Here is a 55,600-nt window from a genome sequence, read left to right as displayed (position 1 = left end):
CAGCCCTCCGAAGTAGACGCCGTCGAAGCCCACGGCACCGGCACCCGCCTCGGCGACCCCATCGAAGCCCAAGCCCTCCAAGCCACCTACGGACAAGACCGCCAACAACCCCTCTGGCTCGGCTCGGTGAAATCCAACATCGGCCACACCCAGGCCGCCGCCGGCGCCGCCGGCATCATCAAGATGATCCTCGCCATGCAGCACGGGGTACTGCCCCGCACCCTCCACATCGACGAACCCACCCCCCACGTCGACTGGACCGCCGGCGCCGTCTCCCTCCTCACCGAACAGCAACCCTGGCCCGCCCACGACCGCCCCCGCCGCGCCGCCGTCTCCTCCTTCGGCATCAGCGGCACCAACGCCCACGTCATCCTCGAACAACCACCCGTCACCGACAGTCGCCAGGCCCCACCGCAGCGCACACTGCCCTGCGTTCCTGTGACAGTCTCCGGGCACACCCCGGCAGCCTTGCGTGCTCAAGCGGCGCAGCTCGCCGATCGGGACGACGCTTCGGTGCTGGACGTCGCGTACTCCCTCGCCACCACCCGCACCGCCCTCGAACACCGGGCGGTCATCGTGGCAACGGATCCGGCCGACCACACTCAGGCGCTCCGTGCGCTCGCCCGCGGTGGTAGCCACCCAGGTCTCGTCACCGGCCGGGGTGACAGGGGGACCCTGGCCATGGTGTTCTCCGGCCAGGGCAGCCAACGCCTCGGCATGGGCCGCGAGCTGTACGACACCTACCCCGTCTACGCCGACGCCTTCGACACCGCCTGCACCGAACTCGACCCCCACCTCCCCCACCCGCTACGCGACATCGTCTTCAGTGACGACGAAACCCTCCTCAACCAAACCCAGTACACCCAGCCCGCCCTGTTCGCGCTGCAGGTCGCCCTCTACCGCCTCTGGGAACACTGGGGCATCACCCCCGACGTCATCACCGGCCACTCCATCGGCGAAATAGCCGCCGCCCACATCACCGGCATCCTCACCCTCACCGACGCCGCCACCCTCATCACCCACCGCGCCCACCTCATGCAAGCCCTGCCCGAAGGCGGCGCCATGGTCGCCATCACCACCACCGAAGACGACATCCGCCCCCTCCTCCACGGCCACGAACACCACGCCGGCATCGCCGCCATCAACAGCCCCACCTCCCTCGTCCTATCCGGCGACCACACCACCCTCACCGAAATCATCGACAAACTCGACCGACACCGCACCACCTGGCTCCGCGTCTCCCACGCCTTCCACTCCCCCCTCATGGAACCGATCCTCGACGAACTCCGCACCGTCATCAGCCAGCTGACCCTCTCCCCACCCGCCATCCCCCTCATCTCCACCCTCACCGGCCAACCCATCGACCACACCGACCCCGAACACTGGATCCGCCACGCCCGCCACACCGTCCGCTTCGCCGACGCCATCACCCACACCCCAGCCGACACCTACCTCGAAATCGGCCCCAGCGCCTCCCTCACCCCCCACCTCCCCACCAACACCATCGCCTCACTGAACCCCAAACACAGCGACACCCGGTCCCTCACCACCGCCCTCGCCCACCTCACCGCCCACGGCGCAAACCCCCACTGGGACCACTACTTCACCAACACCGGCGCACAACGCACCCCCCTCCCCACCTACCCCTTCCAACACACCCGCTACTGGCTCGACAACCGGCCGTCCGACGTGGTCGATCTCGGTGCGGCAGGTCTGGACAGCAGTGGGCACGCTCTGGTGACGTCAGTGATCGCTGATCCGGAGTCGGGCGGGCTGATGTTCCTCGGTCGCATCGGTGCCGATGCGCATTCCTGGCTGGCCGATCACGTCGTCGCGGGCCGCATGGTGTTGCCGGGTACCGCGTACGTCGATCTCCTCCTGCACGCGGGCGCGGCGTGCGGGCTGTCCCAGCTGGACGATCTGACGCTGGAAGCACCGCTGGTGATTCCACGGGACACCCCGATAGACGTCCGCATGACCGTCGAGCCGCCTGACGCGGCGGGCCGTCGGACGGTGCGTGTGCACAGTCGCGGCTCGGATCCCGACAGCGCGTGGAACCGGAACGCCAGGGCCGTCCTCACCGCTCCGGCTGCGCCGTCCGCGCCGTCCGTGCCCGACGGTCCGGGTGAGTGGCCCCCGCCGGACGCGCAGCCGCTCGACCTCGCATCGGTCTATCCCACGCTGGCGGCTCACGGGTTGGACTACGGCCCCGTTTTCCAGGGCCTGCGTCATGCCTGGTCACGACCGGGTGAGTTGTTCGCCGAAACGGCCCTTCCCGAGGGCACCGACGTGACCGGGCACGTGCTGCACCCCGCGCTGCTGGACGCCGCCCTGCATGCCATCGGTTTCGGCGGTCTCGTGGACGCGGGCGAAACCGGTCCGCGGTTGCCGTTCGCCTGGCGCGGCGTGCAGGCCGGCCCGCCCGGCGCGACGACCCTGCGGGTACGTCTGGCGGTCGTCGGCCCGGACACCGTCACGCTCCAGTTGTTCGACGGCAGCGGACGCGTCATCGGCAGTGTGGACGCCCTCACCCTCCGCGGCGTACCGGCGGATCACCCGTCGACGACTGCGCCGCGGTCGCTGCTCGACGTGCGGTGGCAGGACCTTCCTCCCGCACCCGATGCCCAGCCGTCATGGTGGGTCATGCTCGGGGAGGACGGACTCGGGCTGGCGTCGCTGCTGCGGGGCGTCGGCGGCCGGATCGAGGAGCACGCCGACCTCGCCGGTCTCACCACGGCTGTGGCCGCCTCCGGCGCGACGCCCGATGCGGTGTTCCTCGCACCGACGGCACCGGAGGGCTCCGACGTGCCGACGGCCACCGCTCGGCTGGCCTCCCAGGTCCTCGCGTTCCTGCGGACCTGGCTCACCGACCAGCGTTTCGCCGGGACACGTCTCGTGCTGGTCACCCGGGACGCCACGACGGATCCCGTCGCCGCCGCGCTCGCCGGACTCGTCCGGGCCGCCGAGGCCGAGCACCCGGGCCGGCTCGCCGTGGTCGACATCGGCTCCGGTACGGACCGCCTCGACCGCCGGGTGCTCGCGGCGGCGCTCGCCTCCGGGGAGCCGCACGTCACCCTTCGAGGCGGTGCCGCGCAGGTGCCCCGGTTCGCCGCGCTCGCCGCGTCCGACCCGGCTGCGGTGGATCTGTCGGCCGGTACCGTCCTGGTCACCGGAGCCTCCGGAGCCCTTGGCCGGCTGGTCACCCGCCACCTCGTCGACCACCACGGGGTGCGCGACCTGCTGCTCGTGAACCGCAGCGGCGAGATGGCCGGGCTTCGCGCCGAACTGGAGAGCGCGGGAGCGACCGTGGAGGTGGCCGCCTGCGACGTCGCCGAGCGGGACCAGGTCGCCGCGCTGCTGTCGTCCCGGCCGGTGCGCGCCGTCGTGCACGCTGCCGGCGTGCTCGACGACGGTGTGATCGAGTCACTGACCGACGAGCAGCTCTCCCGGGTGCTGCGCCCGAAGCTCGACGGTGCCTGGAACCTGCACGAGCTCACCGGGGACACGACGCTCCTCGTGCTCTTCTCGTCGATCGCGGGGATCCTCGGCTCGGCGGGGCAGGCGGCCTACGCCGCGGCGAACAGCGCGCTGGACGCGCTCGCCGCGCACCGGACCGCCCGTGGGCTCCCCGCGCTCTCCCTGGCCTGGGGCCCCTGGACCACCGAGATCGGCATGTCCGCGGGCCGGCGGCGGCTCGAACGCGCCGGGGTGGTGCCGCTGAGCCCCGAGGAGGCGCTTGCGCTGTTCGATGTCGCCTTGACCAGGCCCGAGCCGCTGCTGGTGCCGGTGCACCCGGACCTCGCCGCGCTGAGCGCCGCGGCGCAGCGGCACCAGGTGCCGCCGATCTGGCACGGACTGGTCCGCCCGCCCGCGAAGGACGCGCCCCGCGCCGGACAGGACGCGTCGCCCCGGTTCGGGCAGCTGTCCGCGGACGAGCGCGACCGTCAGCTCCTGGGCCTGGTCCGCCGGGAGGTGGCCACGGTGCTCGGCTACTCCTCGGTGGACACGCTCGACGGCGAACTCGCTTTCTCCGAACTCGGATTCGACTCGCTGACCGCCGTGGATCTGCGGAACCGGCTGGAACAGGCGACCGGATTGCGGCTGCCGGCCAGCCTGGTCTTCGACCACCCGACCGCTCCCGATCTCGTGCGATTCCTGTCCGCCGAATTCGGTTCGGCAGCGCCGGAATCCACCGACCCGCAGGACACTCTCGGCGCATTGTTCACCGAGGCGTGTGAACAGGGAAGGATGGACGAGGGCATCGAACTGGTGAGCTTGGCGGCGCGTTTCCGGCCCGCATTCCGGACGCCGGAGGAACTCGGCCGGCGCCCCCACCCGGTACCGCTGTCCCGTGGGTCGGCCGAGCCGATGCTGCTCTGTTTTCCCGCCGTGGTGGCGATGTCGGGAGCGCACCAGTACGCGCGGTTCGCCGCCGCCCTGCGCGACAGTCGCAGCACCGTGGTCCTGCCCGAGCCCGGATTCGTGGCCGGCGAGAAGCTTCCGGCGGATGTGACCGCCCTCGTCGACGTGCAGGCGCAGGCGGTGCTCGAACAGGCCGCCGGGGCGCCGTACGCCCTGCTGGGCTACTCATCGGGCGGCTGGATCGCGCACGAGGTGGCCCGGCGCCTGGCGGAGACGGACGCGCCGCCGAGCGGGGTCGTGCTGCTGGACACCTACCTGCCCCGGGAGATGAACCCCCGGCTCAACCAGGCCTTCACCCACGGGCTGTTCGCCCGGCGCAGCGAACTGGTATCAACCGACCACGTGTCGCTCACCGCCATGGGTGGCTATTTCTCGGTGTTCGGCGCCTGGGAGCCACAACGTTCCGGTGTGCCGACGCTCTTCCTGCGGGCCGCCGACGCGTTGCCCGACGCCGACGGGAAGCCGCTGCCGGACTGTGACTGGGGTCCCGAGTGGGCCCATTGCGACACGGATCTGGAGATCAGCGGCGATCACTTCACGATCGTCTCGGAGCACGCGGAGAGCACCGCCCGGACCGTGGACGCGTGGCTGGGCGCACTCTGACACGTCGGCCCTCGGCGAGGCACAACCGTTGGCTGTGTCTCGCCGAGGGCCGGTTGTTTGACCCTGCCGCCGGACATCGGCTTGGATCCCCCCTGGTCAGGAGCGGGATCGTCCGATGGAACGGAGCGGGTACGGCATGCGGGGCGAACAGGCGCTGCGGCGGCAGTTCGGGTGGCTGTGGGCGGCGTACGCGGTGAGCACCTTCGGTACGTGGCTCGCCTTCGACGCCTTTCCGATCATCGCGATCCAGGTGTTGCACGCCGAGCCGAGGGAGGTTTCGGCGCTGGCGGCCGTGGGGCCGGCGGTGGGCGCGGTGATCGCGTTGCCGCTCGGCCCGTGGGTGGAGTTCCGGCGCAAGCGGCCGGTCATGATCGCCATGGATCTGGTCCGGTTCGCGACACTGCTGACCGTTCCCGCGGCGTACGCGCTCGGGCTGCTCAGCTTCTCCCACCTGATCGTCGTGTCGATGGTGGTGGGCGCCGCCGACATCACCTTCACCGCGGCGAGCGGCGCGTGCCTGAAGGCGCTGGTGCCCCGCGACGATCTGCTGGTGGCCAACGGTCGGTTCGAATCCACGACCTGGACCGCCACCATGCTCGGACCGCCGATCGGCGGCGCGGCGATCGGGCTGGTCGGCCCGGTCGTGACGGTCATGGCCAACACGGTCAGCTTTGTGCTGTCGGCGGCGGGAATCCGGGCCATGGGAGGGAACGAACCGCAGCCGGCGCGGTCCCCGGGGCGGCGAATGCGCGCAGCCGACGTGCTCGAGGGCTGGCGCTACATCCTGGCCCACCCGTCGCTGCGTCGGCTGTTCTTCAACGTGCTGCTGTTCAACGGCCTCGTCATGGCGGTCTCGCCGCTGATGGCGATCATCATGCTCGGCGAGCTCGGCTTCACGCCGTGGCAGTACGCTCTCGCGTTCGCGGCACCGTGCCTGGGCGGCCTCCTCGGCTCCCGGCTGGCTCGCCGACTCGTCCCGCGATTCGGACAGCACCGGGTCATGCTCGTGGCGGGGACGGTGCGCACGTGCTGGCTGATCGGGCTGGTCTTCGTCCGCCCCGGCGTTCCCGGTCTGCTGCTCGTCATGACGGTCGAGTTCGGACTGATCACCTGCTGTGCCGTCTTCAGCCCCGTGCTGGCCACCCATCGCCTCAACCAGATCCCGACGGGCATCGTCGCCCGCGCGCTGTCCGCCTGGGCGGTCGCGGGCAAGGCCAGCACCGCGGCCGTGACCGCCCTGTGGGGCGTGCTGGCCGGCTTCACGGGCCCGCGCGCCGCGGTCGCCGTCGCCGGCCTCGCCATCCTGGCGACCCCGCTGCTGCTTCCCCGGCCCGATCGCGCGGGGCCGCTACCGGAGCCGGTGCCTCAGGCGCAGCTGTCCTCCTCTTGAGGCGCCGACGTCAGCTTGAGGCACCGGCGTCAGCGGACGACCCGGTAGGTGATGTGCGTGGCCAGGTCGGTCGAAACCACCTTCCGCGGTTCGAGAACCGGGTCTCCGGCGTTCTCCAGCAGGCGCTCGCCCGCGCCCAGCAGGATCGGCCGGAGGTGGATGGTCAACTCGTCGAGCAGGCCGGCGGCGAGGTACTGCCGCACCACCGTCACCCCGCCCGCGAGCGAGACGTCCCGGCCGACGGCGGCTGCCCGTGCCTGTTCGAGTGCGGACTCGATGCCGTCGGTGACGAAGGTGAACGTGGTGCCGCCCTTCATCTCCAGCGGTTCCCGCGGGTGGTGGGTGAGCACGAACACCGGCGCGTGGAACGCCGGCTCCTCACCCCACCAGCCCCGCCAGGTCAGGTCCCAGGGGCCCGCACCGCCACCGAACATCCGCCGGCCCATGATGTAGGCGCCGATGCCGTGCATGGCCTCCGCCAGGACTACGGAGTCGGCCGACTCCTCGCCGCCCTCCAGACCCCGGTGCTCGTGCCACGCCCTGGTCCCGAGCAGCCACTGGTGCAGGCGCATCCCGCCCACGCCGACCGGATGCTGCGGGCTCTGGTGGGGCCCCGCAGCGAATCCGTCGAGGGACATGCCGATGTGCGCGGTCACCGCCGTCATGGCCGGGGCGCCTCCGCCAGCAGGTCGGAGACCCGCGGGTAGCGGTCGTCGGGCAGCTGCTGGCCGGGCACCAGGTCCTCGTCCATCCGCTGGTGACCCGGGCGCGGCTGGTAGATCGCCGACGCGCCGGTGTAGGAGATGATGAAGGCCAGCCGGGTCCCGTCGGAGTGGTTGCCGTGGCTCCCGTGCCCGAGGGTGCTCTGGTGGAAGGTGACGTCCCCGGCGCGCATCGGTACCGTGACGCGCGGGTACCACTCGAGTTCCGGCCACTCGTTGAACATGTAGGTCGTCGCGTGGCTCTTCACCGCCGACATCTCGGCCCGATGCGGCTCCGGGCGCTTGTGCGAGTCGGGCAGGAAGATCAGGCAGCCGCGCTCGACCGGCACGTCGACCAGGGCGACCCAGGCGTTCACGTTCATCGGGGCGTCGAGCGGCGTGAGCGTGAGGTCCTCGTGCCAGATGGTGGGCACCTCGTCATGCGGGTGCTTGGCGTACGCCTGCCCGCTCCACACCCGCATCGGGGTGCCGGCCAGCTGCTCCGCCGCCGCGGCGACGCGGGGGTGACGCACGAGGCCGGTCATGGTGTCGTGCTTCCACCAGGGGTCCGAGGTGGTCCTGAGCGCGGTACCGCCACCGCCCATGCCGGCCCGCCGGCCGTCCTCCTCGATCGTGTCCAGCGCGATCTCGCGCCACCGCGCCACTTCGTCCGCGGGGATCAGGCCCGGGATGCGCGCGAATCCGTGTTCCCGGAAGTCCGTGATGTGTTGTTCATCGACAATGAAGGGTGCGTCCGGAGGCGTCACTTTGGTCATCAGCTTCCCTTCGATTCCAGCCGTCTTGAAAGTCAAGTCACATTCCTAACAGCTGCGCGCACCGGATGCCTAGTGAACCTTTGTTCACGTCGCGGAGACCGGGGAAAATCCGCGCGCCGAATCCGTTCGCCTCACGTTCCACGTCAGATGAATAGGACGCATTGCCAGCACGGTTTCGACTTCACGTGCTGCGGGCTCGTGCAGAATACCGGGCCTTTTCGCTCCGCCGCACGCCTCACCGACCACCGACCCGTCGCCACGGGGACCGGAGCCGGCCGGCGGACGCCCGCCACCGGCGGCGGCGGGAGTGGCGCGCCGCGCGTCCACCCCAGGGGAGATAGGTTCTGCCCCGTGGATCTCAACGCCGTTCGCACCTTCGTCGCCGTTGCCGACGCCGGCCAGTTACAGGCCGCCGCCGACGACCTGGGGATCACCCAGCAGGGGGCCTCAAAACGCGTGGCGGGCCTGGAGCGGGAGCTCGGCGTACAGCTCTTCACCCGGATCGCCAGAGGCGTCCAGCTCACCGTCGACGGAGAGGCCCTGCTACCCCACGCACGCGAACTTCTCCGGGCGGCCGAGCGCCTCACGGCGGCCGTGACCCCGGGACGCAGGCCGCTGCGGATCGACGTCGTCGGCCGCAGGATCGCGCCCTCCAACATCCTTCGCGACTTCTACCAACAGCACCCCGACATCCAGCTCGATGTCGTCACCCTGGCCAACGCCGACGCCGCGTCGGCACTGGCGGAGATCAGCGCCGGGACCCTGGACGCGACGTTCAGGTCCCTCCGGGCCTCGGCCGGCGTAGCCCCCGAGGGGCTCCGGTCATCGCGCGTCATCGACGACCGTCATGAGCTCCTGGTCGGCCCCCGGCACCCGTTGGCGAACGCCGAGACCGTGACCCTGGCCGAGCTCACCGGCCACCTCATCTGGATGCCCGGCATCGCCGACGCCGAGCCGATGGGCTACTACGAGGACCTGGCGAAGGCGTTCGGGCTCACCATCGACACGATAGGGCCGAGCTTCGGCGTCGAAGTGCTCCTCACCGAGATCGCCCGCTCGAACCGGCTCGCCACCTTCGTCGGCGAAGGCTCGCGCTACCTCTGGCCGGAAAGCTACAACCTCTGCCGGATCCCCATCGTCGACCCGGCCCCCGTCTACCCCCTCTCGGTGATCTGGCGGTCGGACAATCCGCACCCCGTCCTCGCGAACTTCCTCGACTACCTCCACGACAGGTACCGGAAGACCGCCCGCGACGACGTGTGGACCCCGACCTGGGCACGCTGAGGGCCGACCGCGACCGCATCCGGGCAGCCGGCACGGTACCCGCCTCGAAGGACCCGCTCGGGACCCGGAAGGACGCGCGCATGGTAGTGGGTTCCGCCACGCGACACCCACGGATCCGGTCGCCACCCCATTTCTGGCCGGAAAGCATCGTCGAATTGCCGGACAACCGCCCACGCCCCGCGCGCACGGCACCTTTACACATTTCGCGCACCCTTCCGGAAACAGTAGGGTTTCGTGCGCCACCGGGAAACGGTAGGGTTTCGTGCGCCACCAGGTGAGGACTTGCACCACGGATCCGGTGGCGACCCGGTCGAACTGCCCGGTCACGGGCCGGCCGGCCATATTCCAAACCTGTCTCCACTCCGTCATGAACGCGCACACCGCATCGGAATTCATGACTCCGGATCCTGTCGCCGCACAACCTTCGGCCGATCAGCTGTCACGGAGTCGTTCGAGCCACGGCGCGTGGCGTGGCGCTGATGACGCGAGTACCAAAACTGGAAGGGCGCAACGTGCCGGTCACCAAGCTCGACGCGGGAACTGCTCTCGTACTCATCGACCTGCAGAAGGCCACGGTCGGCGCACCCTGTGTGCCGCACACCGGTCCCGACGTCGTGACCCGTGCATCCGAACTCGCGGAGGCGTTCCGCGAGCGCGGCGCCACGGTCGTCCTCGTCCGCGTGACCGAGTCCGAGGACCGGGCGGACGGTACGCCGGGCCGCAAGGACGCACCGACCTACACGGGCCCCATGCCGACCGGGTGGGACGAGATCGTCGAGGAGCTCAGCGGCCACCCCGGCGACATCGTGATCACGAAGCGCAACTGGGGCGCGTTCTACGGCACCGATCTCGATCTGCAGCTGCGCCGTCGCGGCATCACCCAGGTCGTGCTCGGCGGCATCGCCACGAGCATCGGCGTGGAGTCCACCGCTCGCAACGCGCACGAACTCGGCTACCACGTCACGCTCGCCACCGACGCGATGGCCGACATGGATCCGGAGGCGCACCACAACAGCATCGAGCGGATCTTCCCGATGCTCGGGGAGCGCGGCACCTCCGCCGAGATCATCGAAATGCTGGCCAAGAGCAACTGATGCGTCCTGGCTGCACTGACCACGGAGGTTGGTGACCGGGCCCACGGCTGGCGGAACTTGAGATGAGTGAGGGCCTTCTGGCCCGGTATGGATTGCGACATCCGCACCAGCGCCAGAAGGCCTCCCGCCACACCGCAACGCACCCCTGACCGAGACCGGACGCCTGCGCCCGGCCCGCTGCGCGGTCGAGAACGGCTGGCACACCACCCCAGACGCGCGAATCGACATGGCATCTCGACAGGACCCATGCGTCCGATCAGCGTGCCCCGCGCCCTCCACAGCCCCACCCGCCGCGCCATCCGGATCCACCCCCCGAGGAGGACCGCACCCGCACGCCTCCCGCGCACGCTTCACCAGGTCAGCGCACCCGTCCGCGCGCCTTCAGTGGCGTGGCGGGGAGTTCGGGGGCGGGCAGGCGGGCGCCGTCGTAGCCGTGGACGTCACCGAAGCGGGAGGTGGCCATCCAGTCGTCGCGGGGCCTGGGTGATCTCCTCGCCGGTGCGCCCGATGAAGTTCCACCACATAGCACGCTTTCGGCGGTTCGTCCCAGCTCAGGGACTTGATCGACCATCCGGGGTCAGCAAAACGTCAGCAAGACGCCCGGGGAGCGAGATCGATCATGGCAACCACCAGCCTCATCCGCGGCGTGGGTTCCTTCTTCAAGGAGTGCGAGTACCCCGAGTCCCGGTGGCCCCGGTGCCCGCACGAGTACAAGATCCGGTACCGCAACGCGGCCGGGAGGCAGGCGGAGGAGTCCGGGTCCACCACCCAATCACCCCGGCGAGCTGGCCCTTCTGCCATGTCTGGCGCTGAGCCCCCTGTCGGGTTCGAACCGACGACCCCCGCTTTACAAGGATTGGCATGGCCCACCCGCTCCGACCTGGACATCGCCCCACCTGCGCCCGAGCAGACCACCGGCCCATGGGCGTCCCCGAGTGACCATCACGTACCGCCCGATCCGGCACGGCTATGGCACGCACACCACCCCTCGACGCGAACTGCTGGCAGAGCGGCGGCCACTGAGGCCTGCGGAGCGCCCTGCGGTGCCAGGCCGGTGTTCCGGCGATCACCCGGGGCGCCGGCTGTACGCCAGGGCGAACCGTCAGGCCCGGACTCTACGTTCTTTCTGGTAACGGTCAACACAGATGAGACGTACGGGAAGTGGGTGCGCATGACCCAGCTGGAGCGGAACTGCCCGGCGGCCCTGCTGCTGCCCGAGGGGCCGGTCACGGACACCGCCGCCGTGCTCGCCGCGGCCCGCGGCCTGCACGCCTGGGACCCGCGGCGGCCGGCGGTCGGGCAGCTGCTGGAACACCTGCCGGACCACGGCGACGACGCCCGGGCGCAGGTCTCCGCACCAGGGCCGGAACCAGCTCGCACCGTTCGACGACTCGAACGTCATCCCCACCCCGACGGCCCGCATCGAACGCCGACAAGCCGCCACCGGCCTCATCAACGAGCACCACCGAGCAAGCTGACCATCCGACAAACCCCCAGCCCACAGCCAGTGAAGCCATTTTGAAGCACTACTGGCTGCTCGGCCTGGATGATCTTGCGGTGTTAGGATTTTCAGGTCGGAATGACTCGCCACAGGCCCTGAATCGCCCTCGTAGACATGAGCGGAGAGTGTCGTGCCGAAAACCCACACTACTCCGGCGGGAGAATTTTCGCCGACGTTATTACCAATAGCTTTCGTCGGTCCTCACGGTGTCGGATCAATTTGCCTTTCCTGGCCGGAAGCCCAGCCGATACGCGAACCCCACGAGGTCCGTTCGAGCGATGACGTCCTTTTGTTTGACGGACCCGGCATGGCCCAGGAAGCGAGGCGGTTCTCGATCGAGTTGGACGTCGAGCTGCCGCCTGTCGCGGCTGTGGCCTCCGTTTACGGTCCTGACCTAGCCGGGCTATACGGAATGGACGAGTGCCATGGATAATGATCAGAACGGCTGCGAAGTGTCCCAGCCGGTCGCTGACTGGGTTCTCAGCTCGGTCCAGGTCAGGATCCTGGAGGGTGTTGCGGCCGGCTTCTCCAGCGGGCGACTTTCGAGAGAGTTATACCTCAGTTCGAAGACCATTGACTATCACGTCCGCGTCATGTCCGACAAGCTGCAGGCGCCGAATCGTGTCGCGTTGGTTTCGAGGGCGTTCGTCCTCCAGATTCTGCGAACAGATTCGTGGCCCCCGCGCATTGCGTGTGAAACTGTGGATTAATGCTCGGTGGTTCGCGAGATCGCAATCCGCACATTCTACATGAACTGCATGAACTGCATTTTGTGTCATGTTTCCTGGACGTTTACTTTATCTCGCTCCTTCTGGTCAGGTCGGAGGTCAGGCGCTGACCGGCCACGAGTGCGCGGGCCACGCCGTGACCTGGCTCGGCGATCTGCTGCGGCGTGGCGTCGATGTCGGCGGTGGACGTGGTGGTCACGACTGCACCGACACCGGCGCGACGCCGCCGACCGGCACCGTGCCCACCATGATCCGGCGGGAGGTCCGCCGCGTGGCCACCGAGAGCGGGACCTCGCCCTTGCGTGGCAAGGGCATTCCCAAATCGACGGTCGTCAATGTTCCTCCCCTGAGTGAACCGGCCAGGTACCGGGGTCGTCGATGCCTCCTGACGCCGGTGCGGCGTCGAGACCGGCCAGCGCACCTACCGCGATGATCAGCACGTCCAGCCGGCCGGAACGGCACAACACGTCAATCCCGTTGAACGTGGCGGTGGCGGGCCGGTCCTCACCGGCGGGACCTTTGGGGAACCGCAGCAGTGTCGGACCTTCGTGCCACGCCACCGCCTCAGCCAGCAGTTCGGCCAGCCGGGTGCCGTCCCGCGGCGCAGCGATCCGCAGCCCCGGCACCACCTGCAGCACCGACAGGTCCCACATGCCGTTGTGGCTCGGCCCGTCGTCGCCGGTCACCCCGGACCGGTCGAGGACGAACGTCACCGGGCGGCGGTGCCGCGCGACGTCCATGAGCAGTTGGTCGAGCGCGCGGTTGACGAACGTGGAGTAGATGGCCACCACTGGGTGCACGCCGTGTGTCGGCTGACGCCTGGAAGGACCCTCATGGCATGTGGTGGCCGCGGCTGGTCGGACAGGTCGGAACGACGGCCGACGCGGCTCACCGCCGACGCGCTCTTGCCGACCGAGTCCTTGCCGGCGCCATCAGCGACAGGGGTCGCCCGGTCTCGATCGGTCTCGATCGGTCACGGCACGTCCGCCACTCCGGTCAGCCGCGAGGGCGGGGAGAACACGATGTCCTCGGTCGCCACCCTTTCTACGGACGTGTCCACGTAACCCAGTTCGGCGAGCCGGTCGAGCAGCTGGTCGACGAGGATCTCCGGCGCGCTCGCCCCGGCGCTCACGCCGACCGTACTCACGCCGGCCAGCCACGCGGGGTCGAAGTGGGTCACGTCCGGCACCAGTTCGGCCCTGCCGCCGAGCCTGCGCGCCACCTCGACCATCCGGATCGAGTTGCTGGAGTTGGTCGAACCGACCACCAGCACCAGGTCGCACCGGTCCACAATGGCCCTGATGCCGTCCTGGCGGTTCTGGCTGGCGTAACAGATGTCGTCGGTGGCGGGCCCGCGCAGGTCGGTGAACCTGCGCTGGAGCACGGCGATGATGTCCCTGGTCTCGTCCACCGAGAGCGTGGTCTGGGTGAGGTAGGCGACCGGTGCGTCGGGGGGAAGGTCCAGTGCCTCCGCGTCGGCAACCGTCTCGACGATGACCGTCTGATCGGGAGCGTGCCCGTAGGTGCCCTCGACCTCCTCGTGGTCCGCGTGTCCGACCAGCAGCAACGTCCGCCCGTCGCGGGCGAACCGGCGGGCCTCCTGGTGCACCTTGGCCACCAGGGGGCAGGTCGCGTCGAGCACGTCCAGCCCGCGTGCGTCCGCGTTCTGCCGCACCTGCGGGGAGACGCCGTGCGCGGAGAAGACACACACCGCGCCCTCCGGTACCTCCTGCTCGGAGTCGACGAACCGGACTCCCCGGCGCTGGAACTCGCGCACCACGTAGTGGTTGTGCACGATCTCCTTGCGGACGTAGATCGGCGCGCCGTGCTGTTCCAGCGCGAGGTCGATGATGGCTATCGCCCTGCGTACACCGGCACACAAACTCCGTGGCTCAGCCAGCAGGACCTGCTTACCGTCACTCATCCCACTCCGTTCCGTGCCATGACGTTTGCGTCGGAACGTCTGGCTTGCGTTGCCGAACAGGGCATCCACGCCGGTCGGTAGAAACCGAGCCCTTCTCAGGAAGTCTTGTCTGCCGTTTGGTGCCGGCTTAATAGCCGGACTCGAAGTACGGCCTTGGGTGCCGCCCAGCAGCTACCAATCTGCAGGGTACTCCAATCCAGTCCTCACGCCGTCTTCTTTGGGGTTTTTCCTAAAGTCGAAGATGCTCACGCCGCGTCGTTGACACGACCATGGTTGTCCTCCAGGATGGAATCCAATAGCCGCCACTCAATTTCGGCGCGACTCAAGATTCCGGATCATGAGGGCGGCTCTACATTTCGAACGAGGCGCTGCCCATGCCGCAAGCCATGGAATCCGGTCCGGCGATCCTTGTTTAAACCACGCATCCTCGCCAAAATCATGACGAGCACAGCGTAACAACCAAAGCAGGCCATTCGCCAACGTCGTCGGCATCCGAGCTCTGGAGGAGTGACTGTGTCAAATCTGGATGAACTTTTGAGTTCGCCTCAAACAGCGCTGGAGCCTCAGGATGAGGTAAGAATAGTTGGCCAATACTACGACGACAAAACAGCTAGGCTTGTTCGCAAATACGGGCCTGGACCCAGGATTCACTATCACGTAGGTCACTACCCTTCCTCTGAAACGCCACTACATCCTCACGATGTGACGCCGGATGATATTCGCCGCAGCATACGGCATCATCAAGAGGGTTTGCTGCGGTATGCGGCCAAGATCTGGGGCGCTGAACACCGGCTGTCGGGGAGAATCCTGGATGTCGGCTGCGGTCTTGGCGGGGGCTCGCTCTTCTGGGCACAGGAATACGGCGCCGACGTCACGGCGGTCACCAATGCGCCGGAACACGCGCCGATAGTTGACGGGTTCGCGCAGGAATGCGGTTTGGGCGGGAAGGTCCGAACACTGGTCTGTGATGCAATGCATCTCCCCTTGGACGGCCCCTATGACGCAGCAGTAGCAATCGAGAGCAGCGGATATTTCAACCGTCCTCTGTGGTTCGAGCGTCTGGCGCGCGTGCTTCGTCCAGGCGCGAGTGTCTGCATCGAGGAAGTATTCACTACACGCCCTCACGGGGCCGATGTGTGGGCCGAATACTTCTACACGAAACCGGCTACGGTGCTCGACTACGCAGAAGCCGCGCAGTCTGCGGGTTTCGAATTGGTCGACGAAGTCGACGCTACGTCAGAAACCTTGCCGTTCTGGGAGGAGAGTACCGCCTGGACGAAGGCGGTACTGGACAGCGACAGCAGCCTTTCAGCAGTTGACCGCAGGAACCTGAGGATATCTCTGATGGCGAACCAGGCGCTTGGCGCTGAATGGCAAGCAGGGGGCTTGCAGCTGGGCTTCTTGCGCTTCGAGCTGAAGTGAGCAAGGAACGGGACAAGATGCCGGAAATCCGCACGCAAGCTGGGCTGCCGGACAAGTAATGTAATGGGCGCCTCATGTTGGCGGATTCTCGGGGTCCTCGCAACACCTGATGGCTTACGTGGTTGTCAGTGGTTTTCAGTAGATCACGCAGGCGCTGGGCTGGGGTTGCCCAGCGCCTGCGCAGCGGGTTTCCGCCCGCCTTTCGATGTGACTGCCGGATTCCAGGGCGGTTGACTGACATCCTCGCCGCAGAGGGTCTGTCATCGGCCGACATGGACCAGCTCGTCGTCGACGGCTGGTACACGAAAGACGCCGCGGACAAGCCCGCCGTCGAGGTAAACGGCGGCGGCCAGCCGGTACAGCTCCGAGTCGCGCCGCACCACGAGAGCCCTGGGGACGACGGGCCTCCGCAACGCCACACCTTCGGCGGCCAAGGTCTCAAGGACTACGTCAGCCGTATCCACGTCGCCGACCATCTCCTCGACGCGTTCCCCGGCAGGTGGCTCGCGGTCGACCCGCAGGACCTGCGGTGACGTACCACCACGATCATTCGCGGGCTCACCGCCGGTACGGCTGAACCGCCGCCGACTTCCCGCCACCTTCACAACGATACGGAGTTCCTCATGACGCTCGAACAGTCTCCCGCTCACGGCGACGTCCGCAACGTGTACGACGGGTTCGGTCGGATCTACGGTTCCGTCTGGGGCCCCAATATCCACTACGGCTACTGGGAGAACGAGGCCGACGACAGCTCCGTCGAGGAAGCCACAGACCGCCTGACCGACCTGATGATCTCTGGTCTCGCCGCGCAGGCCGGCCAGCGGGTCCTGGACATCGGCTGCGGCATCGGCCATCCCGCGCAACGGCTCGTCCGCGCTTGTGACGTGAATGTGGTGGGCATCACCGTCAGCCAAATCCAGGTGGAGGAGGCCACGGAACTCGCGGCCGCGGCTGGGCTCGCCGACCGGGCCACGTTCCAGTTCGCGGACGCGATGGACATGCCCTTCCCCGACGGCTCGTTCGACGCGGCCTGGGCGTTTGAGTCGATGTGGCACATGCCCGACCGTGGCCAGGTGCTCTCCGAGGCCGCCCGCGTCCTGCGCCCCGGCGGCCGCCTCGCCATCGCCGACGTCATCCAGCGCGGCCCGGTCAGCCCTGAGGGACGCGTGGTCCTGGACCACATCCTCGAGAACTACGCGGTGCGCTCCTTGGGCACGGTGGACGAATACCGGGTGGCGTTGGCCGCCAACGGTTTCGTCGACGTGGAGATCCGTGACATCACCGACAACGTCATCCGTACCCTCGGGCTCATGGCCGACGCCTTTGAGACTGTCAGCGACAAGCTGTCCGATCTGGTCGGCAAGGAGCAGGCCGACTCGCTCATCGACTTCGTGCGTAGGTTCGGGGCCATCCCGGAGAGCGGCTACCTCTTCCTGACCGCGGTCCGCGCATGACCGCGGGCGCCGTCCCCGGTTTTCAGCTCGGCGTCTCATGGCGTAAGGCTGAGGTCGAAATACTTCCTGACGCTTCCTGAACAGTGAGCCTTCGCCATCTTCGAACGTGCTGGTCGGAGGCGCTGGCGTGGCGGCTCTTCGAGATGCTCGTGCTGGCCGTGGGCGGGAGTCTGCGGTCTTGATCGTCTGACTCGGTGACCGGGGCGGTTTCGCTGGCTCCGCCGCGCTGCTGCCCCGGTGCCGCCTGCTATCCGCTTGATGGTGGAGTCCGAGATCGCGGAACGGATCGCCGCGCGGCGTGCGGAACTGGACGAACTCGAAGAACAGCTGGCCAAGCAGCTTGCCGATGTGCGGGCCGAGCGCGACGAACTCGCCGTCGCCGAGCGGGTCTGGCACCGGATGGCCGAGCAGCTCGCCGACGAACACGCGGCGGCGGCTCCGGTGGTCGGGCAGGTCGCGGGCCGCTCGGTGTTGCTGGTCCCGCAGCGAGAGGGCGGTACGGCCGAGACCGCGCTGCCGCCGGAGTATCAGCGCATCCTCGCCGTCGTTCGCCGGGCCGGGGCACCAGTGGCGACCCGGGCGGTCGGCGAGGTGCTGCGGCACGACCAGCGCCTGCTCGACCTGGCCGGTGGCCACCCGCGCCCGCAAGCTCACCCCGGGCCAGAAGCAGGCCAACCGCGCACTGGCCGCCGGACGCGCCCCCGTCGAACACGGATTCGCCCACCTGAAGAACTGGCGGATCCTCACCAAGCTCCACACCGACCCCGGCCGCGCCACCGCGCTCCTGCGCGCCCTGCTCGTCCTCACCGGTCTCGAAGTCAACCGCTGACGGACGATCAAGACCACAAGACTCACCGACGCCATCCACGCCGCGGTGCTGAGCCTCCCGGCCACCGCTCGAACGGCCGCCGTCGAGCCGGGCGATGAGATCCGCGACGGAGCCTGGGTGGCCGAACTCGACGGCGACTGCCTCAAGGGCTGGCCGGCGGGGATGCAGCTGATCGTGCGCAAGGAAGGCCCGCACCCGGGTGTCCAATGGCGATTCACCGACGCCGACGGCATGCGTCTGACCTGCCTCGCCACCAACCCAAGGACATGCCGATCGCCGTACTCGAACTGCGTCACCGGCCGCAGGCCAGAGCCGAGGACCGCATTCGCGCCGCCCGCACAACCGGCCTGCGCAGCCTCCCCTCCACGACACCGCGCAGAACCGGATCTGGCTGTGGAACCCGGCGCCCACCCGACGCGACAGCCGGGCCACCGGCAGGCCCATCACCAGTCCGACAAGCCGAAACGGCCCGCCAGTTGAACCGACGGGCCGTCACGAAGTGCCGAGGCTAGCCAGCATCCTGGTCTGTGGAACCCAGGGTCCTCACCTGCAATGCCGTCGGACAAGTGAGTTCTGCAGGGGGCAACGTGTCGTCCAGGTCCCCGACGACCGCCCGGATGCCCGTCCTCATTGCCGTACCCGCAACTCGGTCAACGCCCGAAGCGGAAACACCGGCCGGTGATGTGGCGCCAGCCCTGGCGCCAGAGTCAGACCCGGCATCCTGGTGGCGATGGCCTGTATCGCGATCTCCAGTTCCGCGCGGGCGAATCCGGCTCCGAGGCAGAAATGGATGCCGTGCCCGAACGCGAGATGCGTGGCAGACCGGCTGTCTGGACTGAACGCGGCCGGACATGCGTGAGAGCGACTGTCCCGGCCGGCCGCTCCGTACAGCAGAAGTAGCCGGCTCCCCGCGGCCAGGTGGACGTCACCGACCACCACGTCACGGACCGCGGTCCGGTACATGCCCGCCAGTGGGCTGTCGAACCGCAACCCCTCCTCGACAAGGTCCCGTGTGGCGATCGTCCCGTTGACGACCTCGGCCCAGCCGCCGGGTGACCGAAGCTGCTGGTAGAGGATCGTGCCAAGCGCCTCGGCACAGGTCATGTGTCCCGCGAAGATCAGTGTGGGGACCTGGACGGAAACCTCGTCGGCGGTGAGCGTGCGGCCCTCCTTGCCGTCGTGGAGCAGCTCACTGATCAGGTCGTCCTGCGGTGCGGCCAGCCGCTCCTGCACGAGTGAACGGGCGAACGCTCCGAAGTCCATCAGCCCGCGGGCGTATTCACGCAGCCGGTCAGGATCGGCGTTGCGCTGCGACATCATGAGTTCGATGCGTTGCTCGGACCACGTGCGGCAGCGGTCGACGTACTCGTCCGGGACCCCAAGGCGCCGGCAGATCACCTCGAGGGCGTACGGAACGGCGAACGCCGAGATGAAATCGAACTCCGTCAAGACCGCAGCACGCTCGACGAGGTCGGTGGCGATCGCGCGGATCGTGGGTTCGAACGCCCTGACCCTGGCCGGCGTGAACCCGGCGTTGAGCACTTCCCTGACCCTGGCGTGCTCGGGAGGGTCGAGTGAGCCGACGGCCACCGCATCAGCGCCGCGCCAGGTGCGGAACATCCGACTCACGTCTTCGGGCAGCGCGACCGCGGGACGAGGGTTGTGGTCACGCGCCGAGAAGCTTCGGTCGTCCCGCAGCACGGCAACCATGTCCTCGCGCCGAGTGACGCACCACGCGCCGAGCAAAGGGGCGTAGAACACCGGTTCCGTCTCTCCGATGTCGGCCAGAAATGAATACGGGTCGTCGCGATGTGCGCCATACGGGTCGAACGACCTGACTTCATGCAATTGCCCAGAATCAACTGACATAGCCATTCCGCCTCTCAAGCTTTCAGTGAACCATTCCCGGTAATGATCAGTGACGTTGTGTGATACTGCTCGGCCCGCCGGGGCCGAGACATGCCTGCTCGGCCTAGGAGCTATTCAGCGATCTCGGTACGGCCGACCCAGTCGAAGCGCAGCAGATCTTCGCCGCTCCATCTCCGTGGTGCGTCGGGGGGAAGGTCCAGTGCCTCCGCGTCGGCAACCGTCTCGACGATGACCGTCTGGTCGGGAGCGTGCGTCCGCGTTCTGCCGCACCTGCGGGGAGACGCCGTGCGCGGAGAAGACACACACCGCGCCCTCCGGTACCTCCTGCTCGGAGTCGACGAACCGGACTCCCCGGGGCTGGAACTCGCGCACCACGTAGTGGTTGTGCACGATCTCCTTGCGGACGTAGATCGGCGCGCCGTGCTGTTCCAGCGCGAGGTCGATGATGGCTATCGCCCGGCGTACACCGGCACACAAACTCCGTGGCTCGGCCAGCAGGACCTGCTTACCGTCACGCATCCCACTCCGTTCCGTGCCATGACGTTTGCGTCGGAACGCCTGGCTTGCGTTGCCGAACAGGGCATCCACGCCGGTCGGTGGAAACCGAGCCCTTCTCAGGAAGTCTTGTCCGCCGTTCGGTGCCGGCTTAATAGCCGGACTCGAAGTGCGGCCTTGGGTGCCGCCCAGCAGCTACCAATCTGCAGGGTACTCCAATCCAGTCCTCACGCCGTCTTCTTTGGGGTTTTTCCTAAAGTCGAAGATGCTCACGCCGCGTCGTTGACACGACGGGAGAGGTAGTTCAGGATGACAGACGAAACGATCACACAAATTCCGGTGCATCACTCCAGGTTCAGATTGCGCGTAGACGCGGGAGCTGCCTACGTATTGACCTGTAGTGATGTCGGGTCATCATGAACTTTGCACAAGCATTCGCATATCGACAGTTCGCCGATGTTTCACCGCACGGCGCGGTGTGGCAAGGGCTGAGAAGATATTTACGCAAAATATCCAGCACAGTGATTTTCAGTGGCGCAATTCGCGAACCCCATGCGCGTAGGTTCTGACCAGGAATTGGGAAGGCGCGCGACCGAAGGAGAATCCCGATCAGCGCACTCGACACCTCGTCGACCGGGCTCCAAGCCTTCCCGTCGCCGAATATGGTGCAATCCACGGTATTGCCCGTTATGCGGCAGCAGGCTTCCGCACTGGAGCCGACCCTGGCCCGGATCTGCTCTTACCACCTCGGCTTCATCGACGAACACGGTGACCCAAGGAGTGCAGAGGGCGGCAAGCTGACCCGCGCCGCCCTCATGATGGCGGCGGCTGATGGAGTCGGCCTGCGGCCGGAGGACGTGCGGTGCCAGGCGGCAGCACTGGAGTTGCTGCACAACTCGACCCTGATCCACGACGACATCATCGACGCGGACGAGCTGCGTCGCGGCCGCCCAGCCGCGTGGAAGGTGTTCGGCGCCAGTCTGGCCATCCTGGCCGGGGACGCGTTGCAGGCTCTTGGGCTGCAGATGGTCGTCGCCGACCCTGGCCCCGGCCGTGCGGAAATCTCCAGCGTGTTCGCCGAAGCCATCGGTCTGGTTCTCGCGGGCCAGGCTCGCGAGCTCACCGTCCGAATGGGTTCGGGCACCGGCATCGCGGAGTACGACCGAATCGTGGAGGAGAAAACGTCCGCGCTGCTGGAGTGCGCACTGGTGACGCCCGCATTACGGGCGGGTAAACCGGAGCACGTCCTGGCTGCCCTACGCAGCGCAGGCAGGCATCTGGGCCTCGCTTTTCAGATCTTCAACGACGTCGAGGACATCTGGGGCGACCCCACAGTGACCGGCAAGCCCATCCGGAGCGACATCCTGCGGCGCAACCCTACTTTTCCGGTGCTGGCGGCCTTGTCCACCGAGAGCCCGGCCAGCGAACGACTGCGCCGGCTGTGGCACGCCGACGGCACCACGGCAGCGTACCTACAGGAGATGGCCGACCTCGTCGAGGAATCCGGCAGCCGGCACACGGCCGAGCAGCTGTCCCGCAGCCATCTGGACTCGGCTCTGGAGTACCTCGGACGAGCCGAGCTGTCCCCGGCCGCGTCCACCGAACTGACCGCCTTGTTCGACCGCATCGTCAATCGCACGCCATGACCCGTAACTCCCGACAGGGACGGCATCTGGATCGGAGTACATGATCATGGCTAGCACCCACGACAGCCCGGCCCCGCCCGTCATCCGCGGCGAGTTCGCGCGCTGGGAGCAGGCCCACCACGTGACCAAGACTCAGGCCCCGATCAACCTGCCGCTGGGCGACCTCCTGCCCACCGCGAGGGGGGTCGACGGCGGGTCGGCCTTCCTCGTTCCTCGATGGACACCGGGGCGACGAGCTCCAGTACATCGTGATCGTCCTCGACAAGGTGGTCTGAACCTCGATTCCGGCGGAGGCCGTCAGTGAGTACCCCAGCTCAATTGCCTTTCGAGCAGACGAATGTGCTGCAACTCGCGCCAGGGCTGCGCACGCTCCAATCCCAGGGCGCGGTCCATCGGGTCCGTACTGTCGAGGGCGACGAGGCGTGGCTGGTCACCGGTCATGCCCAGGTGGCGCAGTTGCTCGACGATGACCGGCTCGGCCGCTCCAATCCCGATCCGGAGGCCGCGGCGAAGGACAGCGGGTCGGCGTTGCTCGCCAGCCTGCTGGGCGACTTCGCCACCGACCACGCTCGGTTGCGTGCGCTGCTGGAGCCGCACTTCTCACCCGAGCGGATGCTGGCGCTGCGGCCCCACGTCGAAAAACTGACCGGGCGACTCCTGGACGAACTGGCCAGGCAGAAGCCACCGGTGGACCTGCGCCAGACGTTGGCGCTGCCGCTGCCGATTCAGGTGATGTGCGAGTGGTTGGGCGTGCCCCAGGAGGACGAGGACCAGTTCGGCAGCTGGACCCAGGACGCCGCCAACGTCGGGGACCCGGTCAGGTCCAAGCAGGGACTGGGCGAGCTGTTCGGCTACTGCAGGCAACTCGTCGCGGACAAGCGGCAAAATCCGGGCGATGACGTGATCTCCAGGATCTGCGCGACCGAGGGGATCAACGACAACGAGGTCCTCGGGCTGACGGCGTTGTTGCTGTTCGGTGGCTATGAGACCACGGTGGCCCGGATCGGCACCTGTGTGTCGCTGTTGTTGGCCAACCCCGAGCAGTGGCAGGCGTTGCTGGACGACCCGGGGCTCGTCCCCGGCGCGGTCGAGGAAACCCTGCGGATGTCGATGCCGAACCCGCACAACGGCGGCATGCCCCGTTATGCGCTGACGGACTTCGAGATCGACGGAGTGACCATCCGGACCGGCGACTTCGTGCTGCTGAACATCATCGCGGCCAACCACGACGAGACGGCCTTCGCCGACCCCGGCCGGATCGATGTCGCTCGCAACACCACGGGCAGCCTCGTATTCGGGCGCGGCGCGTACTCCTGCGTCGGCGCGATGCTGGCCCGGATGCAGCTGCAGGTGGTGCTCACCCAGCTCGTCGCGCGCTTCCCCACCATGCGTCTGGCTGTCGGTGTAGAGGAGCTGGGGCTGCGCCACAACACGCTGATCGGCGGGTTGATCCAACTTCCGGTGACATGGTGATTGGATCCTGATGCTGCACAAAATATCTACAGGCGTCGTCACGAAGAGCCCGGATTCAGTCCGCGCATATCTCCTGTTGATGCGACTGGACAGGCCTACGGGGTACGTGCTGTACCTCCTTCCGGGGCTGTGGGCTGTCGTCCTCGCCTCCGGGCAACGACCAGACCTGCTGGCGGTGGTGGTTGTCGCTGTCGCTGCGGTGCTGGTGCGCGGCGCGGCCTGCGCGGTCAACGATGTGGTCGACAGGGACGTCGACGCCCGAGTCGCCCGCACCGTGTCGCGTCCTGTCGCGTCGGGGACGATCAGCGTCGGGAACGCACTCCTGTTCGCCGCCGCACAGGCCGTGGTCGCCCTGCTGGTCCTGGCGGTGGCGAACGTCGAGACAGCCCTGGTCGCCGGGGCCTCGTACCCGTTGATCGTCGCGTACCCCTACATGAAGCGCATCTTCTTCTGGCCCTCGGCGTTCCTGGCGTTGGTGATGAGCGTCTACGTGCTGATCGGCTGGACGGCGGTGACCGGGAGCGTCGACTACCCGCTTGCGGTGTACGGCCTGTACGCCTGCGGGGCCTTCTGGACCCTGATTCACGACGCGATCTACTCCCATCAGGACAAGGAGTACGACCGGAACATCGGTGTCAGGTCTTCCGCTCTGCTGTTCGGCAAGGCCACCAAGGCGTGGCTGGCGATTTTCGTCGTGCTCAGCGTCGGCGGCGTGCTGTGGGCCGGTTCCCGGACGCCGATGGGGTGGGCGTTCTACCTGATCGTCGTGCTCGCGGGAGTCTTTTTGTCCTATCTGGTCGTACGTGTGGACCTGGATGATCCAAAATCGTGCTGGGACGCCTTTGTCACCAGCACTTACTTCGGTTGGATCATTCTCGCGGCCGTGGTCGCCGGGCAGTTCACATGAAGGATGAGCTACGTGTGACAGATTCGATGTGGCAGGGGAGTGGCGTCGACCTGGACGCCTACCTGACCCGCGTGGGCTACCAGGGCGATGTGGCTCCGGACCTCTCCACGCTGCGGGGTCTGCACGCCGCCCACGTCGACGCGATCGCCTTCGACAACCTCGACGCGGTGCTTGGGCGGCCGACGGTGCCGTTGGACCTGGACAGCGTCCAGGAGAAGATCGTACGACAGGGCCGCGGCGGCTGGTGCCTGGAACAGGTCGTCCTGATGGCGGCGGTGCTGGACCGGATCGGCTTCACGTTCTCGGCGTTCGCGGGCAGAACACGGATCCGCACCGGGAACAAATTCGGTCCCGCACTCCACGTCGCCCTGTGCGTGCAGCTCGACGACGAACGCTGGCTCTTCGACGTGAGTTTCGGTGCATACGGGCCGCACGTCCCTATCCGCCTCGCCGAGAACTCGCGACTGGAAGGCGATTGGCCCTTTGACCTGGTGCGGGAACCGAATGGTGAACACGTGCTGCGGTTCCTGCGACCTGAGGGTCCGGCAGAGCTCTACGGTTTCACCACCGACGCGCGCTATCCGTCGGACTTCGAGCTCCTCAACCATTTCTGCCTGACTCACCCGCACTCGCCGTTCAACCACCGGATGGTCCTCCAGCGCACACAGCCCGAAGTGAGGCACCTCCTCGTCGGCAGCACTCTCACGGAAATACGTCCCGCAGAGCCGGCGACCTTCCGGGAACTCGATAAGGACGAGACGCTTTCCGCTCCCGAGGAGATCTTCGGGATCACCTTGGAACCGGGCGACGTCCAGGCGCTCCGGAAAATCTTGGACGGTCCGTGATGCGTACCTTGCTGCTGGACAACTATGACTCGTACACCTTCAACCTGTACCAGTTGATCGCCGACATCAACGGCCAGGAGCCCGTCGTCATGGTCAACGACGATCCGATGTTGTCCAGCCTGCGGCTGGAGGACTTCGACAACATCGTCGTCTCACCCGGCCCTGGACGGCCGCAGAACCCCCGCGACGTCGGCCTCCTCGGCGACCTGCTGCGCCGCACCACGCTGCCCGTGCTGGGCGTCTGCTTCGGCCATCAGATGATCGCGCACCTGGCCGGAGCGTCGGTGGTCGCCGCGCCCGAACCGAAACACGGGCACCTCGCCAAGGTTTCCCACGAGGGAGATCCGCTGTTCGCCGGAATTCCGCGTGAATTCGTCGCGGTTCGCTACCACTCGCTGTGCGTGCAGGAGCCCCTGCCCGAGGAACTCATCGCCACCGCGTGGGCAGACGACGGTGTACTCATGGCGCTGCGTCACCGCGATCTGCCGCAGTGGGGCGTGCAGTTCCACCCCGAGTCGATCGCTTCCCAGTACGGGCGTGAGATCCTGCAGAACTTCGCCGAACTGACCCGCCGGACGCAGCACGGACAACGGCCATCCGTCACCGGCACCGGCACCGGCACCGGCACCGCACTGTCCGACGACACGCCCGGCGCGGTCGAGGAACTGGGAATCATCAGCACGGCCGTGCCGACCGCTGCCGATTCCGAGTCCATTTTTCTGAAGCTCTTCGACAACACCCCGTACTGCTTCTGGCTGGACAGCAGCCGGGTGGAGGAAGGCCTGTCCCGGTTCTCGTTCCTCGGCGACACGTCAGGTCCGCTCAGCGAGGTCCTGACCTACCGCACCGGCAGCGGGATGGTGGAAGTGCGCGATGCGAACGGCGCCGGCATCGTCACCGGCAGCGTGTTCGACGTCCTCGAACAGCGGCTGCGCGAACGGCGCATCCCCGACTCGGACCTGCCGTTCGACCTGACCGGCGGCTACGTCGGCTACTTCGGCTACGAACTCAAGGCCGAATGCGGGGCCACGGCCCGCCACACCGCTGAAACGCCGGACGCCATCTGGATGTTCGCCGATCGCGTCATCGCGGTCGACCACCAGGAGGGACTGACCTACCTGGTGGCCGTCCACGACGAGAAGACCCGGCGTGACGCGCAGGAGTGGGTGGAACGGACGTCCGCGCTCCTGATGGGCCTGAACCCGGCCGACGCCGAGCCGCCGCGCGAACCTGCCGCCGGCCCGCCCCCGAATGCCGAGGAGTACCTCGGCCGCGGCCGGAGCCAGTACCTGGCGGACATCACGGAGTGCCGACGGCAGCTGAACCGGGGCGAGAGCTACGAGATCTGCCTGACCGACAAGTTGCACATGCCGTTCCATGACGACGACACGTCCTTCTACCTGCGGCTGCGCCGGGCGAACCCGGCACCGTACGCCGCGCTCTTGCGCCTCGGCGACGTCACGGTCTTCAGCTCCTCGCCGGAGCGGTTCCTGCGCATCGAGAGAGACCGCACGGTCACCAGCAAGCCGATCAAGGGCACAGCCCCTCGCGACGCCGACCCGGTGCGCGACGCCGAACTGGCTGCCACCCTCGCCTCGAGCGCCAAGACTCAGGCCGAGAACCTGATGATCGTCGACCTGTTGCGCAACGACCTGGGCCGGGTGTGTGAGGTGGGCAGCATCGAGGTCGACCCGTACCTGGCCGTCGAGAGCTACGAGACCGTGCACCAACTGGTCTCCACTGTTCGTGGACGGCTCAATGACGGGGTCAGCGCGATGGACTGCGCCCGGCAGTGCTTCCCAGGCGGGTCGATGACCGGGGCACCGAAGCTGCGCACCATGGAGATCATCGACCGCTTGGAGACGGAGGCCCGGGGTGTCTACTCCGGCGCCCTCGGCTACTTCGGTCTCTCCGGCGGCACGGAACTGAACATCGTGATCCGCACCGCGGTCCGCGTCGGTGACCGGTTGACCGTCGGAGCCGGCGGGGCGATCGTGCTCGACTCCGACCCGCATGAAGAGTACGAGGAGATGCTGCTCAAGGCGGCAGCGTCGCTCCGCGCCTGGCGTGCGCCGGCGGTGTCGGACGTGGGCGGCTCCCAACGATGAACACAGCAATGAGCACAGCCACCGACCAGGGCGTCCGCCGGTGGTGGGACGCCGATGGCGGATGGTCGACGGCCGACGCCGCCGGGACGGTGCTGGTCATCGACTCCTGGCTCGTGGACGAGGGGCGGGTGCGGGGACTCGACCGGCACGCCGAACGCTTCGGTTCGGCCTGCGACCGGTTCTGCGAACCGGGAGCGGAACAGACGAACCGGTTCCTGCGGGCGGTCGCCGAGTCGTTGCCCGCGCGAGGCCGATGGTTTCCTCGCGTCGAACTCGTGGAGATCGGGTCGGGAACGCGGCTGCGGATGTGGCTGCGCCCCGCGCCATCGCGCACCGCGACCGTCCGGTTGTGGACCGCGGCGGGACCCGACCGTCGTCGACTGCCAGCCGTCAAGGGCGCCGACCTGGATCACCTGGCTTCCCTGCGCGCTGCCGCGGCTACGGCGGGAGCTGACGAGGCGCTGCTGGTCTCGGCGGAAGGGCATGTGGTCGAAGGGGCGTCCACGAGCATCGTCTGGTGGCGGGGCGACATGCTGTGCGGGCCACCACCCGGCCCCGGCCTGCTCCCCGGGATCACCCGCGCCCTGCTCGGCGAGCTCGCCGGTACGGCAGGGCACCAGGTCGTCACCGAGCAGGCCACCGTGCCGGATCTCGCCGGCGTGCCCGTCTGGACGCTGAACGCCCTGCACGGCATCCGGCCGGTCGCCGAGGGGCTGGGCCGGTTCCAGGACACGGACGCCGCAGCGGCCGAGCGCTGGCAGTCGCGCCTGGCTGCGCTTGCCGTTCCGGCCAGCGCCTCCCTGATTCCTGTGGTGAACCCATGAAGGAGGTTTCCCGATGACCTCGGCACGTGAAGAGCCCACGTACGAGCGCGACTTGCTGGTGCAGCTGACGCGCCGCTGGGGGAAGCGAGCGGCCGTCAAGAAGGACGAGTTCGACCTCGACGGTCACTTCGACACGGCGATGCCGGACTTCCCCGAACACCTCGTCCCGGTGCTGGGACTGCCGGGTGCCGACCGGCTCGACCGGGACGCTCGCGAGCGCATCCTGTCCGCGGCGTGGATCGCCTACAACGCCAAGACCGCGGCCATCGAGGACGAGATCATCTTGCCGGCCTGCCGGTTGATGCTCCAGGAACGGATCCCCGTCCGCCGCGACGACGTCGCCGTCGACGCGCTGCACCAGACGATCATCGATGAGCACTACCACATCCTGATGTGCCACAACGCCGTCGGCGTCACCCGCAGGCGGCGCGACCTGACGGACGTGCGGTTCGCGTCGGGCGTCTGGTCGGTCGTCCAGGAACTGGACGCGACCCGCGCCGGGCTGTCCGGTTTCGACCGCGACATCGTCGACATCGCGTTCTCCCTGGCCGCCGAGACGACGATCAGCGGGTTCCTCTCCGCACTCGCCACCGCCCAGGAGATCCAGCCGATGAACCGGATCACCACCGATCTGCACCGGCGGGACGAGAGCGGACACGCGGTGGTGTTCCGTGAGTTGTGCGGCTCGCTCTACCGGAACCTGGACGGCGCACTGCAGCGGACGTTCCGCGAAGCGCTCGTCACCGGACTGACCGCGTTCCGCTCCGCGGACCTGGACCCCTGGGTGACCGTGGCGGCCCAGGGCGGCTTCGAGATCGACACCGGTCAGCTGAGCGAGTGGGCCGCGTCCCGTCCCGTGCCCGCGCGGGACACCGGACCGTTGCAGCTGCTGCTCAACGACCTGGGCATCAGCCACGACCTCGTCGAGATGGTCCAGCTATGACCGCCCCGCACCGTTGAGCCATGAGAAGCGGACGGAGATCATGTTGCCCCTCACCGGCGAAGCCGACGCGCACTGGCGGACACTTGTCGCCCATCAGCGGCCGGCGTGGCCCAGCCTGGCTGAGCTCGGCGACGTGGCGGATCACCTGGCAGCCTTGCTCCCGTTGGTCACGCCACAGGAGTGCGACACGCTCACCGCACAACTCGCCCGGGCGGCAGAGGGCAAAGCGTTCCTGCTGCAGGGTGGCGACTGCGCCGAACGCTTCGACCGCCTCTCGACGCAGGCGATTCACAGCAAGCTGCGCCTCCTGCAGCAGATGGCCGTGATCCTGACGTACGCGTCGGCGGTGCCGGTGGTCAAGGTGGGCCGGATGGCCGGGCAGTACGCGAAGCCCCGATCCCGGCCGACCGAGACCGTCGACGGGCGCACGCTGCCGGTCTACCGGGGCGACGCGGTGAACGGCATCGGCTTCAGCCAGGCCGAACGACGGCCGGACCCGGCCCGGCTACTTCGGATGTACGACGCTTCGCGCTACACCCTGGACGTCATGCGCGCATTCGCCCGTGGCGGCACCGATCTACGCCAACTGCACAAGGAGAACCAGGACTTCGTCTCACGCTCGCCTGCCGGTGAACGCTACGACGAACTCGCCGGTCGAATCGGCCAGGCACTGTCCTTCAAGGACGCGTGCGGCGGCGATCCGTTGCGCACCACGGAGTTGTTCGCCAGCCACGAGGGACTGCTGCTCGACTACGAGGCCGCGCTGACCCGCTACAACCCGCGTTCCGGCCGAAGGTATGCGGGCAGCGGCCACATGCTGTGGATCGGCGACCGCACCAGACAGCCCGACGGCGCCCACGTCGCCTACTTCGCGACCATCGACAACCCGATCGCGGTGAAGCTGGGCCCTGCCACCACGCCCGCGCAGGCGCTGGCCCTGATCGACCGCCTCGACCCCGACCGGCGGCCGGGCCGGCTGACGTTCATCGTGCGCATGGGGGCACACCGCGTGCGGTACCTGCTGCCGGAGCTCGTGGAGAAGGTCACGGCTTCCGGCGCGCCGGTGGTGTGGGTGTGCGATCCGATGCACGGCAACACCTTCGAGGCGGCCAGCGGGCACAAGACCAGGCGGTTCGACGACATCCTCGCCGAGGTCGCCGGCTTCTTCGAGGTGCACGAGGCACTCGGCACCCACGCCGGTGGACTGCACGTGGAGCTGACCGGCGAGGACGTGACCGAGTGCGTCGGCGGCGGCGCGGATCTGGGTTTCGACGACCTGCACCGCAGGTACGAGTCGGCGTGCGACCCGCGCCTCAACGGAGGCCAGGCGCTTGACCTGGCCTTCCTGGTAGCCGAGATGTTCAACCCGGGAGCAACCGGCGTCGTGGCGCCGCCGACCCCCGTCGGCTGCTTCCCGCCGCTGCCCGCGCCCTGCGTCCCGGCGGACTGCTCGCCGCCTCCGCCCTGGGCCACTAGCTCGGTGGGGCGCCCGCCGAGCCGGACGTGAAGCACGCCGGCATCCCGGCCCGCACCCCGGACGGCACGACGACAACGATGCGTCGCCGGGTCCTCCAGGAGCACGGTGCCGGTCTGCTTCAGGAGGACAGCGTCTTGCTCGCCAGTACCTTCCCCTGGGCGTCGTACGCGGCGAGCTTGATGCCTTCGAGCGGGTATGCCGTCGAACCGTTGGGGGTCTTGTTGCTGGGCCCCCAGACATAGCCGGTGGCGTAGCCAGGGTTGCCGGGAAGCGAGGCGACGGTGGCCCAGTACGCGTGCCCGTCCACCTCGATGGCCATCCGGGCCACCTGCCCGGGCCCGTGGTAGATGAGGTTGTACAGAGCCTCCTGGTACTGCGGGGGGCTCCCGTAGTACTGCATGGTGATCTCGGTCGTGCCGCCCGCCCAGGAGTGCCCGCCGCACCCCGGACCGCTGCGGTAGGCGGGGGCGTCGTGGATGCAGATCTCCTGGTCCTTCAGCTGCATCCACCAGTCCTGGCGGCCCAACGGCAGCTGCTGGCCGGGTTCCACCACCACGGCCTCGGGAGCCGGCCCCTCCGGTACGAGCGGAGCCTGCGAGGCCGGTCCGACGGCCTGGACCGCGCGCTGCGCGGACAGTACCGCACCCGTGCCGGCCACCACCGCGAGCGCGGCCACCACAGCCGACGCGCCCATCGCCACCCGGCGCCCCCGCCGCTGCCTACGCACCTGGACCCGCACGGGCGCGGCGGACCAGTCCGCCACCGCGACCCGGGCCGCCTCGTCCCGCAGGGCGCCGCGCACCATGTCCTCGGTGTCCATCACCTGTTGTCTCCGTTCGTGCCGTCGATCGTTGAATCGGTGTTCGCCGCGTACGAGGCCAGCGCCGGGTGGCCGCGCAGTTTCGCCAGGCCGCGGCTGGCCTGGCTCTTGACATTGCCCAGCGAGCAGCCGAGCACTTCGGCGACCTGGTACTCGCTCATGTCCTCCCAGTAGCGCAGGACGACCACGGCCCGCTGGCGCTGCGGCAGTTCCGCCAGTGCCTGGAGCAGCACCGAGCGTTCCTCGACGTCGCGGTGGCCGCCGCCCGCGGCGTGCGCCCGGTCGGGAAGGACGGGCATGAGCAGCTGCCTGACCCGGCGCCGACGGTGGCGGCTCAGGTTGTTGTTCACCAGGGCCCGGTGGATATAGGCGTCCGGCTCCTCCAGGCGGCTGATCCGGGACCAGTTCCTGAAGACCTTCGCGAACGTCGCCTGCACCACGTCCTCGGCCTCGTGGTAGTCGCCTGTGAGCAGGTAGGCGGTGCGCACCAGCCGCCGCCAGCGCGTGGCGGCGAACCCCTCGAAGTCCATCTCCCGCAGGCCGGGGCCGCCCGCGGAAGCCGGTGCCGTGGTGGACGGGGGCGGGTCCTCCACCGGGATGTGCAATACGCTCGCGGTCATCCGATTCCTCTTCGCGTCCGCGCGACGACCCGACCGGGCCATCGCTCTGCCCTACTCACCGCCGCGCCACCGAGAAGGTTGCACACCGGCGCCGACCGCTGGTGCACGGCGAGTCGGTAGTCTCGACACGGAGCCTGCGCGGGCAGGACGGGTCGGGCAGGCATCTCCTACCGGCACAGATCCTCACGGCCAGGGGGCCGCGGCAGCGCCGTCCTCGCGCGGCGCGTCCAACGCGTCGGGCCGCAGCCCGAACGTCCGGGCGCACCGTGGGTGGGAGATCGGCCACTCGGCGGCTTCCTCGACTGTGCGCAGGGTGCGGGTGGCCTTGTCGGGGTCGGGGTGGCTGGTCCATCCGCAGTCGTAGCCGTCGTAGACTCTCCCCCTCCGGCGCGCACTTGGTGCCATGATCGGCGAAGCCGATGGGCCGTCGCCGCACCGAATCGGGGCCACCGTCCGCCGGCGAACGGCGTGTTGAGGCACGACGGGTGTGGCCGGGGACTCGGTCCGCAGCGATGTGGACGCCCCGGACCGGGGCGCCGCACGCCCCTACGGTACGAGGACGATCTTGCCGCGGGTGTGCCGGTGCATCAGGTCGCGGTAGGCGGCGCGGACCTCGGCGAGTGGGTAGCTCGCGGCGATCGGGACGTCGAGGTCGCCGGCCGCGACCAGCTTGACGAGTTCGGCCAGCACGTCGGCGTTCGCGACGACGCTCATGCCCTCGCTCTTGACGCCGGTACGGGCCGCTCCGGCGAAGTCGATGATCGTGTTGATCCGGTCCTGCGCCACGCCGAGTTCGAGGGCCAGGTCGAGGTAGCCGTCGCCGAAGGTGTCGACGAACGCGTCGACGCCGTCGGGCGCGGCCGCGCGAATCCGGTCGAGCACGCCGTCGCCGTACGTCACCGGGACCACGCCGTGCTCGCGGAGCCAGGAGTGGTGGGGCTCGCGGGCCAGCCCGATGACGGTGGCCCCGGCGTGGCGGAGCAGCTGTACGGTCAGTGAACCCACCCCGCCCGCGGCGCCGGAGACGACGATCGTGTCGCCCGGACCGGCCCCGACGGCACGCGCGCTCGCGTACGCGGTGGCGCCGGCGACGAACAGCGCGCCGCCGACCTGCCACGGCACGGCGGGGTCGCGCGAGACGAGGTTGCCGGCCGGGACGGCGACCAGTTCGGCGTGGCTGGCGCGGGTGTCGACCCAGCCGATCACCTCGTCGCCGACCGACCAGCCGCGCACCGCCGTGCCGGCCTCCTCCACCACGCCGGCCAGGTCGCTGCCCTGACCGGACGGGAACGTCGCAGGCCACCGCTCGTGCAGCGTGCCCGCCCGGATGGCGTTCTCGCCGGGGTTAATCCCGGCGGCCCGCACGCGCACCAAGACCTCGTCGGCCGCGACCTCCGGCCGGGACACCTCCCGGACCTCCAGCACGTCGATGTCGCCGTACTTGTCGAACCGTACTGCTCGGGGCATCTCGCACCTCCCGTCGAAGGTTCTTCTCCCTCGCAACCACGAAACCCGCCCACCGATTCCGGGCCGCCGGTAAGGCGTTCACCGGCGGTAGGCGGCGTTCACCGGCAGTAGGCGGCGGTAGGCGGCGGTCGCGAGCTGGACGAACGAGCGGACCAGCGGATTCGGGTCGCCCGCGTGCCAGCCCACGACCGCCCGGCTCGGCGGCATGTCGATCAGCGGCACCACGGCGAGCCCCGCCGTCGGCTCGTGGCCCAGGAGGGTCGGGCCGACCGTGCCGTTCCACAGGGCGGCTTGCCGGCATTCCTGGACGGCACGCACCACCGGACCCTCGCGCGGCTCCCCGCCGTTCCAGTACGACGGCCAGCGGGGGTCGGTGTCCTGCGGGAACCGGAACCGGCGGCGGTCGGCCAGGTCGGCCAGCTTCAGGCGGTCCCGGCGGGCCAGCGGATCGTCTGCGCGCGGACCCGGCGAGTCAACTGATGGCCCGTCAGGAAAGTCAGCAAAAGGTCAGCATCGATCCGATCAAAGGCTGTCACACCGTCCCAAACACGCGACTCGACGTGACATCCCCGCAAGGCCCTTTCACCCGACCAGCGCGCGCCCCACGCCTTCCTCAACCCGGCACACCACGATCCGGATCCGCCTCTGGAGAGGACCGCGGGCGCGTGCCTCACGAGCGCACTTCACCAGGTCAGCGCACTCGCCCGCGCGCCTTCAGCGGGAGGGCCGGGAGCTCCGGCGCCCGCAGCCGGGCGCCGTCGTAGCCGTGCACGTCACCGAAGCGCGGGCTCTTCTCCCAGTCGTTTCGTGCTTGTACGATCTCCTCGCCGGTGCGCCCGATGAAGTTCCACCACATGAGGATCTTCTCGTCGAAGGGTTCGCCGCCGAGGAGGAGGACGGCGGCGTCGGTGCGGGCGAGGAGGGGGAGTTCGGGGCGGCCGCAGCCGAGGTAGAGCATGGAGCCGGGTTCGACGCGGACGCCGTCGACGTCGACGCTGCCGGACATCGAGAGGACGGCGTACTCGAAGTCGGGGACGAGGGGGAGCTTGAGGTCGGCGCCCTCGGTGAGGGCGAGGTCGGCGCCGACGAGGGGGGTGTAGGCGGTGCCGGGGGAGGTGGCGGTGTCGAGGGTGCCCAGGATGACGGTGCCGCGCAGGCCGGGGGCGGTGACGACGGGCAGGTCGGCGTGGTGCTCGAAGGCGGGGGCGGTGTGCCGGTGGGCGTCCGGCAGGGCGACCCAGAGCTGCGCGCCGTGCAGGTAGCGGGCGTGCGGCCGCGGGGACTCCTCGGAGTGCGAGATCGCCCGGCCGGAGGTCATCAGGCCCAGTTCGTACGGGCGGACGGTCTGCAGGCTGCCGAGGCTGTCGCGGTGCAGCACCTCGCCCTGGTGGAGCCAGCTGACCGTCTGGAGACCCATGTGGGGGTGGGGCGGGACCTGCATGCCGGGCTCGTCGGCGATGTCGTCGGGGCCGTAGTGGTCGACGAAGCACCAGGCGCCCACCATCCGACGGCCCAGGTTGGGGAGCAGCCGGCGGACCATCGTGCTTTCGCCGAGCTGGACTTGGCGTCCGGTCAGCAGCTCCTTCACCGGTCCGGTCGCGGCCTCGTGGCCGCAGCTGGTCGGGGAGGGCTTCCGGTCGAGGTTGCTCATGTGCGGTTCCACCACCGTGCGGAGAGGGGGCCGGGCGAGGGGCGTTCGCCAATGATGATCCATGACGGTCGGCGGATCTTCCACCCCTCGCCGGGAAGCCCTTCACCGGAACGCCCTTCACCGGGAACACCCCTCGCCGCGAAGCCGGAAGCCCCTCACCGGGGACCCCCGTCGCCGGGACGCCTCACCGGAAGCCCCCGGTGGGCTCAGTGCTCGCAGGCCCACCAGGCGTCCGCCGTGGCCTTGGCCGCGAGCTCCCGCAGGTTGCGCACGGCCTCGGCCGGGTCCTCGGCCCCGTACACCGCCGAGCCGGCCACGAACACGTCGGCGCCGGCCTCGGCGCAGCGCTCGATGGTGCTCGCGGAGACGCCGCCGTCGACCTGGAGCCACAGTTCCAGGTCGTGCTTGGCGATCAGCTCCCGGGTGCGGCGGATCTTCGGCAGCATGATGTCGAGGAACGCCTGGCCGCCGAAGCCGGGCTCGACGGTCATGATCAGCAGCATGTCGAGCTCGGGCAGCAGGTCCTCGTACGGCTCGATCGGCGTGCCCGGCTTGAGGGCCATGGAGGCGCGGGCGCCCTTGGCGCGGATCTCGCGGGCGAGCCGGACGGGCGCGGCGGCGGCCTCGACGTGGAAGGTGACGGAGCCGGCGCCGGCCTCGACGAACTGGGGGGCCCAGCGGTCCGGGTCCTCGATCATCAGGTGGCAGTCGAGCGGGATGTCGGTGGAGCGGGCGAGCGACTCGACGACCGGGACGCCCAGCGTCAGGTTGGGCACGAAGTGGTTGTCCATCACGTCGACGTGCAGCCAGTCCGAGCCCCTGACGGCCTCCGCCTCCTCGGCGAGCCGGGCGAAGTCCGCGGACAGGATGCTGGGGTTGATCTGCGCCATTACCGACTACCTTCACACGAGGGTTCACACGAGGGCTGCGGCGCCGCGGGGTCGGGCACCTCGTCCCATCATCTCGCGCCGCCACCCCGCCGGGCGCACCCCGCGACCACCGCGTGACCGTCATCACACCCGGTGCGGGGTTACCGTGACCGCCGCCGTGGTCATCAGCACTGGAGCGGCCCGCGCGCCCGACTCGTCGGCGCCCGTCGGGCCACCCCGTCCAGGCCGGGTTCCCCCGCCCCTCTTCCGAAGAAGGTCCTTCGATGGCCGATCTCGTCCACCCCGCCCGTGCGCTGTGGTGGCTCTTCGAACCGGTGCACGCCGTCACCTACTTCCTGCCCGAGAGCCGCGATGCCTTCGAGGCGGCCGGGCTGCGCGGCGGCTGGCGCGGCTACTTCGCCAGCCGCTCCGCGCCGCTGGGCGCGGTGGACGCGCCGCCGGTGATCGCCGCGTTCTTCAGCTTCTCCCCGGCGATGGTCGAGCGCGCCCTGCCGGAGGTGTGGACCCACGCCAGCCCCGACGAGGCGCTGGCCGCCCGGCTGAAGGGCGCGTCGGCCGCGCTGGCCCGGCTGCTGGAGCACGTGGACCCGGGGCAGGTCGAGCTGGCGGTGGAGGCCCTGGAGCGGGCCGCGGGCCGGCTCGACTGCGTCGGCCGGGTGCTGGCCGCCGCCAACGCCGCGCTCCCCCGGCCCACCGGGCTGTACGAGCGGCTGTGGCAGGCCGCCACGGTGATGCGCGAGCACCGCGGGGACGGCCATGTGGCCGCGCTGGTGGCGGCCGGGCTGGACGGGTGCGAGGCGCTGGTGGTCCGGTGCGCGATGGACGTCCGGCGCGACCTGCTCCAGCCGATGCGCGGGTGGACGGACGAGGAGTGGGAGGCGGCCGCGGGGCGCCTGGTCGAGCGGGGCTGGCTGACGGCGGAGGGCTCGGTGACCGAACTCGGCCGGATCCGGCACCAGTCGCTGGAGGCCGCCACCGACCTGGCCGCCGCACGCGTCTGGGAGGACTACCCGCGCCCCGAACTCGACCGTCTGGCCGCCGCGTTGAAGCCGATCTCGGCACTCTGTCGCAGCGAGCTCCCGGTCAACCCGGTCGGTCTGCCGGACAACCCCTGACAGCTCCTGCCGGCCGCCGACGGCTCCTGCCTCTGACAGCTCCCGCCTCCGACGGCTCCTGCCTCTGACAGCTCCTGCCTCTGCCGGCCTCTGCTCAGCAGCTACGCACCCGGCGGACCGAGGACGATCCCCCGGCCGGCGAAGAAACGCTCGAACGACCGCCACGGCACGTGCGCGAAGGACTGCGACTCCCCCGGGAAACCGGACGGGTTGTGGATCACCACCGCCGTGTCCGTGGCGCCCACCGCCAACACCAGGTGCCCGCCCCGCCGGACCGGCGCCGGCCCCGCCGGCTCCCGGATCGCGGGATGCACCGACACCATCACCAGCCCCCCGCCGACCACCTCGGCCGCGAGCTCCACGGGCGCCAACTCCTGTGCCTGCGCGGCCAGCCCCCACCGCTGCCGGACGTAAGCGGCGAACGGCGTGTGGATCAACCCGCGCAGACTCTCGCCGTCCCGGACGTACGCCCCGGCCGCCACGCACTCCCCGGCCAGCGTGAGCGCCGGCGGCGCCAGGCCCCACCAGTGGTCGAGCGCCATCCGCAGGCAGGCCACCCCGCACAGGCGCCACGACCACCACGCGTACTCCTCCGGGGTGCCCGCGCCGGACTGCCCCCACCGCGGGTCCTCGGCCGCGTCGACCTGCCCGTCGATGATCGCCCGCACCAGCTCCGCCGACTCCCACTGCGCGTGGTACGGCACCTCGTGCACCACCGGCCCGCCCGTCGGCCCGCCCTTCGGCACCCCGCCATGCTGCTCCGCCATCCCCCGACGCTCTCACGCCGCGGCACCCGGCCGACTCACGACACTCCCTGAGCACCCGTACTCAGGTGCCCGCCCGGGCCGCCGTCCCCGGTGGGCGCGTCGCCCACCAGCGCCTGTCCGCCCGCCGCGCCGTCCCCCACTCGCTTCCCCGCCGCGGTCTGCTCGCCCGCGCCGCCCGCGCCGCCCGACCCGGTGGACCGGTAGGCCAGCCGCGCCGCCGCATGCCGTCCGCGCGCCTCGATCGGCAGGGAGCCGGTGGCGCCGGCGAGGCCGAACGGCGGCATGTCGAAGTAGATCGACTCGTAGCCGCCCTCCGGCACGACGTACGTCTCGTGCCACAGCCCGACGTGCTGGCGGATCTTCCCCTCCCGCATCTTGCGGTTGGCGATGCCCCACACGGTGTGGTGGAAGCCGTCCGGCGCGCTCGCGTAGCCGTACAGCTTCTCCTTCGACTCCCAGTACTGCACGACGTAGTACGTGCGCGGCGAGGCGGTGAGCAGGATCCGCCCGCGCAGGCCGCGTTCGGGGCTGCGCCCGAGTTCGTACAGCATCCGGAGCATCGCGTACATCACCGGGCCCCAGTGGTGGACGGCCCAGAAGCGGTTGATCCGCATGCCGATCAGCAGCACCACGGTGTCGCCGGTGGCGCCCGCGGTGGTGTAGCCCGGCATCGGCTTGGCGAACATCGATCGGACGAACGTCGTTCCCATGGACATCTCGGCCTCCCGCACCCATCCCATGTAAGCGGTGATTACATCAGGGCCGGGAAATCCGGTCAAGGCTCCTGGCGCGCACAAATCGGTTACTGCGCCTGGTGGTTGGCGGAGCCGCCGGCCACACCCTGACCGAAGGTGTCCAGTACCTGCCCGGCCAACTCCTCCGCCCGCTCCCCCGGCAAATAACCGTCCACGATCATCTGCGCCAAGCCGTACACCAGCGCCTGCCCGGCCAACCCCACCAGCACCGGATCCCCCGGACGCAGCCGGCCGGCCTCCTGATCCGCCACGATCAGGCCGGTGAACTCCCGGTCCATACCGTCCAGTTGCTCCCGCAACTCCGGCTCCCGGGAGGCCGTGAACACCCGCGAACGCAACAACTCGAACCGGCGCGGGTGGTGCAGCGCGTACCGGACGAAGCCGAGCCCGATCGCCCGCATCACCGACCCCCCGACCGGCTCCACCGCCGCCGCCTCGCCCTCCTGCCACCGCGCGAAGTCGGCCAGCACCCGGTCCGCCACCGCCGTCAACAGCGCCTGCCGGTCCGCGAAATGACGAAACGGTGCCCCCGCCGACACCCCGGCCCGCCGCGCCACCTCCCGCATGCTCACCTTCTCCTGCCCGCACTCGTCCAGCAGCTCGCACGCCGCCTCGACCAGCGCCTCCGGCAGGGATCCGTGATGGTACGAGCTGCGCTCGCCAGGCCGTTCCGTCATGCCTGCCTTGCTACCACAACGCACCACCACCCCAGAAAACCCTCACCCCGCCAGGAGCCCCCATGCCCACACCGCATCCCACCTCCCGAGCCGCCGCCTTCGCCACGGCCTACACCCTCCTCCGCGCCTCCGCCGACCTCGCCGATCACTGGGTTAACGCGGCAAAGGCCGTGTCCACCTTCCTCGGCGTCTCGCTTTCGAGGGGCATTCGCCGAGCGCGGTCCGCCCGAGATTCCGTTCGGGTGTCTCGGTTGGCGGGCGTCGACATTGCGCCTCGGAATGCACTCTCAGGGGTGACGGCATGACGACGTCGATCGATCAGCTCGCCACCTTGGCGACGTTCGGTTCCGTCTGGGCTGTGCTGGCCGTTGGTCACAACGTCGCGGACCACGTACTCGGCCAGAGCGATCACCAGGCCGCGAACAAGGGTGCGCCGAGCGCCGATGATGTGTCCGCCGGGGTGAGTCCGCGCCGGGGTTGGATGGCCTGCCTGGCCCATGTTGGCCAGTACCACCTCGTCATGGCCGCGCTTCTCGCCCTGGTATGGCTGTTCATCCCGCTCCCGCTGTCCGTGACCGGGCTGGCCGCCGGCTTTGCATGGTCGGCGGCCAGCCATGCTGTGCTGGACCGGCGTTGGCCGGTGCGATGGCTGCTGCAGCACACCGGCTCGCCGGACTTCGCCAACCTGCGGACGGGCGGGCTCAATGGGATGTACTTGGCTGATCAAGCTCTGCACGCCTTGGCTCTGCTTGTCTCCGCGCTCCTGATCACCCGCTTGTGATCTCCGCTAAATGACTACCTGTTTCCAATCCCCGAAGCCACAGGTCAACCCGCGAATGTCCGGAATGAGGGATTCGTGGAAGTGCTCGTCGAACGGTCACTGCGACCGTTCGACGACCGGAGTGTCGGGGTGGGTGCGAAGTACGGGGCGGTCTCCAGGGAGACCTCTCACCCGGAGGCCGGCGAACTCGGTCGGCGGACCGACTCGGCCTTGATCGTTCTCAAGTTGGTGGCCACCAACTTGCCCTGGGGCCCACCTGATACCCAGGCTACCGAGCCCGTCGGCCCGAGGGCTTGAGAGCAAGGTTCTCAAGAGAGCAGGAACACGATTGCGCAGATGATCAGCACGAGGGTGGTCGCGCATCCTCCGCTTGTTGGCGGAGAAGCACTACGCCTGCCGGGAGTTGTTGGCGGAGAAGGGCGACGCCTGGCGGGAGTCCAAACACCAGGGCGATAGCCCTGGAGCTCTCCCCTTCGGTAGACGAATGACGACTTCATGAATTCGTCATGAGCTTGCGCCTTCCATCGCTTGTGCATAGCCGCCCCGACCACGGCTGGGTGTGCACCGTCGGGCACTCGGAATACCAGCCATGCCCGGGGTGGCTCCATGCCCCACAGCATGAACTCACCGCCCGTGACATCGCTGGTCAAGAGCGCCGCGCAAGCCGCAAAGCCTGGCCACTGGCCGTCGCCCTCGCCTAGCAAAAAGGTGCGCAGATCGGAGCTCGCCTGGCTGGCGGTGTCGAACGTTCTGAAGTGCTCGCCACCGTAGGAGCCGTCAATGAAAACTTGCGAGAAGTCCCTTGACCCACGCTCCCCGGCCTCCCAGGGGCTCGAAACCTGAACCCAGGTCCACTTTTCCATGCTGCCTCCCTTGGAATGCAGTCCCTGACCAGCGGTCCGCACGGACGACCCCGGAGTGGAAGACGGCACGGACACCGTCGTCGCCTCACAGTCCGGCCCGTGAGCATGAGAGAGGCCCGGCCACCTTCGGCCGGGCCTCTCTTGCTCACTTCGGCTGCCAGAGTCCCATCCTGCCGTTGTGCCGCTTCTTACGGCTAACCGAGTCCTTCATCCAGACCTCCCGTGCCCGGTGCTGCCAGAGCTGCCAGGTCGCTAGAGCAGCACTCTGAACCGGGGACGCCCCCTCCGGCACCGTGAAAACCATCCAGGCCCGGTGATCATCGAACCAAATGACGAACTCACCTAGTGGGACCTGCGGCAGGCTGTCCGTTTGATAGTGCACCCGGCCACCAACGTCCAACAGCCAGTCCCGCAGGTCGATGATGGCCTCGCTGGCGGTCTCGAAGGTCGTGAACGACCTCCCATAGGGATTGAAGTGCCGGGGATGGCGTTGCGTGAACACGCTCGCATCGAGCCTGCCCCAAGGAGGGTAAATCTCCACCCAAGTCCACCTGGCCATGAGGCGTGTCTCCCGTTGTCACTCAACAGAATTGACGGCACATCGGCATCGTGACTACCGATGGGGTGGTGGATGACTACCCAAGCTCCGCTCGCCCATGCTCACCCGCCGCCCCGCATCCGCATGCGCGTGATCAACACCCCGGGTGCTTCGAATGCCACTCGCTAGGCCACCACGCCCTGAAGGACATAGGCGCTCAGCGGCGGGCAGGGGGATGACGCTCCCGGCATCGCCCCCTTGCTCCATGTCGGTTGCCAGGGTGTCGAGTTCGCGGCTGAACGTACTTCGCTCGCGGCGGAGGCGCTGGAGCTCGTCGTCCTTGGCCGCGAGGGCGGACAGCAGCATTCGGTGGCGTTCCTTGAGCTGGTTGAACTCCGTGTGGGTGCGGGCGAGTTTGCCGGTGAGCCGCTGGTTCAGATCGCGCAACTGGGCGATGCGGGCCTCGCGCGGGTCGGGCTGCTGGCCGGCAGCCTGGGCGGCCGCCCGCCGCTTCTCGAACTCGTCCTTGAGGTGGCCCCAGGTCCGGTAGAGAGCGGCGCGGGAGATGCCCGCCTCGCGGGCGAGCGTCTTGATGTCGCATGCGCCGCCGGGCGGGATCTGCCCGGCCAGCAGCCGGTCGATGGCCGCGCGGATGCGTCGTTCGAGCTGGTCGCGCTGCTGGTGGCTGAGTGCCATGTCATCCGGCCTTTCCGGCTGCTTTGTCGATCTCCTGGAGGACCCGCATGGACCGCTCGTGCTCGGCCCGCATCCGTTCCTTCTCCCCGGCCGGGATGCGGGGGCTGGCCAGTAGGACGGCGCCGTTGTTGGCCGCGGCGTGCCAGACGGAGCGGTGGACGAGGTGGTGGGTTGCTTGCGGGCAGCGGGAGCTGTCACACAACCCGGCCAGTGGAGCCGCTGTGGATTTGGCGCCTGCGAGCTTGAGACACAGCGCCTTCGCGGGGTCTTCGAACCAGCAGTAGTTCGCCGCGGACAGGTGCAGCACCGACGCCTTCTTCTTCAGCAGCAACTCGACCTGCCGGTCGGTGACCACCTTCGCCGGGCCCGGCTCGTGGTCGGTCAGCTCGTCCTCGACGGCGCGGAAGGCGGCCAGTAGAGCGTCGGCTCCAGGGCCGACGGGCAGTTGTCCCTGTTCGAACTGCCGGTATGCCTCGACGGTCCGCTTGAGTTTCTCCTTCGCCTCCCCCTTCTTCCATTCGTGGTGGAAGACGGCCTGGGCGCCGCCTGGCCGGCCTAATGGTGGAGTCGGGTATTGGAACTGTCCGAATGCCTGGCTCCTGGGGGCGTTGAGGTCACGGCTCGCGTACTCGTTGAAGTACTCAGGCAGGCACGGGTGAACGGGCTCTGTCGTCGATCCTGTGATGCTGATGCTGGCAAGATGATCGCGTGTTCGATTTCGACATTGCGCGATACCAGCCACAGTGGTTGAACGGCCGTGACGCCGTGACGCGCCAGCACGGGCGCCGTCTGGGCGCCCTGCGCGGACGCACGCTGACGCGGGTCTGGATGGCCTGGGACCTGAAGGATGACGAGTGGTTCTGCGACTGTCCTGTGCTGCTCGACTTCGAGGGTGAACAAGTCGAGATCAATCACTACAAGTTCGACGACATTGCCCTCACCTGGGCCACGATCGACCCCCATCGTCCAGTGCGCTGGCCAGGGTTCGATCTGGCGTGGCGTCCGGAACCGCTGGCCGAGCTGCGGGCACTCCGAGGCCTGACCCTCCAGAGCGTCGAGCTGCTCGAATGGACCGGCGACGATGTGGCCCAGGGGAGCGTTGATGTCAGCTTCGTCTTCCACATCGGTCGGGTGACCGTCTTCAATGCCCTCGACGAGAACGGGCTGAACTTCACCCTGCCCGCGCCGCAACAGCGGTCGCATGCTCTCCACTGACCTCAGGCGCCGAAGGGAAGCGGCGTTCTCCGGCGGAGGGCTACTTGTCGCGCAGGGCTTCGATCTCGGCGGCCAGCGCGGCCACGTCGCGTGCGTGTGTGTAGAACTTGCTCGCGTAGGCGTCGCTGATCGCCGGAGTTCAAATAGCCGTTCTTAGAGAGGAGCAGGAACCGGCGAGAGAACTGCCTCGGACGTCAGCCGTGCACCGCCAGAGCTCAATCGACTGAACACGTCTGGCGCGCACTGTAGGGCTTCGTTCATTGTCAGGCCCTCACCGCAGCACAGGTCGAACAGCTCGGCCATTTTTCCTCTGGCGAAGAATACCCGCCCGTTAATGCGATTGACGATGATACGGGCGGAATCCGAGGGGTGCATTTCCAGACCTAGGAAATCACGTAGGGGGAGCTCGCCGGGGAGTCCGCCCTGCTCGCGAATCCGCAAACCAGATGAGACCAGATCTTGTGGAGTCATCTTGGCCAGAACACACAGTTGAAGCTCTCTCGGAAGCCAACCTGCAGCATTATAGCTCGGGATATCCAGAGCCGCATTGTTGAGCTTATGCATCCACTCCAAAGCCCTGCCTGGCGTGATTCCAGTGCTAACCTCGAAGTCATAGTAGACGTCAATATTGTCGCTGGGGAGCGACTTGATCTTAAGCCCATAGTCCGCGAGGTGGCGGAAGATCGGAGCGTTGTGCTCCAGGACGAAAATTGCAGATCCGTAGGAACTGATGATGTCGGCATTCTGCAGGATGAAGTCATGTGTCTCTTGGGCTTCCGCGTCGGTTTCGCCCGGGAATCCGAAGAATGCGAAACAATGCATCCAGATCCCCGCCGACGTCGCGTCAGAGAGATTGCTGACCATTGTCTCGCGCGTATTGTTCTTCTTCATGAGCGCAAGGACGCGCTCCGACGCAGACTCCAGCCCCACATATAGGGATCGAAATCCGATGTTGTGAAGATTACGGAAGTCCTCGTTCTTGAAGAACTTCTCAAACTTGATGAGGCCGGTGAAGTTCCATCCGGTCTTCTCGTTCTCTGGAAATTTCTCCCCGATGGCGCGGGCGATTTTTGGGGGAATGGCCTCGTCATTGAAGGCGAAGTGGTGAACTCCGTACCTTTCAGCCAGAAGCGTTACGGATTCCAGTACGCGCGACACGTCGTAGCCCGCATACTTCTCTCCATACACCATGCCATGGTGGCAGAACTCACACTTACCCCAATAGCAACCGCGAGACGAAAGGAGCGGGAGGGTGATCTCCGTCGAGAAATACCTGTTCAAGGGAGTGTCATCAAAATCGGGAGTCGGGAGCTCTGCTGGTGACAATGGTGCACAAATAGGAGAAGCCACCAGATTGTCTCCCTCAGCGTAGACGATGCTGGGGACCTTGTAGATGAGCTCTCTGCCGTCCCGAAGATTGGAGAGGAGCTGTTCGCACGGCTTTTCTCCCTCATTCCTCACAATGATGTCGAAGAATCGCTGAAACCAGCCCGGGGTGATCGCACCACGCTCGTAAATCCTTGCGAAGATCGTTCCCCCGACGAAGATTGGAATTGTGATGCCACTCTTCTTCAGAGAGGCACCAAGCAACAGCGTGAAGTAGAGCTGCTCTTGGCCAATGCACGAGATCCCAATCGCATTGGCGCTGGCTGGCGCGATAACTTCCGATGCAATTTTTTGCACGAATCGATCGATGAGTTCCGGAGGTGATTCAACCGCCAGCTCCAAAGCGGAAGTGCGAAGGTTATCCGCCGCGAGGCGGAAATCATAAGGTGTGATTGTGAAACTCTGCTCCACCTCTGAAATTGCGTCCATGTAGATCTCTAGGGACTTTACTGCTTGGTAGTGCTGACTGACATACGTGGCTTGCTCTGCCGTCGAGTCATCCTTCAAATTCTGGATTCCCTGGCGGAAATCTGCCGCACGAAGGAAGATGGAGCGATAGGCAAGCTTCGTATCCTCACTCCAGTCAAGTGCATCCAAATGTCCGATCAGCAGCCCGGCGCACTCGTCAGAGAGGAGCCACTCGTAAAATGCCAGATTCATGTCGAAGGACTGCACCTGGAAACGTGCTCGCTTCAGCCATGCCGACAGGGACGGCAGGGACAAGGCAGGCTGGAACGGGCTCCACTGGGGAGGAAACACGAGCAACAAATCGGGCATGGAATGCAGCGTCCTTCGGAATCGCATGGGTTTATGGAACGGAGGACCGGGGCAGTCGAGTCACCGGCCCTCCGCTGCCGACTAAGAGGGGATTTCTGTAGCCCTTTCCGCCGGCCGCTTGACCTGTTGTTGCTGCTGCTGTTGCTGCTGATCGGCCAGACGGAGGAGGGATTCTTCAGGCCCCATGAGGACCTGAACGAGATCTTCAGCCCTGACCTCCTTGACGAGCTCTGCAATTTGTACGTTGAGTTTCTTGACCGTGCTGGAGTCGTCGGACATGAGAACCCCTTAACGGATGGGCCCAATGAAATTGGGTGCAGGCGAATGCCTGCTAATCGATTCTACGCGCGGGGCCGGCATTTCGTGCGCGGCAATTGGGTGACTTCGTGAGGCATCCGTGTGATGTTGCACAGGTGTGGAGCCAAGAGCATCCTGACGGCCAGTGAAAGCGGCTGCCGTCAGCACCGGAGAGCAGCCGCCGAGACCGTCCATACGCCGATGGACGCAAGGCTCCGTCCCCCACACACGTCCCAAAAGGGGGACGATGCCTCGAAACCACCGCCCGGACGAGGGACTGAGACGGTCCCGAGGCGGTCTGACCTGGAAGATCCGCCTCGGCGGCGAAGGGGATGCCGGTCCATGACTCTGCTGGTCACCCCCGACCAATGGGGAGGCGCTCCGCAGATGATCGAAGTCCTCGCACGCAGCCGGGTGCCCCGCCTGCGGGGCCCCGAGGCCGTCAGGCGAACAGCCCCGACATCACCCAATCAAGTTCAGTACAGTAGCGGGCCCGGATTCAAAACGGTGGTCATGCGCCACTCCTACTCGGTCGGGCTGGTTGTTTCGACGGCTCACGTCGGCGGCGTAGGTGGCCCAGTCGCCGGCGGATGCCTTCTGCCACTGGACGGCGACTTGGATGTGGATGCCGAGCATGCGGGCCAGGATCGCGGCCGGGACTTCCTCGGCGAGGGCGAACAGGGCCGTTGACCGGGCCTGGCCAGGTTGGATCCCAACGTTGGCCAGTCGTTGGCCGAGACGAGCGGCGCTGACGTGTTGGCCAGGGCGTTGCCCTGGAAACAGCCAGGGCGTCTGGTCGGCGTGTCCGATCACCGTGTAGGGGCGTCGCGTGGCGATCAGGTCGCGGACCAGTACGGCGAGCGGTTCGGGTAGAACGGTCGGGGCCGTCCCCAATTGGATCGAAACCCGGCCGTTCGCCTCGCTGACCTGGTCGACGGTGAGAGTGCTGATGGTGCTGAGCCGTTGGGCGTAGAAGAGCAGGAGTAGTCCGGCGACCCGGTCGGCTGTAGTCAGCGTTGCGTCGTGGAGGAGTCTGCGAGAGTTGTCCCACCGGCCTTCGGAGTCGTGGGGGCCGACCGGGCCCTGCCAGCGCTCGGCGCCGAAGGTCAGCCCTTTCGCCAGCCGGTTCTTGGTTGCCCAGCGGATGAAGTGGCCGGTCTGGTCCCGGTGGCTGAGGTCCTCACGTGCTTTCCAGTGGTCCAGGTCGGGCTGGGTGCAGGTGGCGAGGGTCAGACCGCTGCCAGTCAGCCAGTCCAGGAAGTCGACGGCGGCGGTGATGTGGCTGCGGACGTTGGCGATCTGCAGGTGGGTGGCGTGGCCGGTGCCCAAGCGGCCTCGCAGACGTCGAAGGTGGTGCCAGATCGCGTAGCGGTGTAGTACCGCGCGTTCTTCGTGATCGTCACGGGATGCGACGATCCGGAATGTCCAGCGTTCGAGTGTGACGAGTCGCTCGTCACGGTCGGGCAGCATGCCTCCGGCGACGAGAACGGCCCGCAAATGATCAAGGGCCTTGCCGGGTGCGAGCTCGTCGAGGACGTCGTGGGTAACCGTGCGTTGGTCGGCTGCGATCTCCTTCAGCAGCCCGGCGACGGCTGGCCGCGACAGCCAGGCGACGGCGGTGACCGGCCGGTCGATGCTGATCAATGCGGCGTGCAGCGGGGCCAGTTCATGGCGAACGGAGCCATCGGGGCCGGCGAACACCTCATCGGCGCGTTGTGTGAGAGTGCAGCGATGGCAGGGCCGGTGTGCGCTGGTCTGCCAGGTGGTTTTGCAGGTCGGGCATCGCTCCCAGAAATCGGGATCGGGATTGAGGCACTTCGCGCACAACGGCGTCTTGCGTGTGCCGCCGCGGATCGAGGCGATGGTGTGGCAACTGCTGCAGCGGGCCCACCACGCTTGGCACCGGTCGCACCACGGTTCGCCGGTCGCGGCGGAGATCTCGCAGAGTGTTGATCGCCCGCAGATCCCGCAGGTCGCGGCGGTGCGAGGTCGGCAGTGCCCGCACCAGGGGCCGTCCGGGGTGCGGGCCACGACGCGACGACGGTGCCCGCAGCCGCGACAGTCTTCGAGGTTGATCGGATCGCTGGTGAGGCAGTTCGGACACAAGGGGCGGCCCTCGGCATCGCGGGTCGCCGGTTCGCGGACGGCTCCGCAGACAGCGCAGGGCACCGCCCGGTGGTGCGCGAAGCAGGTCCGGCAGACTCGTTGCCCGTCCAGCAGCTTGGACAGTGCCACCGTCCGACCGCAGCGCGGGCACGACGGTCGCAGGATGTTACTTGCACCCGCCGCGAGAAGCTCGTCGATGAAGCGTAGGACCGCCGGGGTCGGAGCGTCGCTGCCCGCGCCGGTCAGCAGCGAGGGCTGGTTCACGATCGCCCAGGCCAGCCGGCGCTGCCCGGCCGGGCGGACCGTCGCTCGACCCAGTGCAGCCATGACGGTGGTCGCCTCCAGGCCCGGGGAGACGACGGCGACGGCTTCCGTCAGCAGCACCATCGGGTCGCCCTGGTCGTCGGGACATTGATCGCAGCGAGGCTGCCCGTGACGGTCGCGAGTGGAGACGCGCCGCTGGTCTCCGCAGGCGGCGCAGGTCTGGGCCGTATCCCGGCATGGCGAGCAGAGCAGGTATCCACGCCGGCTGATCATGTAGGTCAGTGTTCGTGCGCATTCACCGCAGCGTGGAGCGGCGATCGAGGTCGCGCCGGCAGCCCGCAGCTCTCGCAGGAGTTGTCCCACCGCCCACGCGACCGGCGGCCCGCCGGTCGTCAGCACCTGCGGGCAGTCCGAGAGGAGCTGGGCCAGCCGGCGGCGCTTCGCGCGGCCGCTGGCGACATCGACGACGACCTCGTGGATCCGGGCGGCGTCCAAGCTGTGTTCGACCTTCGCGACCAGTCGCACGATCAGGCCCACCGGGTCCGTCAGGGCCTCGTCGATGGTGTCGGTCACTGGTCCACCGGGGCGATCCTGGCCCGCTTGGGTCGCAGGTTGCCGATGCTCTCGGCGGCTGTCCCGCCTGCCGCGACTTTCTTGGGCCTCTGGGCGGCGCTGGCGGCGGCGACGGGTTCGATTAGGTCGTCCATCGTGCAGTCGAGGATGTCCAGCAGGGCCATAAGGATCTTCAGGCTCAGGCGCTCGGGGCGCTCAACGACGAGCCGGTAGACCTGGCTGGAGGACAGGTTGATGCCGCGCGCGGCCAGCGGCGGCAGGAGGTCAGTGGTGGAGAACATGCCGTTGTCCGCCATCAGGTGACGCAGGTGCCAGCGGTAGTCGAGCTTGGCGGCCATCATCGGTCCTTCCCGGTCGGCGCCTCATCGAACGCCGGGTTGAGTGCGTTACCCAGAGCAGTGTTCATGAAGTCGTCGCTGACGTGGGTGTATACGGCTGTCGAGCTGTCGCACTCGTGGCCTACTTGCTGCTGGATAAAACGTCTATCTACACCGTTTTCGGTCAAATGTGTGACATATGAATGTCTGAGGGAGTGGGGAACCAGAGCCTTCGGGAGCTTCAGGGCGTCGCGGTAGGCGACGAACCGGGCGTTGATCTCGGAAGGCTTGACGCGGCCGCCACGTTCGGTCACCCACAGCGCTGGGTGGTCCTCGTAGCCGAAGCGCGGGCGGACATTCTCCACGTAGTCCCGGGCCGCGTCCACCGCCCAGTCCATGACCGACAGCACGTTCCGGCGCCGCGGCGGCTGCCCTCGTTTCGCCTTGCCGTAGCGCACGTTGAGCGTTCCGTACCGGCCGAACTGACGCGCCTTCGGATTTCGGCCGAAGTCGACGACGTCCAACTTCGAGGTCTCCGTGCGCCGCAGGCCCCAGCCGTAGACGACCTTGAACAGCGTGGCGTCACGGTAGGCGGCCAGGGCCCCCTTGCGCTTGGACCGCACCGCGCGGTCGACCTGGTCGTCGGCGTAGTCGAGGAACCGCTGCAGCTCGTCGCGGGTGAATGGCCGGGCCTCGGGGTCGCCCTCGTAGTCGTTGAGGTGGGCGATGGTGTTCCACTCGTGGCAGATCGCCACCGGGTGCGTACCGAAGGCGTCCTCGCAGGCGGTCGCCCAGCCGTAGCGGCCGTCGATGAGGAACTCGGTGAACTGCCGCACGTCGCCTTGGCAGCTGCGGATCGTGGACGGCGCCAGATGCCTCTCGCCGGTCAGCGAGGCCGACCATTCGTCCATGTGGCCGGGCAGCCACTGCCACGGGTACTCGTTGGTGAACTCGTGGAAGCGCCGGATCAGCCGTTCACGGCCGGCGATCGTGTCCTCTTTCAAGCCCCGGGACAGCTGCTGGGCCCGCCATCCGCGCAGCATCGCCTCAACCATCGCGTCCTCCGGACGCAGCTGGATCACTCCGGAGACCAGCTCCAGTTGAGCCGCTCCGGCCAGGGCCACTGTTCGCTGTTGCGCCACGCAGACCATCCCTTCTAGAGGGCAGATCCTGCATCAGATGGGATTAGCGTGGCAAACTACCTGATCAGACGGCTAGTTAGTAGTAGCCTTCGAGAGCGTCAGGGCGTCTCTGTGAGCTGGCGACCTGCGACTTCTCGCCCGTCTGATGCAATTCCCGAGGGTTGGCGTATCCCTCGCTGGTGGCCACCTGCAGGTGCTTGAAGTGGACCTTGGTGGCGAGCAGGCCACTGGGGCGGGCTGCCATCTCGACGGACAGCGTTCGCCGCAGGTTCCGGGGATGCACCGGCTTGTCGGGGATCGGCTCCAGGCCCATGCGTCGGCCGGCGGGCGAGGCGACCCACTGCCGTAGCCAGGTCATGGCCCCGTTGGACTCGAAGCCGTGGAACTGCCCGAACAGCGGCTGTCCGGGGCCGGCGTCGGTGAGCTGTTCGGCCAACGCGATGGCGCGTACGACTTCCTCGATGACGACCCACTCGTCGGCCTCGCCGCCCCACTGTCGGCCTTTGACGACCTTGCTGACCAGCCGGTGCCGGGCCAGGCCGGTGCCGTCGGCGTCGTCCGTGCGGCGGCAGCCGACCGTGAGTTCCATCAGTTCGCTGGACCGCATGCCGGTCAGCGCGGAGGTGGCGACCTTGCAGGCGTGGCCGGCGACCCGGATCAGGGCATCGGCGCCTTTGTTCGACAGGGGCAGAGACCACGGGATCATCTCGCCGGTGTCCGCGCGAGGGACCTCGGCGGGCTTGCGGCACCACACGTACTCGGTGCCGACCTCGGCGACCGCCTCCTCCAGCAGCGGTCGTGCCTGGATCAGGAGAGCCTTGCCGATGTCACGGTGTCCCGTCGGCCGAAGCAGGTGCTGGAAGTTGGCATCCAGCAACGGATCCTTCGGGTTCCATCCGGACCGCAGGCGCTTGGTCACCTGTGAGTCCTCAAGCCGTGGCAGCGGCTGGCCGGTCCGCAGATGTGCGTCAACCAGTGCGGCGAGCTTGTCGGCGTCCCGCAGATTCCGCGACCACTCGACTTTCCGCCGGGCCTCGCGCTCGGCCTGCAGCTCGGTCCACAGATCCACGATGTGCGGACCGAGCACGTCGACCAGGTGCAAGCAGGCCGTCAGCAGCGGCCGCAGCATCTCGTCGTCCAGGGGCTCCGTCTTGATCACCACGTGAGGCCGGGACGGTGCCCCGGTGACGACGCGGGGTGAACGCTTGCCCCAGGGCCGGAACCCGGGACGGTGCCGGTCCGCGGACAGCAGCTCGCCGTAGTCAGTGATGTCCTGCATGGCCGACACCACCGACCGCAGCGAGCCACCGGCCTTGTCCCGCAGGACGGCGCCGGAATCCCTGTCCCGGACGACGCCGTGCTCGCGCAGGAACGCCTCGCAGTGGTCCTGGGTGACGGCGGCGAGCGTGGTGATCCGGCGCTCGTGCAGCCAGTTCAGCCAGAAGGTGAGGTGGTAGATGCGGATGAAGACGGTGCGGGGGTGCCGGGGGAGCCGACGGGCCCGCGGCAAGGCGAGGACGTGCTCGTCCTGGCTGGCCAGCCAGGCCAGGGCGAGCTCCTTGGCGACCACGCGCCAGGGCCGGTGAGCGATCCGGTCGAACAGCCAGGTCTTCTCCGTCACCTCCATCTGGACCGGCGCGTCGGCCCAGCCGACGAACGACCACACGTCGTCCTCGAAACGGGGCCGCGGGTGCCCGTCCCGCCAGGCGAGGCGGGCGGTGGCGGCGATGTCCGCTCCGGCGAACACCGACCGGACCACCGGCTCGCCAGAGGCAGGAAGCATGCTCACGACGTGGTCTCCTCGGCTCGCAACGGCAGCCCAGCGTCCTCGTCACCGACGTCGTGCTGTGCCGCAGCAACGGCGGCCTTCTCGAATCGCGGCAGGATGTCCGCCGACAGGCGGCGGGCGTAGGGACCGAAGACGGCGGCGAACTGATCGCGCGGCACCTGCCGGAACTGCCGCGCGAAGAAGGCTTTCAACCGCAGCAGATTCGGCAGATGCCGCGGGGCGAACAGCGCCAGCGGGCAGAGCAGGCAGACCCAGGGCCGGGCCGGACACGGCTTGCCCTTCGGCCCGTGCAGGCCGGCGAACTGGTCGGCACAGGCCCCACTGAACACGTCCCGCTCGCCCGCGAGCAACTCGGCGATGGCCCCCTCGGCCAGACCGAGGCGGCGTACTTCCTCCGGCAGCCCGGTGGCGCTGGCCACCTCGTCGACGACCAGCGGCGCACTCGCGCGCCGCAGCAGGTCGCTCTGCGCGTCCCGGGCGATCTCCTCGACCACCACCTTCTGTGCCGGGGTCACGGCCGACAGGTAGTGGTCGCCCTCGACCTGCGGCGAGTGGTTCGGATCGACCGTCGTCCGCAGGGACCACTGCCGCTGACCACGCTCTGCGATGAACGTCGTCCGCAGTCGTCGGCGGTCGATGCGCAACAGGCCGCCGTCATCCCCACGAAGATCACGGGCTTTGACCCATCCACGCATCACGTACTCCTCGAAGGACCCGCGGGCCGGCTTGCCCTGCAGTGTCACCAGCCACACGTGCTCGGACAGTTCTGCGGGAACATGCCTGCGGAGCACGGCGCTGTGCTGCAGCCACTGCTCCAGCAGGCGCGACGCGCGCGGAGACAGCACCAGGCTCTCCTCCGCCGTGCGGCCCTTGGTGTAGGACAGCAGCGTCGCCTGCCTCCCGACCCAGCGGATCCCGGAAGTCTTCAGGCCGGTCAGGCCGTCCGGGACGATACCCGTCCATGCCGCCAGCAGCAGGACGTAGGGAACCGCATCCTTGTGAGACGGAAAAAGCGCCGTCCGGACCCTGTCGATGCCCCGATAGTGCTCGGTGAACCACTTCGGCGTGACGCCTAGGTGAGCGGCGGCCTCGGTTCGCGTCACCGGCCCCATGCGCGTCATCAGCCAGGCCGCGTTCGCATCGCTCCAGCCGCCGACTGCCGGGTCCTGCCCGCTCTCGGCGAGCGCGACCATCGCCCGCTGTCTCTCTCCCAGGCGGCGTACCTCCTTCTTGCAGAGGTCGATCAGCCGATTCCACTCGGCTGGCGCGTAGGGCGGTAGCGGCTCCCCCACCGCGGGGCGCGTGTAGTTGACGCCGAACACCATCTGCCGGACCGGCTCGGCCAGCCCCTGGTGCCGGGTGTCGAAGGCACGCAGGATCGTGCGGGTCCGGTATTCGACCAGGTAGTGCGACCGCAGCCAGAACACCCCGAGCACAGCTCTGGTCAGTTCGGCCGCGGACCCGGTGAAGCCGTCCTCGGCCAGTTCGCGCACCATCCGCCGCAGGGTGTAGAGGAAGCTCTTGACCGTGGTCAGCTTGGCGAGCGGCCCGTGGGGATGGATCGAGGCGGCAAGGCCCTCGGCCAGGTCGGTCGCCAGCTTCAGGTTGGGCAGGTCGCCGACGGGTATGACCGTCGTCGTTTCGCCGGGCAGGCACAGCTTCAGCGCGAGCGGATCGTGCAGGACTTCGGCTGGCATCAGAACCCTTCCGCGAACTCGGCGTCGGCCTCGGCGAACGTTGCTCCGTCGATGACTCCGCGCGTCCTTTCCCAGGCCGCGCGGTAGATCCGGTGGACATCCAGGCGCTTGAGGTAAACCTCCGTGGTGACCACGCTGGAATGCCCCAGCAGATCCCGCAGGATCAGCAGCGGGTCGGCCTTCAGTAGGTAGAGCGCGAGCCCGGACGTATCACCGGTCGCCGCGGCGAGCTGAGCAGCCTGCCGGTAGTGGCCTTCCACCAGCTTCTCCAGCGTGGCCATGGCGAATGTGTGTCGGCATCGGTGCGGCGCGACATCGGGAAACCGCAGCTCGAAGCGTTCACGGATCCTGCGGGCCGTGCGGCGAAACAGCGTCCCCCAGTCGACGAACGGCTGCCCGTCGTAACTCAGTGCCAGCAGCAGCGAGCCGCCCTCCGGGTCGACCAGCCGCAGCCGTTCCTCCGGCCGAAGGGCCGCCCAGCGTGTGCGCCGGCCATTGACCCGGCCGCCGTAGAAGTCCGCCTCCTCCACCACCAGCGGCCTTCTCGGCCTCCACGGACCTCGCGACAGTTCCCTGTCCAGGGCGATGTAGGAGTGCACCGCCGCCAGCGCGGCGTAGTCGATCCACGTCGTGCGGAGCTTCCGACCCTTGGCCCCCAGCTCCGGGACCGCCCACGGAATCGGCACCTCGGTCGGCTCGGCGGGCAGGGGCGGGACCTCGTGGACCAGTAGGTGGGTGAACTCCCGGCTCCGCATCCCGGTGCCCAGCACCAGACCACCCATTGCCGCGTTCCGGCCCGGGAACCGGCCGCGGAACGTCCCGTCCTCCAACCCGTCCGGGCCCAGCCCGGCCAAGCCGTAGCGGAACAGATCGGCGAAGTCCGACTCCAGGTACTGCACCTTCACGTGCGGCTTCGGCCGCCGCCTCCGGGCCTGGTTCCGTCTCGTCTCCACCAGCCGGCCCTGCACCATCCGCTTGCCGGTCGCCAGCGTGAACGGCACCGCGGCCGCCAGGCCTTCGTCCTCGGCCCAGTCGTAGAACCGGCTCAGCGCCGTGACCTGCAACTCCCACGAGGAGGACCCCAGCCGTTCGTCCAACGGACCCGACAGCCGCCGGTCGGCGTACGTACCGAGCGCTGCCACCAGCTCCTGCCGCGTGCCGAACACATCCACACGGTGCCGGCGCAGATGCATCAGCCAGTCCCGGGCTGCCAGCGCGTACGCCCGCCACGAGTTCGGCGACGGCGCCCCGCTCGACGGCAGCGTACGAAGCCATGCGTTCACTGCCCGCGTCGCCCGCGGACCGCCCCCGTCCTCGAACACGAAGTCGTCGTCGAACAGCACCGGCATCTGCTCGGGGATCAACGGCTCCCCACTGAGCCCCCAGGACTGCCAGCCCTCGCCAGAGAAAAAGTGCACCAACACGTGCCGGGACGCTAGGCCCGCGACACGACCCTCATCAACTGCTAACCCCACGACCTATCAACGGGAGTTGAGGAATGTGAGACACGCCAACAAAGCAGCAACAAACCTCATCCAGTCGGACTGGATGGCGACGGAGAAGGTCAAGCGGTGGTGGCCCGCGATCGGGGAGTGTCATGAATCAGGTGGACACCCTGATCAAGGGAGACACTGATGAGCTCGCTGACGGATCACCAGATCGGGTCGGCTTCTGACGGTTCG

43 protein-coding genes and 8 pseudogenes are annotated in these 55,600 nt (G+C 68.2%); 22 read left to right on the top strand and 29 right to left on the bottom strand.

Going from position 1 to position 55,600, the window contains the following annotated elements; all coding sequences use genetic code 11:
• The first annotated feature begins 60 nt into the window (after positions 1-60).
• Together P3T27_RS37780 and P3T27_RS37775 are read left to right on the top strand one after the other, a co-directional pair.
• On the top strand, positions 61-5,025 hold the full coding sequence (locus P3T27_RS37780) for a type I polyketide synthase (RefSeq protein ID WP_280685859.1): 4,965 nt from the start codon (positions 61-63) through the stop codon (positions 5,023-5,025).
• Between the two features lie 136 nt (positions 5,026-5,161).
• Entirely contained in the window at positions 5,162-6,415 is a 1,254-nt protein-coding gene (locus P3T27_RS37775) for an MFS transporter (protein WP_280685854.1), read from the top strand.
• A gap of 29 nt (positions 6,416-6,444) precedes the next feature.
• On the opposite strand, the gene P3T27_RS37770 is transcribed toward P3T27_RS37775, so the two are convergent.
• Together P3T27_RS37770 and P3T27_RS37765 are read right to left on the bottom strand one after the other, a co-directional pair.
• Positions 6,445-7,080, bottom strand: coding sequence for a dihydrofolate reductase family protein (locus P3T27_RS37770; protein WP_280685853.1), 636 nt, complete (start codon positions 7,078-7,080; stop codon positions 6,445-6,447).
• Entirely contained in the window at positions 7,077-7,892 is an 816-nt protein-coding gene (locus P3T27_RS37765; RefSeq protein ID WP_280685852.1) for a phytanoyl-CoA dioxygenase family protein, read from the bottom strand. Before P3T27_RS37765 ends, P3T27_RS37770 begins: the two co-directional genes overlap by 4 nt.
• Before the next feature lie 351 nt (positions 7,893-8,243).
• Between P3T27_RS37765 and P3T27_RS37760 the strand changes: the two genes are divergently transcribed.
• The 3 genes and pseudogenes from P3T27_RS37760 to P3T27_RS37750 all read left to right on the top strand — a co-directional run.
• Positions 8,244-9,176 carry a LysR family transcriptional regulator gene (locus P3T27_RS37760; protein ID WP_280685851.1) on the top strand — a complete coding sequence of 311 codons (933 nt, stop codon included), beginning with the start codon at positions 8,244-8,246 and terminating at the stop codon, positions 9,174-9,176.
• Positions 9,177-9,688: 512 nt separating this feature from the next.
• Positions 9,689-10,270, top strand: a complete 582-nt coding sequence (locus P3T27_RS37755) for a hydrolase (RefSeq protein ID WP_280685858.1) — start codon at positions 9,689-9,691, stop codon at positions 10,268-10,270.
• 91 nt (positions 10,271-10,361) lie between these two features.
• Positions 10,362-10,469 (top strand): annotated as a pseudogene (locus tag P3T27_RS37750) (IS481 family transposase); the annotation flags it as partial.
• A gap of 159 nt (positions 10,470-10,628) precedes the next feature.
• Here the strand turns inward: P3T27_RS37750 and P3T27_RS37745 are convergent.
• The 4 genes and pseudogenes from P3T27_RS37745 to ispH form a co-directional block, all read right to left on the bottom strand.
• A pseudogene (locus tag P3T27_RS37745) lies at positions 10,629-10,794 on the bottom strand (pirin family protein); the annotation flags it as partial.
• A 1,850-nt stretch (positions 10,795-12,644) separates the two neighbouring features.
• A pseudogene (locus P3T27_RS37740) lies at positions 12,645-12,835 on the bottom strand (4-hydroxy-3-methylbut-2-en-1-yl diphosphate synthase); the annotation flags it as partial.
• Positions 12,832-13,302, bottom strand: a pseudogene (locus P3T27_RS37735) (1-deoxy-D-xylulose-5-phosphate synthase); the annotation flags it as partial. The pseudogenes P3T27_RS37735 and P3T27_RS37740, both read right to left, overlap by 4 nt.
• A gap of 170 nt (positions 13,303-13,472) precedes the next feature.
• The gene (ispH, locus tag P3T27_RS37730) at positions 13,473-14,423 is read right to left on the bottom strand and encodes a 4-hydroxy-3-methylbut-2-enyl diphosphate reductase (protein ID WP_280685850.1); all 951 of its coding nucleotides are present in this window, start codon (positions 14,421-14,423) and stop codon (positions 13,473-13,475) included.
• Positions 14,424-15,125: 702 nt separating this feature from the next.
• On the opposite strand from ispH, the gene P3T27_RS37725 reads away from it, so the two are divergent.
• From P3T27_RS37725 to P3T27_RS37705, 5 genes and pseudogenes are all read left to right on the top strand, one after another.
• Positions 15,126-15,845 carry a methyltransferase domain-containing protein gene (locus tag P3T27_RS37725; protein WP_280685849.1) on the top strand — a complete coding sequence of 240 codons (720 nt, stop codon included), beginning with the start codon at positions 15,126-15,128 and terminating at the stop codon, positions 15,843-15,845.
• Positions 15,846-16,075: 230 nt separating this feature from the next.
• Positions 16,076-16,378: a hypothetical protein gene (locus P3T27_RS37720; RefSeq protein ID WP_280685848.1), complete on the top strand. Its 303-nt coding sequence runs from the start codon at positions 16,076-16,078 to the stop codon at positions 16,376-16,378.
• Between the two features lie 90 nt (positions 16,379-16,468).
• The gene (locus P3T27_RS37715) at positions 16,469-17,299 is read left to right on the top strand and encodes a methyltransferase domain-containing protein (RefSeq protein ID WP_280685847.1); all 831 of its coding nucleotides are present in this window, start codon (positions 16,469-16,471) and stop codon (positions 17,297-17,299) included.
• Positions 17,300-17,927: 628 nt separating this feature from the next.
• Positions 17,928-18,128: a transposase family protein gene (locus P3T27_RS37710; protein ID WP_280685846.1), complete on the top strand. Its 201-nt coding sequence runs from the start codon at positions 17,928-17,930 to the stop codon at positions 18,126-18,128.
• A gap of 96 nt (positions 18,129-18,224) precedes the next feature.
• A pseudogene (locus P3T27_RS37705) lies at positions 18,225-18,522 on the top strand (IS1380 family transposase); the annotation flags it as partial.
• 233 nt (positions 18,523-18,755) lie between these two features.
• On the opposite strand, the gene P3T27_RS37700 reads toward P3T27_RS37705, so the two are convergent.
• Together P3T27_RS37700 and P3T27_RS37695 are read right to left on the bottom strand one after the other, a co-directional pair.
• Complete coding sequence (locus P3T27_RS37700) at positions 18,756-19,997, bottom strand: cytochrome P450 (protein WP_280685845.1); 1,242 nt, start codon at positions 19,995-19,997, stop codon at positions 18,756-18,758.
• Between the two features lie 114 nt (positions 19,998-20,111).
• Positions 20,112-20,516, bottom strand: a complete 405-nt coding sequence (locus tag P3T27_RS37695; protein ID WP_280685857.1) for a hypothetical protein — start codon at positions 20,514-20,516, stop codon at positions 20,112-20,114.
• Between the two features lie 665 nt (positions 20,517-21,181).
• Here P3T27_RS37695 and P3T27_RS37690 point away from each other — a divergent pair.
• The 8 genes from P3T27_RS37690 (at position 21,182) to P3T27_RS37655 (ending at position 30,745) form a co-directional block, all read left to right on the top strand.
• Positions 21,182-22,138 (top strand): polyprenyl synthetase family protein, encoded by a 957-nt coding sequence (locus P3T27_RS37690; protein WP_280685844.1) that lies wholly within the window; start codon positions 21,182-21,184, stop codon positions 22,136-22,138.
• A gap of 318 nt (positions 22,139-22,456) precedes the next feature.
• Positions 22,457-23,611: a cytochrome P450 gene (locus P3T27_RS37685; RefSeq protein ID WP_280685843.1), complete on the top strand. Its 1,155-nt coding sequence runs from the start codon at positions 22,457-22,459 to the stop codon at positions 23,609-23,611.
• 106 nt (positions 23,612-23,717) lie between these two features.
• Positions 23,718-24,518 carry a UbiA family prenyltransferase gene (locus P3T27_RS37680; protein ID WP_280685842.1) on the top strand — a complete coding sequence of 267 codons (801 nt, stop codon included), beginning with the start codon at positions 23,718-23,720 and terminating at the stop codon, positions 24,516-24,518.
• A 14-nt stretch (positions 24,519-24,532) separates the two neighbouring features.
• Positions 24,533-25,363, top strand: a complete 831-nt coding sequence (locus tag P3T27_RS37675; RefSeq protein ID WP_280685841.1) for an arylamine N-acetyltransferase — start codon at positions 24,533-24,535, stop codon at positions 25,361-25,363.
• Complete coding sequence (gene pabB, locus P3T27_RS37670; protein ID WP_280685840.1) at positions 25,363-27,471, top strand: aminodeoxychorismate synthase component I; 2,109 nt, start codon at positions 25,363-25,365, stop codon at positions 27,469-27,471. The genes P3T27_RS37675 and pabB overlap by 1 nt, the downstream gene beginning before the upstream one ends.
• Positions 27,472-27,560: 89 nt before the next feature.
• A complete protein-coding gene (locus tag P3T27_RS37665; protein ID WP_280685839.1) occupies positions 27,561-28,295 on the top strand; it encodes an aminotransferase class IV in 735 nt (244 codons plus the stop codon).
• Between the two features lie 13 nt (positions 28,296-28,308).
• On the top strand, positions 28,309-29,238 hold the full coding sequence (locus P3T27_RS37660; RefSeq protein WP_280685838.1) for a diiron oxygenase: 930 nt from the start codon (positions 28,309-28,311) through the stop codon (positions 29,236-29,238).
• Positions 29,239-29,278: 40 nt separating this feature from the next.
• Complete coding sequence (locus P3T27_RS37655; RefSeq protein ID WP_280685837.1) at positions 29,279-30,745, top strand: 3-deoxy-7-phosphoheptulonate synthase class II; 1,467 nt, start codon at positions 29,279-29,281, stop codon at positions 30,743-30,745.
• Positions 30,746-30,833: 88 nt separating this feature from the next.
• Here the strand turns inward: P3T27_RS37655 and P3T27_RS37650 are convergent, their stop codons facing one another.
• The 7 genes and pseudogenes from P3T27_RS37650 to rpe form a co-directional block, all read right to left on the bottom strand.
• On the bottom strand, positions 30,834-31,538 hold the full coding sequence (locus tag P3T27_RS37650; RefSeq protein ID WP_280685836.1) for a hypothetical protein: 705 nt from the start codon (positions 31,536-31,538) through the stop codon (positions 30,834-30,836).
• A complete protein-coding gene (locus P3T27_RS37645; protein WP_280685856.1) occupies positions 31,535-32,074 on the bottom strand; it encodes a SigE family RNA polymerase sigma factor in 540 nt (179 codons plus the stop codon). Before P3T27_RS37645 ends, P3T27_RS37650 begins: the two co-directional genes overlap by 4 nt.
• Positions 32,075-32,338: 264 nt before the next feature.
• Positions 32,339-32,560 (bottom strand): hypothetical protein, encoded by a 222-nt coding sequence (locus P3T27_RS37640; protein WP_280685835.1) that lies wholly within the window; start codon positions 32,558-32,560, stop codon positions 32,339-32,341.
• Between the two features lie 141 nt (positions 32,561-32,701).
• Entirely contained in the window at positions 32,702-33,622 is a 921-nt protein-coding gene (locus tag P3T27_RS37635) for an NADP-dependent oxidoreductase (protein ID WP_280685834.1), read from the bottom strand.
• Between the two features lie 78 nt (positions 33,623-33,700).
• Positions 33,701-34,081, bottom strand: a pseudogene (locus tag P3T27_RS37630) (LysR family transcriptional regulator); the annotation flags it as partial.
• 232 nt (positions 34,082-34,313) lie between these two features.
• A complete protein-coding gene (locus P3T27_RS37625) occupies positions 34,314-35,273 on the bottom strand; it encodes a pirin family protein (protein WP_280685833.1) in 960 nt (319 codons plus the stop codon).
• Between the two features lie 206 nt (positions 35,274-35,479).
• A complete protein-coding gene (gene rpe / locus P3T27_RS37620; protein ID WP_280685832.1) occupies positions 35,480-36,163 on the bottom strand; it encodes a ribulose-phosphate 3-epimerase in 684 nt (227 codons plus the stop codon).
• Positions 36,164-36,426: 263 nt separating this feature from the next.
• Between rpe and P3T27_RS37615 the strand changes: the two genes are divergently transcribed.
• The gene (locus P3T27_RS37615) at positions 36,427-37,278 is read left to right on the top strand and encodes a hypothetical protein (protein WP_280685831.1); all 852 of its coding nucleotides are present in this window, start codon (positions 36,427-36,429) and stop codon (positions 37,276-37,278) included.
• A 101-nt stretch (positions 37,279-37,379) separates the two neighbouring features.
• Here P3T27_RS37615 and P3T27_RS37610 read toward each other — a convergent pair whose 3' ends face one another.
• The 3 genes and pseudogenes from P3T27_RS37610 to P3T27_RS37600 form a co-directional block, all read right to left on the bottom strand.
• A complete protein-coding gene (locus P3T27_RS37610; protein ID WP_280685830.1) occupies positions 37,380-38,045 on the bottom strand; it encodes a C39 family peptidase in 666 nt (221 codons plus the stop codon).
• 194 nt (positions 38,046-38,239) lie between these two features.
• Positions 38,240-38,731, bottom strand: a pseudogene (locus tag P3T27_RS37605) (DUF4188 domain-containing protein); the annotation flags it as partial.
• Between the two features lie 116 nt (positions 38,732-38,847).
• A complete protein-coding gene (locus tag P3T27_RS37600) occupies positions 38,848-39,477 on the bottom strand; it encodes a TetR/AcrR family transcriptional regulator (RefSeq protein ID WP_280685829.1) in 630 nt (209 codons plus the stop codon).
• 301 nt (positions 39,478-39,778) lie between these two features.
• On the opposite strand from P3T27_RS37600, the gene P3T27_RS37595 reads away from it, so the two are divergent.
• Positions 39,779-40,258 carry a hypothetical protein gene (locus tag P3T27_RS37595; RefSeq protein ID WP_280685828.1) on the top strand — a complete coding sequence of 160 codons (480 nt, stop codon included), beginning with the start codon at positions 39,779-39,781 and terminating at the stop codon, positions 40,256-40,258.
• Positions 40,259-41,266: 1,008 nt separating this feature from the next.
• Here P3T27_RS37595 and P3T27_RS37590 read toward each other — a convergent pair.
• From P3T27_RS37590 to P3T27_RS37580, 3 genes are all read right to left on the bottom strand, one after another.
• Positions 41,267-41,662, bottom strand: a complete 396-nt coding sequence (locus tag P3T27_RS37590; RefSeq protein WP_280685827.1) for a hypothetical protein — start codon at positions 41,660-41,662, stop codon at positions 41,267-41,269.
• 72 nt (positions 41,663-41,734) lie between these two features.
• Entirely contained in the window at positions 41,735-42,355 is a 621-nt protein-coding gene (locus tag P3T27_RS37585; protein ID WP_280685826.1) for a hypothetical protein, read from the bottom strand.
• Position 42,356: 1 nt separating this feature from the next.
• Positions 42,357-43,097 carry a hypothetical protein gene (locus P3T27_RS37580; protein WP_280685825.1) on the bottom strand — a complete coding sequence of 247 codons (741 nt, stop codon included), beginning with the start codon at positions 43,095-43,097 and terminating at the stop codon, positions 42,357-42,359.
• On the opposite strand from P3T27_RS37580, the gene P3T27_RS37575 reads away from it, so the two are divergent.
• A complete protein-coding gene (locus P3T27_RS37575) occupies positions 43,064-43,570 on the top strand; it encodes a hypothetical protein (RefSeq protein ID WP_280685824.1) in 507 nt (168 codons plus the stop codon). The two genes, P3T27_RS37580 and P3T27_RS37575, sit on opposite strands and share 34 nt — an antisense overlap.
• Positions 43,571-43,723: 153 nt before the next feature.
• Here P3T27_RS37575 and P3T27_RS37570 read toward each other — a convergent pair whose 3' ends face one another.
• Together P3T27_RS37570 and P3T27_RS37565 are read right to left on the bottom strand one after the other, a co-directional pair.
• On the bottom strand, positions 43,724-45,733 hold the full coding sequence (locus P3T27_RS37570) for a radical SAM protein (RefSeq protein WP_280685823.1): 2,010 nt from the start codon (positions 45,731-45,733) through the stop codon (positions 43,724-43,726).
• A gap of 81 nt (positions 45,734-45,814) precedes the next feature.
• Entirely contained in the window at positions 45,815-46,012 is a 198-nt protein-coding gene (locus P3T27_RS37565) for a hypothetical protein (protein ID WP_280685822.1), read from the bottom strand.
• A 250-nt stretch (positions 46,013-46,262) separates the two neighbouring features.
• Between P3T27_RS37565 and P3T27_RS37560 the strand changes: the two are divergent.
• Positions 46,263-46,453, top strand: a pseudogene (locus P3T27_RS37560) (IS5/IS1182 family transposase); the annotation flags it as partial.
• Between the two features lie 39 nt (positions 46,454-46,492).
• On the opposite strand, the gene P3T27_RS37555 reads toward P3T27_RS37560, so the two are convergent.
• The 6 genes from P3T27_RS37555 to P3T27_RS37530 form a co-directional block, all read right to left on the bottom strand.
• Entirely contained in the window at positions 46,493-48,973 is a 2,481-nt protein-coding gene (locus P3T27_RS37555; RefSeq protein WP_280685821.1) for a site-specific integrase, read from the bottom strand.
• Entirely contained in the window at positions 48,970-49,311 is a 342-nt protein-coding gene (locus tag P3T27_RS37550) for a helix-turn-helix transcriptional regulator (RefSeq protein WP_280685820.1), read from the bottom strand. Before P3T27_RS37550 ends, P3T27_RS37555 begins: the two co-directional genes overlap by 4 nt.
• Positions 49,311-50,432, bottom strand: coding sequence for a tyrosine-type recombinase/integrase (locus P3T27_RS37545; RefSeq protein ID WP_280685855.1), 1,122 nt, complete (start codon positions 50,430-50,432; stop codon positions 49,311-49,313). The genes P3T27_RS37550 and P3T27_RS37545 overlap by 1 nt, the downstream gene beginning before the upstream one ends.
• 76 nt (positions 50,433-50,508) lie before the next feature.
• Positions 50,509-52,221 carry a hypothetical protein gene (locus tag P3T27_RS37540; protein ID WP_280685819.1) on the bottom strand — a complete coding sequence of 571 codons (1,713 nt, stop codon included), beginning with the start codon at positions 52,219-52,221 and terminating at the stop codon, positions 50,509-50,511.
• On the bottom strand, positions 52,218-53,918 hold the full coding sequence (locus P3T27_RS37535) for a hypothetical protein (RefSeq protein WP_280685818.1): 1,701 nt from the start codon (positions 53,916-53,918) through the stop codon (positions 52,218-52,220). Before P3T27_RS37535 ends, P3T27_RS37540 begins: the two co-directional genes overlap by 4 nt.
• Entirely contained in the window at positions 53,918-55,342 is a 1,425-nt protein-coding gene (locus P3T27_RS37530; RefSeq protein WP_280685817.1) for a site-specific integrase, read from the bottom strand. Before P3T27_RS37530 ends, P3T27_RS37535 begins: the two co-directional genes overlap by 1 nt.
• Positions 55,343-55,600 lie beyond the last annotated feature (258 nt).

Source organism: Kitasatospora sp. MAA19 (assembly GCF_029894125.1).
In the GTDB taxonomy this organism is placed as follows: Bacteria; Actinomycetota; Actinomycetes; order Streptomycetales; family Streptomycetaceae; genus Kitasatospora.
The sequence above is the reverse complement of the archived record's forward strand: the minus strand, read 5'-3'. Positions and strand labels throughout refer to the sequence as shown.

Coding starts and splice junctions, on each gene's coding strand:
- P3T27_RS37770 (WP_280685853.1), bottom strand. CDS start 7,080: ATGACGGCGGTGACCGCGCACATCGGCATGTCCCTCGACGGATTCGCT.
- P3T27_RS37585 (WP_280685826.1), bottom strand. CDS start 42,355: ATGGCACTCAGCCACCAGCAGCGCGACCAGCTCGAACGACGCATCCGC.
- P3T27_RS37655 (WP_280685837.1), top strand. CDS start 29,279: ATGTTGCCCCTCACCGGCGAAGCCGACGCGCACTGGCGGACACTTGTC.
- P3T27_RS37615 (WP_280685831.1), top strand. CDS start 36,427: ATGGCCGATCTCGTCCACCCCGCCCGTGCGCTGTGGTGGCTCTTCGAA.
- P3T27_RS37550 (WP_280685820.1), bottom strand. CDS start 49,311: ATGGCCGCCAAGCTCGACTACCGCTGGCACCTGCGTCACCTGATGGCG.
- P3T27_RS37625 (WP_280685833.1), bottom strand. CDS start 35,273: ATGAGCAACCTCGACCGGAAGCCCTCCCCGACCAGCTGCGGCCACGAG.
- rpe (WP_280685832.1), bottom strand. CDS start 36,163: ATGGCGCAGATCAACCCCAGCATCCTGTCCGCGGACTTCGCCCGGCTC.
- P3T27_RS37595 (WP_280685828.1), top strand. CDS start 39,779: ATGACGACGTCGATCGATCAGCTCGCCACCTTGGCGACGTTCGGTTCC.
- ispH (WP_280685850.1), bottom strand. CDS start 14,423: ATGAGTGACGGTAAGCAGGTCCTGCTGGCTGAGCCACGGAGTTTGTGT.
- P3T27_RS37695 (WP_280685857.1), bottom strand. CDS start 20,516: ATGCGTGACGGTAAGCAGGTCCTGCTGGCCGAGCCACGGAGTTTGTGT.
- P3T27_RS37715 (WP_280685847.1), top strand. CDS start 16,469: ATGACGCTCGAACAGTCTCCCGCTCACGGCGACGTCCGCAACGTGTAC.
- pabB (WP_280685840.1), top strand. CDS start 25,363: ATGCGTACCTTGCTGCTGGACAACTATGACTCGTACACCTTCAACCTG.
- P3T27_RS37570 (WP_280685823.1), bottom strand. CDS start 45,733: ATGCCCGATTTGTTGCTCGTGTTTCCTCCCCAGTGGAGCCCGTTCCAG.
- P3T27_RS37600 (WP_280685829.1), bottom strand. CDS start 39,477: ATGACGGAACGGCCTGGCGAGCGCAGCTCGTACCATCACGGATCCCTG.
- P3T27_RS37610 (WP_280685830.1), bottom strand. CDS start 38,045: ATGGCGGAGCAGCATGGCGGGGTGCCGAAGGGCGGGCCGACGGGCGGG.
- P3T27_RS37535 (WP_280685818.1), bottom strand. CDS start 53,918: ATGCCAGCCGAAGTCCTGCACGATCCGCTCGCGCTGAAGCTGTGCCTG.
- P3T27_RS37700 (WP_280685845.1), bottom strand. CDS start 19,997: ATGTCAGTTGATTCTGGGCAATTGCATGAAGTCAGGTCGTTCGACCCG.
- P3T27_RS37565 (WP_280685822.1), bottom strand. CDS start 46,012: ATGTCCGACGACTCCAGCACGGTCAAGAAACTCAACGTACAAATTGCA.
- P3T27_RS37690 (WP_280685844.1), top strand. CDS start 21,182: ATGCGGCAGCAGGCTTCCGCACTGGAGCCGACCCTGGCCCGGATCTGC.
- P3T27_RS37660 (WP_280685838.1), top strand. CDS start 28,309: ATGACCTCGGCACGTGAAGAGCCCACGTACGAGCGCGACTTGCTGGTG.
- P3T27_RS37775 (WP_280685854.1), top strand. CDS start 5,162: ATGCGGGGCGAACAGGCGCTGCGGCGGCAGTTCGGGTGGCTGTGGGCG.
- P3T27_RS37635 (WP_280685834.1), bottom strand. CDS start 33,622: ATGCCCCGAGCAGTACGGTTCGACAAGTACGGCGACATCGACGTGCTG.
- P3T27_RS37765 (WP_280685852.1), bottom strand. CDS start 7,892: ATGACCAAAGTGACGCCTCCGGACGCACCCTTCATTGTCGATGAACAA.
- P3T27_RS37640 (WP_280685835.1), bottom strand. CDS start 32,560: ATGGCACCAAGTGCGCGCCGGAGGGGGAGAGTCTACGACGGCTACGAC.